We start from the raw sequence: 56,548 nt of genomic DNA on the forward strand, positions 1-56,548 counted from the left end.
TCGGGCGTGCCCTCGGCGACCACCCGGCCGTGGTCGAGCACCGCGATCCGGTCGGCCAGCTCGTCCGCCTCGGCCAGGTACTGCGTGGTCAGGAAGATGGTCACACCGCCGGCCACCAGGTCGCGGACGATCTGCCACATGTCCCGGCGGCTGCGCGGGTCGAGCCCGGTGGTCGGCTCGTCCAGGAAGATCACGCGCGGGCTGCCGACCAGCGTCATCGCCAGGTCGAGCCGGCGCAGCATGCCCCCGGAGTAGGTGGACGCCGGCTTGCCGGCCGCCTCGGTCAGGCCGAACCGTTCGAGCAGCCCGGCGGCGCGCCGCCGGCCCTCCTCCCGGGGCAGGTGGTGCAGGTCCGCCATCAGCCGCAGGTTCTCCGCGCCGGTGAGCAGCTTGTCCACCGCGGAGAACTGGCCGGTGACGCCGATCGCGGCGCGTACCGCGTCCGGCTCGCGGGCGAGGTCGTGCCCGGCGACCCGGACCTCGCCGCCGTCGGCGGCGAGCAGCGTGGACAGGATCCGCACCGTCGTGGTCTTCCCGGCACCGTTCGCGCCGAGCAGCGAGAAGACCGTTCCTTCGGGTACGCGCAGGTCGATGCCGTCGAGCACGACGTGGTCGCCGAACGACTTCCGGAGCCCGGTGACGGCGATCTGATTCGTGGTCATGGTCGCTCTCCTTCAGGACCGGTGGACGGTGATGTCGCCGTAGGAGGTGCGGCCGCGTACCTCGACGGTCTGCTCGGCGCCGCCGGGCCGGGCGGTGCTCTCCAGCCGGTTGTGCACCTGACCGAAGCCGGTGTTGACCTCCAGCCAGGCGGCGGTGCCCGGCGCGACGCCGATGTCCAGGTCACCCATGGCCGTGCCGAGCACGACCGAGCCGCGCACCACCTCGGCGACGCGGATGCCGCCGTTGGAGGTCTTCGCGTCGACGCCGGCGCCGGCGCGAGTCACCTCGATGGCGCCGTTGGCGTTGCGCACCCGGACGTCTCCGGTGGCCGCGTCGATCGTGGTGTCGCCGTTGGAGTTCTTGACCGCCACCGCGCCCTCGACCCGGCCGACCTGGACGGTGCCGGAGCCGGTGGAGATCTCCGCGTCGCCGGTGACGCCGTCGACGCTGACCCGGCCGACGCCGGTGTGCAGGCGCAGCGGCCCGGTCTGCTCCAGGCGCACGTGGCCGGTGGTCTTGACCCGGGTCTCGCCGAGCCGGCCGACGGCGACGACGTCGCCCATCAGCAGGTGCGCGGAGAGCCGGGAGTCGCTCGGCAGTTCGATGGAGACGTCCACCGACCTGCTCTTCTTCGAGAAGTCGAAGGAGCGCCGCGGGCCGGTGACCTGGAGCGTGCCGTTGGTGTGGTCGACGCGCACCTGCGCGGCGGCCTGCACGTCGGACTCGTCGTCGGCGTTGCTCGGGCGGACCTCGACCACGGTGTCGGCGCGGTCGCTCGCGGCGATCCGCACAGAGGCGACGCCGAGATCCATCGTGACGGTGATCGATTCGGGCGTGTCGAAAACAGGCATGGTTGTCCCCGCATCCTGGGTGGGTGGGTCGTCCCCGCAGGTCAGGGGGACGGGAGAGAAGAAGTGGTGCGGCGCGGTGCGGTCAGTGCACCCAGCCGGTGAACCGCTGCTGGGACCGCTTCCCGACGTGCGGCGGCTCGGGACGAGGCTCCCGGTCGCCGCCGCGCAGGCCGGCGGCGGCGGCCCGGACCAGCCAGGCGTTGACCGAACGCCCCTCGGCGGCGGCGGCCTCCTCGACCGCGGCCTTGAGCTGCTCGGGCATCCGTACGTTGATCCGGGCGACCGGGCCGTCCTCGGTGATCGGCAGGTCGATGTCGGGTGCCGTGCCCGCCTCGGGTGCGGCGGGCGGCGGCTCGGTGGGCGGCACCGTCACCACGAAGTCCGGGTCGCGACCGCGCAGGCGCAGCTCCACCGAACCCGGGGCCAACTCCCGGGTGATCTCGTCGGCGGCGGCCGACAGCGCGTCCAGCAGCGTCATCCGGATCGCCGACTCCAGCGGCCCGGTCAGGCGCTCGACCAGCGCACGCGATTCTTCGCCGCCGGCTTCGGCGAGGGCGGCGAACTCCCGCCCGAGGTTGCTCACATACGAGGTCAAGTCCATGGCACTACTGTGGCACACATCGTGGCATCACTGCAAGCCTTCATGGCATCATACTGCTGCCATGAAGTGCCGATGAAACTATTTCACGAGCTCAGAGGCGGTGCCACGATGACACCGGTGGCACGGGCGGCACACTCCGGACGGCCACCGCCTAGCCCTACGGTGAAGGCCATGACTGCGATTCCCGACCGGATGCGGCCACCTCGCCCTGAGGGCCGGCACGCCGAGGACCTGGACAAGCTCGCCGAAGCTCCGCGGCACAGCTCGGAAGCCGCACGCCCGGCCGTGGACATGCTCCTGGCCGCGTGGAGCGCCGCGACGGGACGACCGGCGTACGTCACCTCCACGGTGTCCGACCTGCTCGGAAGGCCCGCGCGGACGTTCCGTCAGTGGGCCACCGACCACGCCACGTCGGTTCACCGAGGTCCCTCGTGAACTCACCTCACCGCGCGGGTAGCGATGGCCTGGGGCGGTGGCAGGGCTCGGACGGGCTCGCCGATGGAGTAGACCTCCAGGCACGACAGGCGGGCCAGCTCACCTACAGCCCGATGGCCCGAACCCGCTGCCCGCACAGCTTGATGATGTCGTCGACATCAGATGTCAGGACCGCCACCGGCGCGGGTAGTCGCAGCGCCACCTCGGCGACCATGGCATCGATGGCGTACTTGTGCCCATGAAGCCCCGCCGCTTTCAACAGCCCCGCACTGCGGCGGGCGCTTTCCACCGTCACCGCCTCCACCCGGATCCGGGACAGCAGCCAGGTCAGCCGCGCGACGTCCACGCCGGAGTGGGAAACCTCGATGATCGTGGCGGCCGACATGGCAAGATCGACCCCATCACGCTCCGCCTGCTCCAGCAGTCGCATCACGTTGCGGTCCCGTTCGATCCACCTTGCGAAGCCTTGCGAGTCGAGCACCAGCGACTCAAGGCTCACGCCGCACGTCCGATCTCCTCGGTCCCGTGCAGGAGTGCCCGAGCCTCGGCCATCTCCTCGTCAGTGAACGCCCCAAATTCGCCCTGGTAGCGATCCAACTCCTCGCGGAGAAGTCTGCGCCGCTCGGCCCGCTCGGCCAGCTCGGTGAGGTAGCCGGAGACGTTGTCGGTGTGTGTCTTCATGCTCTCCAGCAACTCTGCCGGCAGCGTGATCGTGACCTTCTTCGTCCTCGCCATCCTGCGACCATACCACGGTGTTACCGCCACGAACCGTTGGGCACCGGCCATCTGACCTACCAGTACACGCCGGGCTCAGACGTTGAGTACTTTGCGCTCGTACGGAGCACCCGTCCCGTTCCGCCATGCTTCATCGACCCGGGCCAAGCTCGTACGTCGGGCGTCCCCATCCATCGGCTCGTCGTCCAGCCACCGACGGGTTTCGGGGTCATGACTGGCTGCGGCAATCGCGTCGAGGTCAGAGCCCCGCCGATGCCGCAAGGCGACAGTGCCGTCTGTAAGCCGGCGAGCCGGGGGTTCTATCGGCGTGGAACGGACCATGGGAGCTCACGTTACGGCTCGTCCCCCGTTTGCGCTGGTCCTGTCAACCTACGGTCACCTGATGCCGGACTCGGAGGAACGCACCCGCCGGGCGGTCGATGAGGCGTGGGGCTGTGCCTCAGGTGTGCCCCAGGGCGAGGCGTCAGCCTCCTGAACTGCGGAAACAGGCCGGAGTCAGACGTTGAAGCGGAACTCCACCACGTCGCCGTCCTGCATCACGTACTCCTTGCCCTCGATCCGGACCTTGCCGGCGGCCTTCGCCGCCGCCATCGATCCGGCCGCGACCAGGTCGGCGTAGGAGACCACCTCGGCCTTGATGAAGCCGCGCTGGAAGTCGCTGTGGATCACCCCGGCGGCCTCCGGCGCGGTCGCCCCGATCGGGACGGTCCAGGCGCGCGCCTCCTTGGGGCCGGCCGTGAGGTACGTCTGGAGCCCCAGCGTCCGGAAGCCCACCCGGACCAACTGGTCCAGGCCCGGCTCGGACTGCCCGATCGACTCCAGCAGCTCGCGGGCCTCGTCCTCGGGCAGGTCCACCAGCTCGGACTCGATCTTGGCGTCCATGAAGACCGCCTCGGCGGGCGCGACCAGGCCGCGCAGCTCGTCGAGGAACGCGGCGTTGCCCAGCTCGGCCTCGTCGACGTTGAAGACGTAGATGAACGGCTTGGTGGTGAGCAGGTGCAGCTCGCGCAGGTGCTCCAGCTCGACCTTCGCGGCCGCGGCGCCCGCGTACAGCGTGGTGCCGTTGTCGAGGACCTCGACGGCCTTCTTGGCGGCCTCGACGGCGGCGGCCCGGTCCTTGCGGAGCTTGGCCTCCTTCTCCAGCCGGGGCAGCGCCTTCTCCAGCGTCTGGATGTCGGCCAGGATCAGCTCGGTGTTGATCGTCTCGATGTCGTCGGCGGGCGAGACCTTGCCGTCGACGTGCACCACGTTCGGGTCGGAGAAGGCGCGCACCACCTGGCAGATCGCCGAGGCGTCGCGGATGTTGGCCAGGAACGCGTTGCCCCGGCCCTGTCCCTTCGACGCGCCCCGGACCAGGCCGGCGATGTCGACGAACGAGACCGGCGCGGGCAGCACCTTCTGCGAGGAGAAGATCTCGGCCAGCTTGCCCAGGCGCTCGTCGGGCAGCCCGACCACGCCGACGTTCGGCTCGATGGTGGCGAACGGGTAGTTCGCGGCGAGCACGTCGTTCTTGGTCAGCGCGTTGAACAGGGTGCTCTTGCCCACGTTGGGCAGGCCGACGATGCCGATGGTGAGACTCACGACGAGCCAGCTTACGCGGTCTACCGGCCGTCCGGCCCGGCGGGCAGCAGCCGGGGCTCGATCCGGGTCTCCCGCACCGTCCCGTCCTCGGCGCGCACCAGCTCGTACGCGGCCACGTCGGGCCGGTCCGCCACCGCCTCGACCAGCCGGGTCCCCCGGTAGATCAGCCCGACGCCGTCGTCGGTGCAGTGGCTGGTCGGCAGCGTGCCGTCGGCGACCAGCCGGTGCATCAGCGGCCGGCGCTGCTCCTCGCTGTCGTAGTGCACGCCGTTGCCGTACGGGAGCCAGCCCAGCCCGTCGGTGAAGGGGCGCAGCTCCGGGCCGTAGCTGTCGGTGGCGCCACCGGTGTGCCAGCAGATCGAGCCGGCGGAGACGCCGCCGAGCACCACCCCGGCCTGCCAGCACTCGTGCAGGATCTCCGGCAGGCCGTGCACCCGCCACACCGCGCACAGGTTGGCCACGCTGCCGCCGCCGACCCAGATCACGTCCTGGGCGAGCAGGTGGGCGCGGATGTCGTCGACGTTGGGCATCGGGTAGAGCGCCAGGTGGGACGCGCGGAACCGGGTGTTCGCGAACGCGCCGTAGAACACGGTGAGGCCGGTCGGCTGGTCGCCGACGGCCTGGCCGAGATAGCAGACCCGGGGCGCGTCACCGGCGCCCGCCAGCTCGGCCATGAGGTCGAAGAGCTGGCTGGGCCGCGCGTCCCAGGGGCCGCGCCGCCGGCTGAAGTAGCCCATGCTGGTGGCGACGATGGTCGGTTCGGTGGCGGGCATGGGTGTCCTTCCGGCCGGCGACGGTGGAGATCATTGTGCCCCGTTCGGGGCCGCCTGCGCCGTCTCGGCGGCGGCGAGCAGGGCGCGCAGCAGGTCGGCCAGCCGGTCCCGGTCGGCGGGTGGCAGCGCGTCGAGGATCCGTCGCTGCACCTCCAGCCCGGCCTCCGCCGACTCCTCGACCACCTGCCGGCCGGCGTCGGTGAGGCTGACCCGCAGCGCCCGCCGGTCGAGCGGGTCCGGCGCGCGGCGTACCAGCCCGGCGCGTTCCAGCCGGTCGAGCCGGCCGGTCATCCCGCCGGAGGTGAGCATCAACGTGGCGGTGAGCGCCTTCGGCGCCAGCGTGTACGGCGGGCCGGACCGGCGCAGCGCGGCGAGCACGTCGAACTCGCCGCGACCGATGCCCCAGCGGGCGTACACCTGTTCCTGACGGTCGCCGACCAGCCGGGACAGCCGGTAGATGCGGCCGAAGACGGCCATCGGCTCGGGCCGCATGCCGGGCCGTTCCCGACGCCACTGCTCGACGATCAGGTCAACCTCGTCCGCTGCCACGGCTGTCGATTGTGCCGCACGTCGCCCTTCCGCTTTCACTCGACACGAAGTAGCTTAGCCCTAAGATACTTACCGTCGTGAGAAGAGGCAGGCATGACCCGCCGAACCGATGTCGCGCTCACCGCGATCGCACCGCTCGCCTGGGGCACCACCTACCTGGTGACCGCCGAGCTGCTGCCCGCCGACCGGCCGCTCTGGGCCGGGGCGATCCGCGCCCTCCCGGCCGGCCTGCTGCTGCTCGCCCTGACCCGCCGCCGACCGCACGGCATCTGGTGGGGCCGGGCCGCCCTGCTCGGCACGCTCAACATCGGGGCGTTCTTCCCGCTGCTCTTCGTCGCCGCCTACCGGTTGCCCGGCGGCACCGCGGCCGTGCTCGGCGCCGCCCAGCCCCTGCTGGTCGCGGTGCTCACGGTCGCCCTGCTGCGGGACCGGCCCGGCCGGACGACGCTGCTCGCCGCCGTCGCCGCACCGACCGGCGTCGCCCTGGTCGTGCTGCGGCCGGGCGCCGGCCTCGACCCGCTCGGCGTCGCCGCCGGCCTGGCCGGCACCGCCGCGATGGCCGCCGGCCTGGTGCTCACCCGCCGCTGGGGGCGCCCGGCCGGGGTCGGCACGCTCGCGGCCACGAGCTGGCAGCTCGTCGCCGGCGGCCTGCTGATCACACCGGTCGCCGCCGCCGTCGAGGGAGCGCCGCCCGCGCCGGACGGGCCGGCCCTGCTCGGGTACGCGTGGCTCGGGCTGGTCGGCACCGCGCTGGCGTACGTGCTCTGGTTCCGGGGCGCGGCCCGGCTGCCGGTGGCCCGGGTGTCGATGCTCGGCGCGCTCAGCCCGCTGACCGCGGCGGCGCTCGGCTGGCTGGTGCTCGGCCAGGCGCTCGGCCCGATCCAGCTCGCCGGCTTCGCGGTGGCGGTCGCCGCCATGGTGCTCGGGCAGCTCCCGGACCGGAACGCCCGGGGCGCGACCGCCCCACGGCCCGCTCAGCCGGCCGGGGGCGCCGCCAGCGCACAGCCGGGCCGGGGCACCGCCAGCGCAGAGCCGGCCCGGACCACCGCCGGCGCGCAGCCGGGCCAGGTCGCCCGGGCCGTCGCCGGCACGGACGGGCGGGTCGCGCGCGCCGCTCAGCCGGCTCGCAGCCGGCGCCAGTCGGCCGGCGGCGTGCCGACGACCGGAACGTCCTCGGGCAGCGCGCCGGACGGCAGCTCCGCCGCGGCGGCGAGCGGCAGGGTGAACCGGTGGCCGGCGGCGGGCCCGGCCTCGTGTGACCGGTCGAGCAGCCAGCGCACCTCGTCGGCGGTCCAGCCGAGGCCGGGCCGGGCGGCGATCTCCCCGACCAGCCGCACGCCGACCCGGGTGTCGTCGTCGTAGAAGCGCATGCACCAGTGGTGCGCCCACATGCCGAGCGCGCGCAGGCCGGCCGCATCGAGCGAGCCGACCAGCCGGCCGCAGGCGGTGGCGGCGAAGGGCCGCTCCGAGTCGTCGGCGCGGTCCCGCTCGATCGCGCCGTAGGCGGCCGACGCCACCGCCCGCATCCGGTCGTAGAAGCCCTGCACCACCGCGGTGTCGAGTGGTGCTCGCCCCCGCCCGGCCACGCTCGCCATGCCCCGCACCTTTTCTTGAGTTGGTGGCGGGACGGTACCGACCACTTACGACACTTTCCCCGCCTCCCAGGAAAGATCCACGCCACCTCGGCGAGGTGGCGGTATCCGAGGGGCGGGGACACCGCCATCTCGCCGAGCTGGCGCGACTGCCGCACGTCAGGTCCGAAACCCGCCAGCCGAGCGTCCGACCTGCGAGGCAGGATCGGGGCATGGAGCTGGACTTCGAGCGGTGCTACCGGGCCGTCGACAGCCGCGACCCGCGGTTCGACGGCTGGTTCTACACCGGCGTCACCTCGACCGGGATCTACTGCCGGCCGTCCTGCCCGGCGATGACCCCGAAGCGACAGAATGTCCGGTTCTTTCCGTCGGCCGCCGCCGCGCAGGGCGCCGGGCTGCGGGCCTGCCGCCGGTGCCGGCCCGACGCCGCGCCGGGCTCCCCCCAGTGGGACGTCCGGGCCGACCTGGTCGGCCGGGCGATGCGGCTGATCGCCGACGGCGTGGTAGACCGGGACGGCGTGCCCGGGCTCGCCACTCGGCTGGGCTACACCGAGCGGCACCTGCACCGCATGCTCCAGGCCGAGCTGGGCGCCGGTCCACTGGCGCTGGCCCGGGCGCAGCGTGCGCAGACCGCCCGGATCCTGGTCGAGACCACCGGGCTCGGTCTGGCCGAGGTGGCCTTCGCCGCCGGGTTCGGCAGCGTGCGGCAGTTCAACGACACGGTCCGCGAGGTGTTCGGCGTCACGCCGTCCGAGCTGCGCGGCCGGAGCAGCGGGGCGACCGCCGGTGGGGCGGGCACCATCACGCTACGGCTGGCCCACCGGCCGCCCCTGCACGCCGGCGCGCTGCTGGATTTCCTGGCGTTGCGCGCGCTGCCCGGCATCGAGGAGGTCCGCGACGGGACGTACCACCGCGGGCTGCGCCTGCCGCACGGACCCGCCTGGGCGGCGCTGACCCCGGCCGACGGGCACGTGGCCGCCACGTTGCGGCTGGCCGACATGCGCGACGTGGCACCCGCGGTGGCCCGCTGCCGCCGCCTGTTCGACCTGGACGCGGACCCGGTCGCGGTGGACGCCGTCCTCGCCGACGACCCGGCGCTGGCCCCGACGGTCGCCGCGGAGCCCGGTGTCCGGCTCCCGCACGCGGTGGACGGCTTCGAGACGGCGGTCCGCGCCGTCACCGCCCAGCAGGTCTCGCTCCGCTCGGCCCGGACCACGCTCACCCGTCTGATCTCCGCCGCCCGGTCCGGCGACGACGGGGCCGCCGACCGGCCACCGGGTGGCCTGCGGGCGTTCCCGAGCGCGGCAGAGGTGCTCGCCGCGCCGGACCCGGCGTTCCGGATGCCGGCGGCCCGGCGGGAGACGATCCGGGCGTTGGCCCGGGCCGTCACCGACGGGGCACTGGACCTGGAAGCGGGCGGCGACCGGGAGGAGGCCGCCCGGCAGTTGGTCGCGCTGCCCGGCGTCGGGCCGTGGACCGCCGGTTACCTGGCCATGCGCGCGCTCGGTGACCCCGACGTCATCCTCGCCACCGACCTGGGCGTCCGCCGCGGCGCAGCCGCGCTCGGCCTGCCCGACGACCCGAAGACCCTGTCCGCGTACGCGGACCGCTGGCGCCCCTGGCGGTCGTACGCGACGATCCGACTCTGGAGAGCAGCATGAGCACTGTGGACAGCACCGTCATCGACACCCCCGCCGGGCCGCTGAGCGTGCTCGCCGGGCCCGGCGGCGCGGTGCGCGCGGCGGGCTTCACCGCCGACCCGGCGGCCCTGGTCCCGTTGACGCATCCGAGCCTCCGTGGCGACCTGCGGGGCCGGACCGACCTCGGGCCGGTGACCGCCGCCGTCCGGGCCTACCTCGACGGCGACCTGGCCGCGATCGACACGGTCGAGGTGGAACAGCACACCGACGGCCTCTTCCTGGCGCACGCCTGGCGGGTGCTGCGCGACGTGAAGCCGGGCGATCCGGTGACCTACACCAGGTTCGCCGCGCTGGCCGGCCGGCCAGCCGCGGTCCGCGCCGCCGCGGCGGCCTGTGCCCGCAACGCCGCCGCGCTCTTCGTGCCCTGCCACCGGGTGTTGCGCACCGACGGCGCGCTCGGTGGCTACCGCTGGGGGCTGGACGTGAAGAAGTGGCTTCTCGGGCATGAGGGACGGGTGACGGCTAGCTGACCCCCCACCGTCCCACCCGGCCGCTACCGTCGGTTGGTGCCCGCGCCCAGCGACGGCAATCCCGCGGCGCATCCGGTCGCCCGGTCCCAGCCGCTGCGCAACCTCTGGCGGCTGCGGCCCTACCTGCGCCCGTACGCGACGGAGTTCGCCTGGCTGCTGGTCGCGGCGCTGGCCGCGACCGCGGCGAGCCTGGCCGTCCCGCTCGTGGTGCAGCGGGTGGTGGACGGGCCGGTGGCCCGGCACGACGGGGTCGGGCTGCTCCGGCTCGGCGCGCTCGCGCTGCTGCTCGGGCTCGCCGAGGCGGTGCTGATCTTCATCCGGCGGTGGACGCAGTCGTCCTCCTCGGTGGGCATGGAGGCGGCCATCCGGGCCGACATCTACGCGCATCTGCAACGGCTTCCGGCCGGCTTCCACGACCGCTGGCAGTCCGGCCAACTGCTCTCCCGGATCACCAGCGACCTCTCGGTGATCCGCCGGTTCCTCTCCTTCGGCCTGCTCTTCCTGGTGCTCAACCTGATCACCTACGCGGCTGTGGTGGTGCTGCTGATCCGGCTGCACCCCTGGCTGGGCCTGCTGGTCGCGGCCAGCGCCGTCCCGCTGTTCCTGATCAGCCGCCGGTTCGCCCGGCACTACCACGCGGCGTCCCGCCGCATGCAGGACCAGCAGGGCGACGTGGCCACGTTGGTGGAGGAGACCGCGCAGGGGCTGCGCACGATGCGGGCGTACGGGCGCGGCCCGGAGCTGGCCGCCCGGTTCGCCGCCGGCACCCGCCGGCTGCACGACACCGGCATCGGCAAGGCCCGCCTGCTGGCCCGCACCTCCGCGCTGTTCGACCTGGTGCCCAACCTGACCCTCGGCGCGGTCCTGGTGGCCGGCGCCGCCGCCGTGGCCGGGGGCGCGCTCACCATCGGGCAACTGGTCGCCTTCGTCAGCCTCCAGCTCATGCTGATCTGGCCGGTGCAGTCGCTCGGCTGGATCATCGCGAACGGGCAGGAGGCCGCCACCGCCGCCGACCGGATCCAGGAGGTGCTCGACACGCCGCCGACCATCGTGGACGCCCCGCACGCCCGGTCGCTGGGCCGGGCCGACGTGCGCGGCCGGCTCCGCTTCGAGCGGGTGAGCTTCCGCTATCCCGGCGCGCCCGCCCCGGTGCTGCACGGGCTGGACCTGACCGTCGAGCCCGGCGAGACGCTCGCCCTGGTCGGTGCCACCGGGTGCGGCAAGAGCACGTTGCTCTCGCTGGTCCCCCGGCTGCACGAGGTGACCGGCGGCCGGATCACGCTCGACGGGCACGACCTGCGCGACCTGCGACTCGGCTCGCTGCGCCGGCTGGTCGGGGTGGCCTTCGAGGAGCCGACGCTGTTCTCCATGTCGGTCCGGGAGAACCTCACCCTGGGCCGACCCGAGGCCGGCGAGGAGGAGGTACGGGCCGCGCTGGCGCTGGCGCAGGCGGAGTTCGCGTACGACCTGCCGTGGGGGTTGGCCACCCGGATCGGTGAGCAGGGGCTGTCGCTCTCCGGCGGGCAGCGGCAGCGGCTGGCGCTGGCCCGGGCGGTGCTCGGCCGGCCTGCCCTGCTGGTCCTCGACGATCCGCTCTCCGCGCTGGACGTGCACACCGAGGCGCTGGTCGAGGCCGCGCTGCGCCGCGTGTTGCGGAACACCACGGCGCTGCTGGTGGTGCACCGGCCGTCGACCGTGGCGCTGGCCGACCGGGTGGCGCTGCTGGAGGCCGGCCGGGTGGTGGCCGTCGGCACCCACTCCGAGATGCTGGCCGGGGTGCCGGCGTACCGGGCGGTGCTCTCCGCCGAGCCGGAGGGCCGGCCGGGCGGCGTCGGCCTGGTGCGGTCGTGACCGAGCCGGACGCCGACCTGTCCCGGTGGCGGGGCCGGGCCACCGACCCGGACGCCGACCGCAGCCGCGCCGAGGGCTCCTCACCGGCGGCGGTGACCCGGCTCCGCGCCCGCAGCCGGGTCCTGCTGCGCCAACTGCTCCGCCCCCACCGGGCACCGCTCGGGCTGGCCGTGTCGCTGCTGCTGGCCCAGAACGTGGCCGCGATGACCGGCCCGTACCTGGTCATGCTCGGCATCGACCGGGGCATCGGGCCGCTGCGGGCCGGGGACGCCGGCCCGCTGGTCGCGGTCGCCGCCGCGTTCGTCGTGGCCACCGCCGTCGAGTACGCGGCCCGGCGCGCGTTCCTCGCCCTCGCCGCCCGGATCGGCCAGGCCGTCCTGCTCGACCTCCGCCACCGGGTGTACGCGCACTTCCTCCGCCTCGACGTCGGCTTCCACGAGCGCTACACGTCCGGCCGGATGGTGTCCCGGCTGACCAGCGACCTGGAATCGATCGGCGAGCTGGTCGACGGCGGGATCGACCGGCTGGTCATGGCCGTGCTGTCGGTGCTGTCGGTGGCGGGCATCCTGCTCTGGCTGGACCTGCCGCTGGCCGCGGTCACGCTGTTCTCATTCCCGTTCCTGTTCGGGCTGTCCCGCTGGTTCGCCCGCGCCTCCGCCGGGGCCTACCGGCGCACCCGGGAGGCGGTGGCGCTGGTCATCGTGCACTTCGTCGAGTCGCTGCGCGGGATCCGGGCCGTGCAGGCGTTCCGCCGCGAACCCCGCAACCAGCACATCTTCGCCGCCGTCAACGACGACTACCGGCGGGCCAGCCTGCGCGCGTTCCGGCTGATCGCGATCTACTCGCCGGGCATCCGGCTGATCGGCAACCTCACCACCGCCACGGTGCTCGTGTACGGCGGGTGGCGGGTGCTCGGCGGCCACACCGAGGTCGGTGTGCTCGCCGCGTTCCTGCTCTACCTGCGGCGGTTCTTCGAGCCGATGGAGGAGCTGAGCCAGTTCTACAACTCGTTGCAGTCGGCGACCGCGGCGTTGGAGAAGCTGGCCGGTGTGCTGGACGAGCGCCCGGCGGTGGCCGAGCCGGCGCGGCCGGTGCCGTTGCCCGCCGGTCCGCCGCGCGGCGCCGTGGTCTTCCGCTCGGTCTCCTTCGGCTACCGGCCGGAGACGCCGATCCTGTCCGGCCTGGAGCTGACCGTGCCGGCCGGGCAGACCGTGGCGCTGATCGGGCCGACCGGTGCCGGGAAGTCCACGGTGGCCAAGCTGCTGGCCCGCTTCCACGACCCGGACGCCGGTTCGGTCCGCCTGGACGGGGTGGACCTGCGGGACCTGGCCGACGCCGAGCTGCGCCGGGCGGTGGTGCTGGTCACCCAGGAGACCCACCTGTTCAGCGGTTCCGTCGCGGAGAACATCAGGTTCGGCCGCCCGGACGCCGACGACGCCGCCGTGGTGGCCGCCGCCCGGGCCATCGGCGCGCACGGGTTCATCGCCGCGCTGCCCGACGGGTACGCCACCGACGTGCACCGGCGCGGCGGCCGGCTCTCGGCGGGGCAGCGGCAACTGGTCGCGTTCGCCCGGGCGTTCCTGGCCGACCCCCGGGTGCTGATCCTCGACGAGGCCACCTCGTCGCTGGACGTGCCGACCGAGCGGCTGGTTCAGCGCGCGTTGCGGAGCGTGCTGTGCGACCGCACCGCGCTGGTGATCGCGCACCGGCTCTCCACCGTGGAGATCGCCGACCGCGTCCTGGTGCTCGACGCCGGCGGCATCGTCGAGGACGGCCCGCCGGCCGAGCTGGCCACCGCCGGTGGCCGCTACGCCGCCCTGCACCGCCAGTGGCGCGACTCGCTGCTCTAGCGTCCGGGTTGTTCCGCCCCGGCCTCGGTGCGCAGGTCGCGTCGGATCCGGTCGACCGCCCGGCCGAAGCCGAAGAGCACCACGAGGACCAGCGCGGACACCCCGACGAGCACGGGTACGGTCAGCGCCACCTCCTCGGTGCGGCCGATGCTCATGCTCCGCAGCAGGACCGGGGCCAGCGCGAGGGCGGAGAGCAGCGCCGCAGCCACCCCGAGCGCCAGGATCCCGGCCGTACGCGCCGGCTCCGGATCCCCGACGTCCCGCGAGCCGACGGCGCCGTCCCCCGGATCGCTGGCGACAGCTCCCGGGCCGGTGGCGGCGAGCACCAGGCCGAAGCCGAGGGAGAGGCCGAGCCCGACGGCCATGGGCAGCGGCACGACGAGGTTGGCGGTGCCCGGCAACTCGGCCTGGATCGCCGGGTCGGCGAGCGGCACCGCCAGCGCTGCCGGGAGGAGGCCGACCGCGTCCCAGGGCAACAGGCCCGGCCGCAGCCGGGCCATCGTCGCGCCGGCCACGACCGCCAGCACACCGGCCAGCACGACCAGGTATGCCTGGGACCGTTGACCGGTGAAGACGAGCCGCAGCCCGAGGAAGAGCAGCGGCCCGGCGGCAAAGCCGAGCACCACCCAGCGCGCGGCCCTCGCCCGACCGACGCGGTACGCGTGACCGAGCAGGACCAGACCGGCCACCACGGCGACGGCGACCGGGGAGAAGTAGGCGACCGACTCGACGAACTGCGCCCGCCGTGGCCCCACCAGGCCGTCCGGGCTGAGCCGGAACGCGTCGACCACCCACCAGCGCACCACCAGCCCGGCCAGCGTCAGCACGGCCGCGACGGCGGTGGCCACCGCCGGGCCGACCCGGGGACGCCCGACCGGGCCACCGCCGACGGGCCGCTCCCGGTGGGCCAGCACCGCGGCGACCGTGACCACCAGCACGCTGACCCCGACCTGGGCCGGCCAGGCGCGGCCGCCGACGTCGTAGGGACCCCCCGACGCCAGGCGGAACAGGTCCTCGACGCCCGGATACCCGACCAGGCCGGCGGCGAGCGCGGCGGCCACCACCCAGCGGTGTGCCGGCCCGAGTCGGGCCAGCGCCAGCAGCGCCCCGCCCAGCGCCAGCCCGGCACCGAGCGCGGCGGCGAGCACGGCGGCCGTCTGGCCGGCGGTGGGTGGCTGCCGGGGCACGATGCCGACGCCCCCGACGGCCAGCTCACCGGCCAGATAGTGGAGGGCCAGGCCGACCAGCGCGACCGGCCAGCCGGGCAGCCGGTCGGCCGCGGCGGCGACGACGGCCGGCACCACGGCGACCAGCGCGCCCCCGACCAGCGCGAGCAGGGTGATGCTGAGCTGCATCGACCCGGTCGGGAAGCCCTGGACGAGATCGGCGAAGCCGGCCTGGCGGGCCGGCGCCAGACCACCGGCCGAGAAGAACGCCCCGACCGCGAAGGCCGCCGTCGCCCCGGCCACGGTGGCGCCGACAGTCGGTGTGCGCACGCTCGCGTCCATCGTGGTGCCTCCCCCGCATCCGTGGACGGGCCGATGCTGTCACAACCCGAGGACGACCGCTGTCCCCGACCACGCGGACGACCACAATCCCGCGAACGCCCGGCCACGCGGACGACACCAACCCGCGAACGCCCGGCCACGCCGGCACCCGGCCAACTGAAAGGCGTGGAGCGGCCCGACGCGCCCGCCTACCATCGGCGGATGACCGACACGACGAGGCCAGCTCGCAGCGGCGTGCCCGAGCGTCCGAGCCTGGACGGCCTCGAGGAGACCTGGGCCCACCGCTGGCAGTCCGACGGCACGTACGCGTTCGACCGCACGAAGGAACGCGCGGACGTGTACTCCATCGACACCCCGCCGCCGACCGTGTCGGGCGAGCTGCACATGGGGCACGTCTTCTCGTACACGCACACCGACGTCGTGGCCCGGTTCCAGCGGATGCGCGGGCGGACGGTCTTCTACCCGATGGGCTGGGACGACAACGGGCTGCCCACCGAGCGCCGGGTGCAGAACGTCTACGGTGTGCGCCCCGACCCGGCGCTGCCGTACGACAGGGCCTGGCGACCGCCGGCCACGCCGGTGGGCGCCGACGCCCGGAAGAATCCGACGGCGATCTCCCGACGCAACTTCATCGAGCTGTGCGAGACGCTGACCGTGGCGGACGAGCAGGTGTTCGAGGCGCTGTGGCGGCGGCTCGGCCTGTCCGTGGACTGGTCGTTGACGTACACCACGATCGGGCCGGCGGCGCGTGCGGCCAGCCAGCGCGCGTTCCTGCGCAACCTGGCCCGGGGCGAGGCGTACCAGGCGGAGGCGCCGACGCTCTGGGACGTCGGGTACGGCACCGCGGTGGCCCAGGCGGAGCTGGAGGACCGGGCCCGGCCCGGCGCGTACCACCGGCTGCGGTTCGCCGGGCCGGACGGGCGCGAGGTGCTGATCGACACCACCCGGCCGGAGCTGCTGCCGGCCTGCGTGGCGCTGGTCTGCCACCCCGACGACGAGCGGTACGCCGACCTGGTCGACACCGCTGTGCGTACCCCGGTCTTCGGGGTGGAGGTGCCGGTGCGCGCGCACGCGCTGGCGGACCCGGCCAAGGGCACGGGCATCGCGATGGTCTGCACGTTCGGCGACCTGACGGACGTGACCTGGTGGCGGGACCTGCGGCTGGACACCCGGGTGGTGATCGGCCGGGACGGCCGGCTGCTGCCGGAACCGCCGGCGGACGTGCCGGCGGGGCCCTACGCGGCGCTCGCCGGGCAGAGTGTCAACGGTGCCCGGCGCGCGGTGGTGGAGCTGCTGGGCGACGCCGGCGACCTGGTCGGCGAGCCGCGCCCGATCACCCACCCGGTGAAGTTCTACGAGCGCGGCGACCGGCCGCTGGAGATCGTCTCGACCCGGCAGTGGTATCTGCGCAACGGCGGCCGGGACACCGGCCTGCGCGACGAGCTGCTGGCCCGCGGGCGCGAGCTGCGCTGGGTGCCGGAGCACATGCGGCACCGCTACGAGCACTGGGTGGGTGGCCTCACCGGCGACTGGCTGGTCAGCCGGCAGCGGTTCTTCGGCGTGCCGGTGCCGGTGTGGTACCGGCTCGACGACGCTGGCGAACCGGACTGGACCCACCCTCTCACACCGGACGAGGCGGCGTTGCCGATCGATCCGACCAGCGAGCCGCCGCCCGGTTTCGCCGAGTCGCAGCGCGGCCGACCCGGTGGCTTCACCGGTGATCCGGACGTGCTGGACACCTGGGCGACCTCGTCGCTGACGCCGCAGCTCGTCGGCGGGTGGGAGACCGACCCGGACTTGTTCGCCCGGGTCTTCCCGATGGACCTGCGCCCGCAGGGACACGACATCATCCGCACCTGGCTGTTCGCCACCGTGGCCCGCGCCCACCTGGAGCATGGCGTGCTGCCCTGGCGGACGGCGGTGCTCTCCGGCTGGATCCTCGACCCGGACCGGAAGAAGATGTCGAAGTCCAAGGGGAACGTGGTCACGCCGATGGGGTTGCTGACCGAGCACGGCTCCGACGCGGTCCGCTACTGGGCCGCCAGCGGCAAGCCGGGCATGGACCTGGCGTTCGACCCGGCCCAGGTCAAGGTGGGCCGCCGGCTGGCCACCAAGCTGCTCAACGCGTCCCGGTTCGCGCTCGGGCTGGGCGCCGCCGACGCGCTGCGGGCCCCGGTCACGGCACCGCTCGACACCGCGATGCTCGCCGAGCTGTCCGGCGTGGTCGGGGTGGCGACGTCGGCCCTCGACGGGTACGACCACACCGCCGCCCTGATGGCCACCGAGGCGTTCTTCTGGCGGTTCTGCGACGACTACATCGAACTGGTGAAGGAACGCGCCTACGGCGACGGGCCGGCGGCCGACTCGGCCCGCGCGGCGCTCGCCACCGCGCTGTCGGTGCAGTTGCGGCTCTTCGCGCCGGTGCTGCCGTTCGTCACCGAGGAGGTCTGGTCCTGGTGGCGGTACGGGTCGGTGCACCGCGCGACGTGGCCGACCACGTACGAGGTGGACCGCGCGCTGGCCGCGCCGGGAAATCCGGAGCTGCTGCGGCTGGCCTCGGACGCGCTGGGGCAGGTCCGGCGCGCCAAGTCGGAGCGGAAACTGTCGATGAAGGCGGACGTGCCGCTGGCCGAGGCGCTCGGGCCGGCGGCCCTGCTCGACCAGCTCACCACCGTCGCCGACGACGTGCGCGCGGCGGGGCGGATCGCCAAGCTCGACCTGCTGCCCGACCGCACCCCCGAGCTGGTCATCGCCTGCGCGTTCTGACGCCCGCCCGCCCCGCTTGTTAGGCGGGGGCCCCGCTTAACAGGTAGGTGTTAAGCGGGGCCCCCGCCTCTACCGAATGCGTTAAGCGGGGCCCCCGCCTTTCAGCTCGTCTCGCCGGCGACGCTGAACGAGCGGAGGCGGTCGACGGCCAACACGGTGAAGCCGACCGTCACCAGGGCGGTCAGCACGACCGCCACCGGCACCGAGACGGTGGTGCCGAGCAGCGCGGTCGGCGCGATCCGGTCGGCCAGCGCGATCACCCACTGCTGGATCGAGAGCACCTTGGTGCCGTCGACGAACCGGCCGAGCAGCCCCTCCCAGATCAGCACGTAGACCAGGCCGAGCAGCACCGGTCGCCGGCTCACCAGGCTGAGCGCCAGGAACAGCGCCGAGTAGGCCAGCGCACCCGCCACCGACGCGACGACAAGGGCCAGGCCGAGGCGTACCGAGTCGGCCAGCACGCCCGCGACGTAGAGCGGGACGGCGACGGTGACCGCGCTGACGCCGGCCGCCACCGCGAGCTTCGGCAGCACGATCTGCCAGCGGGGCAGCGGCTTGGTGAGGATGTGCACCACCGTGCCGTCGTCGATCTCGGCGCCGAGCACGCCGGTGCCGACGATCAGCGCGACCACCGGCAGCACCACGGCCAGGCCGAGGCCGACCAGCACCGGCGGCCCCCACTGGCCGGGGTCCACGCCGAGCGCCCGGCAGAGCACCGCCAGGCCGATCAGGACCAGCGGCAACGGCAACAGCATGAGGAACCGGCTCCGGCCGAACAGGCCGCGGGCGGTGATCCAGGTAACTGTCGACATCAGGCCTCCACCAGATACGAGAAGACGCTCTCCAGCGACTCGTCCTCCGGCAGGAGCTGCCGGACCCGGATGCCGTGGCGGAGGGCGATCCGGGGCAGGGCCCGGGTGAACGCGCCGTAGTCGCCGGCCTTGACGGTGAGGCCGGTGCGGCCCAGCTCGATGCCGGTGACCGAGGACTCGGCCATCAGCGCCACCGCCAGCGCCCGGTCGTCGGTGGAACGCACCGCGAAGACGTGCGGCCGGTTGGTCATCAACCGGCGGATGGTGCGGTAGTCGCCGGAGGCGGCCAGCCGGCCGGCCACCATCACCTGGACCGTGCCGGAGACCTGCTCGACCTCCTCCAGGATGTGCGAGCTGAACAGGATGGTCCGGCCGGCGTCGCCGAGGGAGTGCAGCAACGCCATCATGTGCAGCCGCTGGCGCGGGTCCATCCCGTTGAACGGCTCGTCGAGCAGCAGCACCTGCGGGTCGTGCACCAGCGCGGCGGCCACCCGGGTGCGCTGCCGCATGCCCTTGGAGTAGGTGCCGATCTTGCGGCCCTGCGCACTCTCCAGCTCGACCAGCTCGATCGCCCGCCGGGCCGCCGCCTCCGGGTCGGGCAGCCGGTGCAGCTTGGCGCTGGCCAGCACGAACTCGTACGCGCTGAGGAACGTGTGCACCGCCTCGCGCTCGCTGACCAGGCCGAGCCGCCGGTAGACGGAAGGGTTGCGCCAGGTCGGCTCCCCGTCCAGCGTCACCGCGCCGCGGGACGGGGCGAGGAAGCCGGCCATCATGTGCAGCAGCGTGGTCTTCCCGGCGCCGTTCGGGCCGAGCAGGCCGGTCACCCCGGGACCGAGCCGCATGGTGACGTCGTTGACCGCCACCACGTTGCCGTACCAGCGGGAGACACCGGCCAGGTCGAGGGTGCTGGTCGTGGCGGCGGGCACGTCGGCCGCCGGGTGCGTGTGCAGCGCCGTCATCGGGCGGCCACCTTCCGGTATCGCAGGAGCAGCAGGCTGACGCAGGCGGCGACCAGCAGCACCGCGACGACCGCGTAGACCGGCCCGAAGTCGCCGATCGGCATGCCGCCGCGCCCCTGGGTCAGCCGGTCGCCGAGCGCCCAGTTGCCCACGCCGCCGACCAGCGTCGACGGGGAGGCGAGGAAGGCCAGCTCGTTGACCGTCGGGGAGGGCATGATGGACAGCACGCCGACCACCGGCGCGGTCATCAGGAAGACCGCCACGATGCCACCGGCGGCGAACGCGCGCTTGCCGGTCAGCGAGGCGACCAGCAGGCCGATGGAGGCGAAGACCACCGCCCACAGCCCGGCGTAGAGCAGGCCGGGCAGCAGGTCGAGCAGCTCGTCCCACACCCCGCGCATGCCCCGGTCGGTGGTGAACGCGGCGCCGAGGAACATCACCAGCTGCGGGCCGCCGAGCAGCAGCCAGAGCGCGGTGCCCAGGGCCGCCAGCTTGGCCAGCGCGTAGTCGCCGCGCGGCAGCGGCCGGGAGAAGTAGAGCGGCAGCACGCCGCTGCGCAGGTCGCGGGAGACCAGCTCGGGCGCGGCCACCGCGACGAAGAAGATGACCAGCCAGCTCATCGCGTCGGCGAACTGGGCGTACGTCATCACCACCTCGCCGATCTGGCTGCGTACCGCGGTCAGCCCGGCGGCGACCACGGTGACCACGGCGACCACCAGCCACGGGAAGATCTTCGCCTTGGCGCTGCGGCCCAACCCGAAGACGGTACGCAGACCGTGCCCGTAGAGCGCGCCGAAGACGTGCCGGCGGCCCAGCCGTGGGCCGGTGTAGCGCTGGTATCCGATGTCGTGGATGACGCCTGTCGCGTCAGACATGGCTGGGCTCCCTCGGGGCGAAGAGCTCGGCCACCCGGTGCCGCCGCTGGTCCAGCCGGTGCAGCGGCAGGTCCAGCTCGGCGACCGCGCCGAGGATCAGGTCGTAGGTGTGGTCGTCGGCGAGCGGAACGAGCAGCAGCCGCCCGTCCCGGGTCACCGGCAGGTCGAGCGCGGCGAGCCGGGCGGCCAGTTCCTCCGTGCCCTCGCTCACCTCGACGGCGAGCACGTCGGTGGCGGTGGTCATGGCGGCGACCCGGTCGGCGCGCAGCAGCCGGCCGCCGTCGATGGCGACAAGCGTGTCGCAGATCCGCTCCACCTCGCCGAGCAGGTGCGAGCAGACCACCACCGAGATGCCGAACTCGGTGCCGATCCGGTGGATGAGGGCGAGCATGGCGTCCCGGCCGGCCGGGTCGAGGCCGTTGGTGGGCTCGTCGAGCAGCAGCAGGTCGGGGTCGTGCACCAGGGCCTGGGCGAGCTTGACCCGCTGCTTCATGCCGGTGGAGTAGCCACCGACGGCCCGGTGCCGTTCCTCGTGCAGGCCGACGTGGCGCAGCGCCTCGGAGGCGCGTTCCCGGGCGACCGTGCGTGGCAGCCCGCTCATCCGGCCCAGGTGGGTGACCAGCTCGGCGGCGGAGAGGTCCGGCGGGAGGGCGTCGTGCTCGGGCATGTAGCCGACCCGGGCGCGGACCTCGGCCGGATCGGTGGTGGGGTCGAGGCCGAGCACCTGCACCCGGCCGCTGGTCGGCGGGAGCAGACCCAGCAGGATCTTGATCAGGGTGGACTTGCCGGCGCCGTTGGCGCCGACCAGCCCGATGATCCCCGGCTCGACCGACACGGTGAGGTCGGCCAACGCGGTGACCCGGCCTCCGTACGTCTTGGTCAGCGACTCGGTCGCGAGCAGTGTCACGCTGCCAGCCTAGGAAGCGCGGGCCCGTCGGTGCACCGGGAAACGCTCGGGGTTGTCCCTGATTCGGCCCGGACACCGCCGGTAAGGCTTCCGTAAGCGGCCGGACCGGTGACCGCCGCGCCCGGCCCCGGGAGACTCGACGCATGCCGATGCGCCTGCTGCGTGCCCCGTCGACCTGGGTCGTCGTCACCGTCCTCGTGGTCGGGGCGGCGACCGCGCTGTACTGGTTCCAGCCCTGGAAGCTGGTCACCGACACCGAGGTGCACGAGGAACTGGTGGCGGTGCCGTCCACGGCGTCGGTCGCGCCGTCGGGCCCGGCCACGCCCGCGCCGACGCCCGCCGGCCCGGTGCTGCTCGGCAGCGGCGAGTTCGTCAGCCACGAGCACGACACCCGGGGCGCCGCCCGGATCGTCCGCACCGCCGACGGGCGGCACCGGCTGGAGCTGGTCGGGCTGGACACCTCCAACGGTCCGGATCTTCAGGTCTGGCTGACCGACCAGCCGGTTCGGACCGGGCCGTCCGGGTGGCGCGTCTTCGACGACGGGCGGCACGTGGCGCTCGGCCCGCTCAAGGGAAACCGGGGCGATCAGGCGTACGCGATCCCCGCCGGAACCGATCTCGCCGGGCTGACCAGCGTCTCCATCTGGTGCGAGCGGTTCGCCGTCTCGTTCGGCGCGGCGGCGCTGACGGCCGCCGGCTGAACCCGCCCGGCGACCCCCGGCCGACCCGTGGGTGGCCGGGAGGTGGAGTGGCGCTCTCGACCGATCGCCGGTGGGCTGCGAAACTGTGTGCCGGCCGGCGAGTTGGGGGTTCGATGAGCAACGGGTGGATCCTGCCCGAGGATGTGCTGCGGGATGCGCCGTCGTACGCGCCAAGACCCGCTGAGCTGGCCGATCTCGAGTTGTTGCTGACCGGGGCGTACGCGCCGTTGAGCGGTTTCATGACCCGGGCGGACCTGGCCTCGCTGGGCCGGCGTGGCCGGCTCGCCGACGGCACGTCGTGGCCGGTGCCGGTGACGCTCCAGGTGCCGGCGACGCTCGCCGACGGGCTGGAGCTGGCCGACCCGGCGCGCCGGGCGCTGGTGCTCACCGACGGCGAGGGCGCGCCGGTCGCGGCCATGGACGTGGTCGACGTCTGGCCGGCCCGCGAGGGCACGGTCGGGGTGGGCGGCGCGGTACGCCGGCTCGGCGACGGCGGTCACGGGCCGTTCCAGCGGTTGCGGCGCAGCCCGGACGAGGTACGCGGGCTGCTGCCGCCGGGCCGGGTGCTCGGCGTGTTCGCCGACCGGGCGCTGCACCGCCCGCAGCTGGCCCAGATCGCGCACGCGGCCCGGACGCTCGGCGCGCACCTGCTGGTGCTGATCCCGGTGGGCGAGGAGTCGAGCGGTGAGCTGCCCGCCGAGGCGCTGGTGCGCAGCGTGTTCGCGGCCCGCGACCGGATGCCGCCGGCGACGCTGGTGGCGGTGCCGCTGGCGCGGCGCAGCGACGAGATCAGTGACGCGTTGCTGCGGGCGCGGGTCGCCGCCGCGTACGGCGTGACCCATCTGCTCTCCACCGAGGGCATGCTCTCCGGCGCCGGCCTGCGGGTGCTGGTGCCGCGCGAGCTGGCGTACGACAACCGGGACGGGCAGTGGCGCTGGCGGGAGGACATCCCGCCGCGCAACCGCCGGCTGGCGCTCAGCCAGGACGAGATCGACGACCTGCTCGACCGGGGTTTCCCGCTGCCCGAGTGGCACACCCCGCCCGCGGTGGCGCGGGAGCTGGCCCGGGCCCGGCCGCCCCGGCGGCACCGCGGTCTGGTGATCTTCCTGACCGGTCTCTCCGGCTCGGGCAAGTCGACCATCGCCCGGAGTCTCGCCGACGTGCTCCGGGAGCAGGGCGACCGGACCATCACGCTGCTCGACGGCGACGTGGTGCGGCGGGAGCTCTCGGCCGGGCTGGGCTTCAGCAAGGCCGACCGCGACCTGAACGTACGCCGGATCGGCTGGGTGGCCGCCGAGATCGCCCGGCACCGGGGGGTCGGCATCTGCTGCCCGATCGCGCCGTACGCGGCGGCCCGCGCGACCGCCCGGGAGATGGCGCAGGCGGCCGGCGCGGGCTTCCTGCTGGTGCACGTGGCGACGCCGCTGGCGGTCTGTGAGCAGCGCGACCGCAAGGGCCTCTACGCCCGCGCCCGGGCCGGCCTGCTCACCGGCATGACCGGCATCGACGACCCGTACGAGGAGCCCACCGACGCCGACCTGGTGGTGGACACCTCGGACCTGACCGTCGAGGAGGCGGTTCAGCGGGTGCTGGAGCACCTCATCGAGACCGGCTGGGTGGAGCCGCGCCTGCCACCGGCCTGACCGGCGGGGATACCTCGACCGCCGCCGTCCCGCCCCGGGACGGCGGCGGTGTCGCGTCCGCCCAGGCCGACCGGTAGTGTTCGTCTTTGTTGGAACACGTTCGACCGCGTTCGCGGTGCAAGACGGCTCGGGAGGTGACCGGGAATGCTGGCGCGACAGCGGCAGACCGTCATCCTGGAGCGGGTCCGTGCCGCCGGCGGGGTCCGGGTCACCGAACTGGCCGCCGAGTTCGGCGTGTCGGACATGACCATCCGACGGGACCTGGAAACGCTGCACGACCAGGGTCTGCTCGCCAAGGTCCACGGCGGGGCGACGCTGGCCGGGCCCGGCTCGACCGACGAGCCCGGCTTCCGGGCCAAGTCGGTCCGCCAGTCCGCCGAGAAGGCCGCCATCGCCGACCACGCCGCCCGGCTGGTCCGCCCCGGCGCCGCGATCGCGCTCTCCGCCGGCACCACCACCGCCGCGCTGGCCCGCCGGCTGGTGGACGTGCCCGGCCTGACGGTGGTCACCAACTCGCTGCCGGTGGCCGAGATCCTGCACGTCGGCGGCCGGCCGGACCAGACCGTGGTGCTCACCGGCGGGGTCCGCACCCCGTCGGACGCGCTGGTCGGCCCGCTGGCCGTGGCCGCGATCGCCGCGCTCCACCTGGACCTGCTCTTCCTCGGCGTGCACGGGATCAGCGAGCGGGCCGGGTTCACCACGCCCAACCTGATGGAGGCCGACACGAACCGCGCGCTGGTGGCGGCCGCCGACGGGCTGGTGGTGCTCGCCGACCACACCAAGTGGGGCACTGTCGGCATCTCGTCGATCGTCGCCCTGGACGCGGCGGACGTGCTGGTCACCGACGACCGGTTGACACCCGACGCACGACGGGTACTCGAGGACAGGGTGGGTGAGCTGGTGACGGTGCCGGCGACGGAGGGGGCGGAGTGAAGCGTACGCAGATCGAGCTGGCCGACGGCCGTGAGCTGATCTACTTCGACGAGCGGGACGACGCGGTGCGCGACCAGCCGGACCGGCGGGACCTGCCCCCGCCGCCGCCCGCCTCGCAACTGCGGCACGACCCGCTGACCGACGAGTGGGTGGCGGTGGCGGTGCACCGGCAGACCCGCACGTTCCTGCCCCCGGCCGACCAGTGCCCGCTCTGCCCGTCCCGCGGCGACCGGCACAGCGAGATCCCGGCGCCGGACTACGACGTGGTCGTCTTCGAGAACCGGTTCCCGTCGCTGAGCCAGCGGGTCGCCGAGGAGCCGGCCGAGATCACGCCGTTCACCCCGGTCCGCCCGGGGCTCGGCCGGTGCGAGGTGGTCTGCTTCACCGACGACCACAACGCGTCGTTCGCCCGCCTCTCCCCCGGCCGGGTGCGGACCGTGCTGGACGCGCTGGCCGACCGCACCACCGCGCTGAGCGCGCTGCCCGGCGTGGAGCAGGTGTTCCCGTTCGAGAACCGGGGCGTGGAGATCGGGGTGACGCTGCACCACCCGCACGGCCAGATCTACGCGTACCCGTTCGTCACGCCACGGACCCGGAGCCTGCTGGCCGCCGCCCGGCGGCACGCCGAGCGCACCGGCGGCAACCTCTACGCCGACGTGCTGGCCGCCGAACGGGCCGCCGGCGACCGGGTGGTGACGAGCAACGAGCACTGGACCGCGTACGTGCCGGCGGCGGCTCGTTGGCCGTTCGAGGTGCACGTGGCCCCGCACCGGCCGGTGCCGGACATCCCGGCGCTGGACGACGCCGAGCGGGACGCCTTCGGCCCGCTCTACCTGGACCTGCTGCGCCGCTTCGACGGGCTGTTCGACCTGCCCATGCCCTACATCGCGGCGTGGCACCAGGCGCCGGTGCACGTCGACCGGGAGCTGGGCCACCTGCACCTGCAGCTGTTCACCATCCGGCGGGCGAAGGACAAGCTGAAGTATCTCGCCGGTTCGGAGTCCGGCATGGGCGTGTTCATCAACGACATCGCCCCCGAGCGGGCCGCCGAACTCCTGCGCGCCGCGTGAAAGGCGGGGCCCCTTCTTAACGCCTTCGGTAGAGGCGGGGCCCCTTGTTAACACCTCTGGTCACCCGCGCCCGGAAACAGGGCGCGGGGGGCCCGGAGAATCGGGCCCCCCGCAGGGAAGGGACGGGTGGACGGGACTGGCATCGCGTCCACCCGGTACAACGAGCCCGGCCGGGCACCGGTGACGCTCGTCCCGGACACGACGGAGCCCGCCGGCGCGTACCGGCGGGCTCCGTCGTGATCGGGGCGGGTGCTCAGGCCGCGAGCTTGCGGGCCAGGTTCTCGTCGAGCGCGTTCATGAACTCGTCGGTGGTCAGCCACGGGGCGTCCCGCGAGATGAGCAGCGCGAGGTCCTTGGTCATCTGGCCGCCCTCGACGGTCTCCACGATGACCTGCTCCAGCGTGTTGGCGAACTCGGTGACCGCCGGGGTGCCGTCCAGCTTGCCCCGGTGGGCCAGGCCCCGGGTCCAGGCGTAGATCGAGGCGATCGGGTTGGTCGAGGTCTTCTCGCCCTTCTGGTACTGCCGGTAGTGCCGGGTGACCGTGCCGTGGGCGGCCTCGGCCTCGACGGTGCGGCCGTCCGGGGAGAGCAGCACCGAGGTCATCAGGCCGAGCGAGCCGAAGCCCTGCGCCACGGTGTCGGACTGCACGTCACCGTCGTAGTTCTTGCAGGCCCAGACGTAGCCGCCCTCCCACTTGAGCGCGGCGGCGACCATGTCGTCGATCAGCCGGTGCTCGTAGGTGAGGCCGGCGGCGTCGAACTCGGCCTTGAACTCGGCCTCGAACACCTCGGCGAAGATGTCCTTGAACCGGCCGTCGTACGCCTTGAGGATGGTGTTCTTGGTCGACATGTAGACCGGGTAGTTGCGGTCCAGGCCGTACCGGAACGAGGCGCGGGCGAAGTCCCGGATCGACTCGTCGAAGTTGTACATGCCCATGGCGATGCCGCCGCCGGGGAAGTTGGCGACCTCCATCTCCATCGGCGCGGAGCCGTCGGCCGGGGCGTACGTGATGGTGACCTTGCCCGGGCCGGGGACGACGAAGTCGGTGGCCTTGTACTGGTCGCCGTGCGCGTGCCGGCCGATGATGATCGGCTTGGTCCAGCCCGGGACGAGCCGCGGCACGTTCGACATGATGATCGGCTCGCGGAAGACCACGCCGCCGAGGATGTTGCGGATGGTGCCGTTCGGCGACCGCCACATCTTCTTCAGGCCGAACTCCTCCACCCGGGCCTCGTCGGGGGTGATGGTGGCGCACTTGACGCCGACGCCGTGCTCCTTGATGGCGTTGGCGGCGTCGACGGTGACCTGGTCGTCGGTCTCGTCGCGGTACTGGATCGACAGGTCGTAGTAGTGCAGGTCGACGTCGAGGTACGGCAGGATCAGCTGCTCCCGGATCTGCTTCCAGATGATCCGGGTCATCTCGTCGCCGTCGATCTCCACGACCGGGTTGTTTACCTTGATCTTCGCCATCGGCCGGCGCTCCTCTCGGGGGACACGTGCTCAAGCAGTACGAGCGTACTGGAAACCGCCCGGGGCGCCCCAGCCGGCCTCGCGGTGACATCCTTCCCGGATGCCGCTGACGCACACGCTCGGGTCTATCACGGTCACCTCGTTGCTCGACGGAGCGGGCTCCTTCTTCCGGCCGCGCGAGGAGGCGTTCCCCGGCGCCGGCGGAGCCCGGTGGCGCGAGGCGGACCGACGGGACCCGGACGCGGTCGGGCCGGACGGCGGCTGGTGGCTGCCGTTCCGCGCGTTCGCGCTGCGTACCGGTGACGGGCCGGTCACCCTGGTCGACGCCGGCATCGGCCCGGCGGACGCGCCGGCCGCGAGCTGGGCGCCGGTGCCCGGCCGGCTACCGGCCGAGCTGGCCGCCGCCGGCATCGACCCGGCGGACGTCCGCACGGTGGTGCTCACCCACCTGCACAGCGACCACGTCGGCTGGGCGGGGCCGCTCTTCGGCGAACGCGGACCACCTGGTGCAGCGCGCCGAGCTGACCGCGCTGGAGCTGTTCCACCCGCAACTGCCGGCCCGGCTGCTCGGGCCGTTGCGCGCCGACGGCCGGCTGCGGGTGGCCGACGGCGACACGAACCTCACCCCCGGGGTACGCGTGCTGAGCACGCCCGGCCACACCCCCGGTCACCAGTCCGTGCTGGTCGAGGCCGGCGACGACCGCCTCCTGGTCACCGGCGACGTCCTGGTGCACACGATCCAGTTGCTCGACCCGGCGCTCCCCTACGCCCACGACGAGGACCCGGCCGAAGCCCGGCGAACCCGCGAGCGCGTCCTGTCGACCCTCTCCCCCCTCCTCCTGGCCACCCCCCACCTGGGCACCCCCTTCACCCCCCACCCCTGACAACCCCCACCGCCCGCAGATTCACGGAAAGAGTGGCTCTCCCGGGGAGAATGGCCACTCTTTCCGTGAATCTGCGCGCGTGGGGTGGGGGTTGGGTAGGTGGGACGCCGCGAGGGGCGGCCGGCGGAACGCCGGCCGCCCCTCGGCGGGTGGTGCTCAGGTCACAGCGACGCGATGTCGCCCTGCTTGGCGCGGACGGCCTCGGCGGCCTCCTTCAGGGCGGCCAGCTCGTCGGCGTCCAACTCGGTCTCGACGACCCGCTTCACGCCCTGCGCGCCGATCTCGGCCTCGACGCCCAGGTAGACGCCGGAGATGCCGTACTCGCCGTCGACCCAGGCGCAGACCGGCATGACGTCGCCGGAGTCCTCGGCCACGGCCTTCGCCATCCGGGCCGCGGCGGCGGACGGGGCGTAGTAGGCGGAACCGGTCTTGAGCAGCGCGACCACCTCGGCGCCACCGTTGCGGGTCTTGACGACCAGCTCCTCGATCTGCTCGGCCGGCATGACGTCGCGCAGCGGCTTGCCGTTCACGGTGCTCTTGGACGGCACCGGGACCATGGTGTCGCCGTGCGAGCCGAGCGTCAGGGTCCGGACCGACTTCACCGGTACGCTCAGCGCCTCGGCGACGAAGTTGGTGAACCGGGCGGTGTCGAGCATGCCGGCCTGGCCGAGCACCCGGTTCTTCGGGAACTGCGTGGCGATCTGGGCCAGCGCGGTCATCTCGTCGAGCGGGTTCGACACCACGATGACGACGGCGTTCGGGGCGTACTTGGCGACGTTCTCGGAGACCTGGCGAACGATCTTGGCGTTGGTCTCCAGCAGGTCCATCCGGCTCATGCCCGGCTTGCGGGGCAGGCCGGCGGTGATGACGACCACGTCCGAGCCCTCGATGGCCTCGTAGCCCTCGCCGTTCGGGCCGGTGGTGACGCCGACGATCGTGGTCTCGAAGCCCTCGACCGGCCGCGACTGGTTGAGGTCCAGCGCGAGACCCGCCGGCTTGCCCTCCACGATGTCGGTGATGACGACGGTGTCGAAGACGTCGTACTCGGCCAGGCGCTGTGCGGTGGTGGAGCCGTAGAAGCCGGCCCCGACGACAGTGACCTTCTTACCCATGGTCGTCCCACTCCCTGATACCAGTCGGTTTCCCGGACCGTATCAGCCATCCTGGCACTGATCCGGTCAGGGGCGGACGGTTATGACCTGTCTGGGTGGTCAGCCGTCCCGCTCGGCGCGCTCGACCACGTTGGTGAGCAGCATGGCGCGGGTCATCGGGCCGACGCCGCCGGGCATCGGCACGACCTTGCCGGCCACCTCGGCCACCTCCGGGTCGACGTCACCGGTGTAGCGCCCCTTGCCGTCGTCGCCGATCACCCGGGTGATGCCGACGTCCACCACTGTCGCGCCGGGGGTGATCATGTCGGCGGTGAGCAGCCCGGGCACGCCGGCGGCGACGATGACGACGTCGGCGGCGCGGGTGTGCGCGGCGAGGTCGAGCGTGCCGGTGTGGCAGAGCGTCACGGTGGCGTTCTCGCTGCGCCGGGTGAGCAGCAGGCCGAGCGGGCGACCGACCGTGTTGCCGCGACCGACCACGGCGACGTTCGCGCCGCGCAGCGGCACGTCGTGCCGGCGCAGCAGCTCGACGATGCCGCGCGGGGTGCAGGGCAGCGGGGCGTCGTAGCCGAGCACGAGCCGGCCCAGGTTGACCGGGTGCAGGCCGTCGGCGTCCTTGTCCGGGTCGATCGACTCCAGCGCCCGCTGGGTGTCCAGGTGGGCCGGGAGCGGGAGCTGGACGATGTAGCCGTGGCAGGCCGGGTCCGCGTTCAGCTCGGCGAGCGCCGCGTCGAGCTGCTCCTGGGTGGCGTCGGCCGGCAGCGTGACCCGCAGCGAGGCGATGCCGACCTCGGCGCAGTCGCGGTGCTTGCCGTTGACGTACGCCTGGGAGCCGGGGTCCTCCCCGACCAGGACCGTGCCGAGCCCGGGGGTGATGCCGCGCTCCGCGAGCGCCTTCACCCGCGCTCGCAGCTCGTCCTTGATCTCTGCCGCGGTGGCCTTGCCGTCCAGGATCGTCGCCGTCACGCCGTGATCGTCTCACGTTCCCCGCCGAGCCGGACGGCGACGGCCGCCGATCACGCTCCGCGACGTGCTTTCCATCACTGAGAGTGATTGGTCGTGGGCCGAAACGGGACTCGACGGCACGTTCCGTTACCTGCTCGCTACGTATTCGTTGTCGATCCGCCGCAGCACGACCTACCGTTACGGCTCGTTGCGCAGCGTCACCCAGCGTCGGGCCGACCGCGCAGCGTGAGGAGATGAGGAGAGTCCATGCGTGTTCGTAGGCTCGCGGCCTGGACCGCGCTCCCGCTCGCGGTGACCCTGGGTCTGACGGCCTGCGGCTCCGGCGGCGGCAGCGGCGGCGCAAGCGACCCCGACGCGGCCGTGCGGATCGAGATCGCCGAGCCGCAGCACCTGGTGCCGACCAACACCAACGAGACAAGTGGCTCGCAGGTGTTGTCCGCCCTGTTCAGTCCGCTGGTCGACTACGACGAGGCGAACAAGCCGCACGAGGTGGCGGCCGAGTCGGTGACGTCGTCGGACAACAAGGTCTGGACGATCAAGCTGAAGCCCGGCTACACGTTCCACAACGGCGAGAAGGTCACCGCCGACAACTACCTGGACGCCTGGAACTACGGCGCGTACGCACCGAACGGCCAGAACTCCAGCTACTTCTTCGAGAAGATCGCCGGCTACCAGGACCTCCAGGGCGAGAAGCCGAAGGCGGAGACGCTGAGCGGCCTGAAGAAGGTCGACGACCTGACGTTCACCGTGACGCTCACCGAGCCGTACGTGGACTTCCGGACCATGCTCGGCTACACCGCGTTCTACCCGCTGCCGAAGGCGGCCTTCTCCGCGCCGGGCGTGCTGGCCGAAGGGTTCGAGCAGGCGCCGATCGGCCAGGGCCCGTTCAAGATGAAGGGCAACTGGCAGCACGACGCCAAGGTCGAGGTGCAGAAGTACGACGCGTTCCCGGGCCAGCAGCCCAAGGTCGGCGGCGTCGAGTTCCGGATCTACCAGCAGCCGACCGCCGCGTACGCGGACGTGCTGTCGGACAACCTCGACGTGATCAAGACGATTCCGACCGAGAACCTGTCGACCGCCGCCACCGACCTCGGCGACCGGTTCCAGCAGAGCCCGGCGTCGTCGCTCCAGGTGCTGGCGTTCCCGACGTTCCAGAAGGAGTTCGCCAAGCCCGAGGTGCGCAAGGCCATCTCGATGGCGATCGACCGGGACGAGATCACCAAGTCGATCTTCAAGGACTCGCAGCAGCCGGCCCGCTCGTTCGTCTCGCCGGTGGTCGCGGGCTACCGGGAGAACACCATCGGCACCGCCGGGGCGTTCGACCCGGCCAAGGCCAAGGCGATGTACGAGGCCGCGGGCGGCCCGAAGAAGATCGAGCTGTCCTACAACGGCGACGGCGGCCACAAGGACTGGATCGACGCCACCTGCAACCAGCTCAAGGCCAACCTGGGCGTGGAGTGCGTGGGCACCGCCGAGCCGAAGTTCGCCGACCTGCTGACCAAGCTGAAGCAGAAGCAGCCGGTCGGCCTGTTCCGGATGGGCTGGGTGATGGACTACCCGTCCATGGAGAACTACCTGGGCCCGCTGTACAGCACCAACGGCTCGTCGAACTACTACGGCTACTCCAACCCGGAGTTCGACAAGCTGCTCGCCGAGGGCGCCCGCGCGGCGACCCAGGACGAGGCGGTCAAGAAGTACCAGGCGGCGGAGGACCTGCTCGCGCAGGACCTGCCGGTGATCCCGCTGCGGTACGGGCAGAACAACTTCGGCCACTCGACCAAGGTCAAGAACGTCCACGTGGACCTCTTCGACCGGGTGGACCTGCTGAAGATCGAACGCGCCTGACCCACCCCCGACAGGGCCGGGCCACCCCCACCGGGTGGCCCGGCCCTGGCATTGGCCCGCATTTGCCCCATCTTCGGCAGACTCGCAGGCATGTTCCGGTTCATCCTGCGGCGACTGCTCCAGATGGTCCTCGCCTTCTTCGGGACCACGCTGATCGTCTACGCGTTGATGTTCGCCGGGCAGGGCGACCCGATCCAGGCGCTCGCCGGGGAACGACCGGTCACCGCCGCCCAGCGCGCCTACCTGACCGAGAAGTACCACCTGGACGCGACCGGGATCGGCGGCTTCTTCTACCGCTACCTCAACTACCTGGGCGGCCTGCTCCGCGGTGACCTCGGCCAGTCGCTCACCGGCCGGCAGATCGGCGACATCCTCGCCGCCGCCTGGCCGGTCACCGTGAAACTGGCGGTGATCGCGATGGCCGTGACCATCGGAGTCGGCGTCACCGCCGGGGTGATCGCCGGAATCCGGCGGGCCGGCGTCTTCGACCACGCGACGCTCGTGCTCACGCTGCTGGTCCTCGGTATCCCCACCATCGTGCTGGCCCCGCTGGCGCAGTACTTCCTCGGCGTACGCTGGCCGATCTTCCCGCCCACCGCCGGCGCCCAGCCGTCGCTGTGGGCGCTGCTGCTGCCCGGCATCGTGCTCGGCTCGCTGTCGCTGGCCACCGCACTGCGGCTGACCCGCACGTCGGTGTCGGAGAACCTGCGCGCCGACTACGTGCGCACCGCCCGGTCGAAGGGCCTGGTACGCCGCCGGATCGTCGGCGTGCACGTGCTGCGCAACTCGCTCATCCCGGTGGTCACGTTCCTCGGCGTCGAACTGGGCAACCTGATGAGCGGCGCGATCATCACCGAGGGCGTGTTCAACATCCCCGGCGTCGGCTTCAACCTGTTCCGCGGCATCCGCACCGAGGACGGCCCGCTGGTGGTGGGCATCGTCAGCGTGCTGGTCGTGGTCTACCTGCTGTCCAACCTGGTGGTGGACGTGCTCTACGCCGTACTCGACCCGAGGATCAGATATGAGTGACTTCGAGACGGTGGCGGCGACGGAGGACCAGTCGGCGCGGCGCGGCGTCTCCGGCGAGCCCGGCACCCCGGACCGGGCCGGCCGGCCGGGCAGATCCCGCAGCCTGGCCGGCGACGCCTGGCGGGACCTGCGCCGAAACCCGGTCTTCTGGCTCAGCCTGCTGCTGGTCGTGCTGGTCGCCGCGATGGCGGTCGCCCCCGGGCTGTTCACCGCCAACGACCCGCGCGACTGCGTGCTCTCCCGGCAGCACGCCGGGCCGTCCGGCGGGGCCATCTTCGGGTACGACTTCCAGGGCTGCGACACGTTCGCCCGGGCGGTCTACGGGGCCCGCGCGTCACTGCTGGTCGGCGCGTTCTCGGCGCTGATCACCGGCGTGATCGCGCTGGTCGTCGGCATGCTCGCCGGCTTCTTCGGCGGCTGGGTCGACGCGGTGCTCTCCCGGGTGATCGACATCGTGCTCGGCATCCCGCTGCTGCTGGCCGCGATCGTGCTGCTCAAGCGCGTCAGCACCAGCGGTGAGACGGTACGCCTGTTCGCGGTCATCCTGGTGCTGGCGCTGCTCGGCTGGACCACCGCGGCCCGCGTGGTGCGCTCCTCGGTGATCACCGCCCGCGAACAGGACTACGTGGCGGCGGCCCGGATGCTGGGCGCCGGCGACGGCCGGATCATGTGGCGGCACATCCTGCCGAACGCGCTCGCGCCGGCCATCGTGGTGCTCACCATCGCGCTCGGGTCGTTCATCGCGGCCGAGGCGACGCTGAGCTTCCTCGGCATCGGGCTGAAGGCGCCGACCATCTCCTGGGGCATCGACATCGACGCCGGCCGGGTGCACATGCGCGAGTCGGCCACGCCGCTGATCGTGCCGTCGGTCTTCCTGGCGCTGACCGTGCTCGCCTTCATCATGCTCGGCGACGCGGTCCGCGACGCCTTCGACCCGAAGCTGCGGTGAGACCCATGCCGACGCCTGCCTCCCCCACCCCGCCCGACGGGCACCTGTTGGAGGTGCGGGACCTGCACGTGGAGTTCCGTACCCGGGAGGGCGTGGCCCGGGTGATCAACGGGGTGACGTACCACCTGGACGCCGGCGAGACGCTGGCCGTACTCGGCGAGTCGGGCTCCGGCAAGTCGGTCACCGCCCAGGCGATCATGGGCATCCTGGACACCCCGCCCGCGTACGTGCGCGGCGGTGAGATCCGCTACCGGGGGCGGGACCTGCTCACCCGGTCGGAGGAGGAGCGCCGGCAGATCCGGGGCACGGAGATCGCGATGATCTTCCAGGACGCGCTCTCCGCGTTGAACCCGGTCTTCCCGGTGGGCTGGCAGATCGGCGAGTCGCTGCGGCAGCGGGCCGGGCTGTCCCGCGCCGACGCGCGCCGGCGCACGGTCGAGCTGATGGACCTGGTCCGGATCCCGGCCGCGGCGAAGCGCCTCGGCGACTACCCGCACCAGTTCTCCGGCGGGATGCGGCAACGCGTCATGATCGCCATGGCGCTGGCGCTGGACCCGAAGGTGCTGATCGCCGACGAGCCCACCACCGCGCTCGACGTCACCGTGCAGGCCCAGATCATGGACCTCCTGGCCGACCTGCGCCGGGACCTCGGCATGGCACTCATCCTGATCACCCACGACCTCGGCGTGGTCGCCGGCGTGGCGGACCGGATCGCTGTCATGTACGCCGGCCGCATCGTCGAGCACGCCGACGTGCGCGCGCTGTACCGGGCGCCGGCCCACCCGTACACCAAGGGGTTGCTGGAGTCGATTCCCCGGCTCGACCTGCGCGGCCAGGCGCTGGCGACGATCCGGGGCCTGCCGCCGAACCTGATGCGCATCCCGTCCGGCTGCCCGTTCCACCCCCGCTGCCCGTACGCGCGACAGGTCTGCGCGGACGAGGTGCCGCACGACCTGGTCCTCGGCGACGGCCGGACCAGCGCGTGCCACTTCGCGCAGGAGGTGCACGATGACCGCGCCCGCTAGCCCGGCCAAGGTCCGCGGCGAGACCATCCTCGCGGTCGACGAGCTGGTCAAGCACTTCCCGATCACCCAGGGGGTGCTGTTCAAGCGGCAGATCGGCGCGGTGCGGGCGGTCGACGGGGTGAGCTTCGAGTTGCGTCGCGGCGAGACGCTCGGCGTGGTCGGCGAGTCCGGCTGCGGCAAGTCCACGCTGGCCCGGCTGCTCATGCGGCTGGAGACGCCGACCGCCGGCCGGGCCACGCTGGAGGGGCGGGACCTGTTCCAGGCGTCCGGCGGGGAGCTGCGCCGGCTGCGGCGGAACATGCAGATGGTGATGCAGGACCCGTACACCTCGCTCAACCCGCGGATGACGGTCGGCGACATCATCGGCGAGCCGTTCGCCATCCACCCGGACGCCGCCCCGAGGGGCAGTCGGCGGCAGCGGGTGCAGGAGCTGCTGGACGTGGTCGGGCTCAACCCGGAGCACATCAACCGCTACCCGCACCAGTTCTCCGGCGGCCAGCGGCAGCGCATCGGCATCGCCCGCGCGCTCGCGCTGCGCCCGGAGATCATCGTCTGCGACGAGCCGGTGTCCGCGCTCGACGTCTCCATCCAGGCCCAGGTGATCAACCTGTTGGCGCAGCTCCAGGACGAGTTCGGGCTGTCGTACATCTTCATCGCGCACGACCTGTCGGTGGTCCGGCACATCTGCGACCGGGTGGCGGTGATGTACCTGGGCCGGATCGTGGAGATCGGCACCGAGGAGCAGATCTACCAGCGCGCCACCCACCCGTACACCCAGGCGTTGCTCTCGGCGGTGCCGGTGCCCGACCCGGAGGCCCGCGACCGGCGGACCATCATCCGGCTCAGCGGCGACGTGCCCAGCCCGGCCGACCCGCCGTCGGGCTGCCGGTTCCGCACCCGGTGCTGGAAGGCCGAGGAGGTCTGCGCCGTCCAGGACCCGCAGACCGTGCCCCGCGCCGCCGACCCGCATCCGTCGGCCTGCCACTTCGCCGAGGTACGCCCGGACGTCTGAGCCCCGCCCCCCGGAGGAAGTGGGGGCGGGGCTCAGCCGAGATCATCGGGCGGCGTGAGGCGCACGGCCCGTGGGTGATGAGGCTCGCGGTGGGACCGCCGAGTCGACGCGGCGGTTCCGGTGCGGTCAGGCGACGGGCGGGGCCCGCGCGGCGCGCATGCCACGCGGCGGCGGACCGGCCGGGCGCTCGTGGCCGGGCACGCCCCGCGCCGCCACGACCGGGGCGCCCACCCCTGGCAGCGCGACCGGGACCGGGTCGTCCGGTCCGTCGCCGTAGGCGACGCCGCCGGGGTCGGGCCCCCGGGACCCGCTGGCGACCTGGGCCCACAACCGTTGCGGGTACGCGGGGCGCCGCGCGTCGGCCCGCGTGCTGGTACGGCAGGCGGGTCCGGCCGCGGAAGGAGCGACCTCGGCGACCGGCGCGGCGGTGACGGTGGCCGGCCCGGCGGTGACCGGTGCGGCGGTGACCGGCGCGGCGGTGACCGGCGCGGCGGTGACCGGCGCGGCGGTGACGGTGGCCGGCCCGACGGCGACCGGCGCGGCGGTGACGGTGGCCGGCCCGACGGCGACCGGCGCGGCGGTGACGGTGGCCGGCCCGACGGCGACCGGCGCGGCGGTGACGGTGAGGGGCGGGCCGAAGGCGGTCAGGGCGAACGCCAGCGTGACGACGACGGCGGTCAACCGGTCGCGCACGCGCATGGCACACCTGCCGGGGCTCCGGAACAGCGGAGACGGTCGATCGATCGTCGCCGGGCACACGCTAGCAACCGCCCACGGCGGCCGGCAACGGAACACGGCCGGACGTGCGGACGGCGGGCCGCCCGGGTCCGGTGCGTTCCGCCACCGGCTTTCCGGCGTGTCGGGGCCAGCGGCATTGAGGTGCGTGAAGCGGTATACCTCAGAGGCATATTTATGACTCTGAGGTATACCGCTCTGATTCGATTACTTCTTCGCCGGGGTCACGCACGGTAGCCGGCCGGCGAGGTGCAGACCTAGTGGAAGAAGTGCCGGGTACCGGTGAGGTACAGGGTCACCCCGGCCGTCTTGCAGGCCGCGATGGTCTCCTCGTCGCGGATCGAGCCACCGGGCTGCACGATCGCCCGGATGCCGGCGTCGATGAGGATCTGCGGGCCGTCGGCGAAGGGGAAGAACGCGTCCGAGGCGCAGACCGAGCCACGGGCCCGCTCGTCGCCGGCCCGGCTGACCGCCAGCCGCGCCGAGTCGACGCGGTTGACCTGCCCCATCCCGACACCGACGGTGGCGCCGTCGCGGGCCAGCAGGATCGCGTTGCTCTTCACCGCGCGGACCGCCCGCCAGGCGAACGCGAGGTCGCGCAGCGTCTCGGCGTCGGCCGGATCGCCGGTGGCCAGCGTCCAGCCGGACGGGTCGTCGCCGGGCGCGTCGACCGCGTCCCGGGCCTGCACCAGCACGCCGCCGCTGACCTGCCGCCACTCCGTCGGCTGCGGGACGAACGCGGGCGCCCGCAGCAGGCGGATGTTCTTCTTGGCCCGCAGCAGCTCCAACGCGCCCTCGTCGAAGTCGGGCGCCACCAGCACCTCGGTGAAGATCTCCGCGACCTGACCGGCCAGCTCCGCGCTCACCGGCCGGTTGACCGCGATCACGCCGCCGAACGCGGAGACCGGGTCGCAGGCGTGCGCCTTGCGGTGCGCCTCGGCCACGTCCGCGCCGATCGCGATGCCGCACGGGTTGGCGTGCTTGATGATCGCCACCGCCGGCTGGTCCGCGAAGTCGTGCGCGGCCCGCCAGGCGGCGTCCGCGTCGACGTAGTTGTTGTAGGACATCTCCTTGCCGTGCAGCTGCTCGGCCTGGGCCAGGCCGGCCGGCGCGCCCGGGTCGACGTAGAGCGCCGCCGCCTGGTGCGGGTTCTCGCCGTAACGCAGCACGGCCTGGCGGCGCAGCGCCAGCCCGGCGAACTCCGGCCCACCGTCCTCGGCCGGCGCCACCGTGCTCGCGAACCAGTCGGCCACCGCCACGTCGTAGTCGGCGATGTCGGCGAACGCCCGGGCCGCCAGCGCGCGACGCCGGGTCAGCGTGAAACCGCCGTCGGCGAGCGCGGCCGCCACCGCCGGGTACGCGGACGGGTCCGTCACCACCGCCACCGAGGCGTGGTTCTTCGCGGCCGCCCGCACCATCGCCGGACCGCCGATGTCGATCTGCTCGACGCACTCGTCGGCGTCGGCGCCGGAGGCGACAGTGGCCTGGAACGGGTAGAGGTTGGAGACCAGCAGGTCGATGCCGGTGATGCCGTGCTCGTCGAGCTGAGTGGCGTGCGCGTCCTTGCGCAGGTCGGCGAGGAGACCGCCGTGGATCTTCGGGTGCAGCGTCTTCACCCGGCCGTCGAGGATCTCCGGGGAGCCGGTGACCTGCTCGACCGGGGTGACCGGGACGCCGGCGTCGGCGATCGTCGACGCGGTGCTGCCGGTCGAGACGATCTCCACGCCGGCCTCGTGCAGGGCCCGGGCCAGCTCGACCAGGCCGGTCTTGTCGTACACGCTGACCAACGCGCGCCGGATCGGGCGGCGGCCTTCCTCGATGGTGCTCACGGAACAGTGACCTTTCTGCCGGTGATCGTCCAACCCTCACGAACCAGGCGGCCGACCTGCTCGACGAGCTGGCGCCGCTCGGCGGACTTGATGCGCTCGGTGAGCGTCTCCTCGTCGTCGTCGTCGAGCACCGGTACGGCGACCTGGGCGACGATCGGGCCGGTGTCCATCCCGGCGTCGACGAAGAACAGCGTGGCCCCGGTGACCTTCACGCCATACGCCAGCGCGTCCCGGGGGCCGTGGATGCCGGGGAACGCCGGCAGCAGCGTGTTGTGCGTGTTCAGGTAGCGGTCACCGAACGCGGCCAGGAACTCCGGCCCGACCAGCTTCAGGAACCCCGCGCTGATCACCAGGTCGGGCCGGTGCTCGGCGACCCGGGCCGTGAGCGCCTTGTCCCAGTCGGCCCGGGTGGGGTGGTCCTTGACCCGCTCGACGAAGGACGGCACGCCGGCCGCGGCGGCCCGGTCCAGGCCGGCGATCCCGTCCCGGTCGGCGCCCACGGCCACCACCCGGGCCCCGTAGCCGGGGTCGGTGGCGGCGTCCAGCAGCGCTTGGAGGTTGCTGCCGGAGCCGGAGACGAGGACGACGAGGCGGGCGACGGACGCGGGCTCGGTCACGCCGGCAACCCTATCGGGCAGGCCGGGCGGTCCGGCTGTCGGGCGGCGGCTTGTCGGATGATCTCCCCGGTCGCAGGGTCGCGGTACGCTGCCGGTCGCCCGGTGTCCGGCGTACGCCCGACCCGCACCAGAAGAGAATCGGCACGCCGCCGTGCCGCCGGCCTTAGGAGTCACCCCGTGCAGCCCGGATACCCCCAGCAGCAGCCGCCGCAGCAGATCGACAACAACATGACGATGTCCATCGTCGCGATCTTCCTGTGCTGGCCGCTCGCGATCCCGGCGATCATCAACGCGTCCAAGGTCAACCCCCTGATCCAGCAGGGTGACTACGCCGGCGCGCAGGCCGCCGCCGCCGAGTCCAGGAAGTGGTCCAAGTGGGCCCTGATCGTGGGCCTGGTCCTGATCGGCATCATTGTGGTGTGTTGCCTGTTCGGTGGCCTGGCGACTCTCGTCGGCGGCAGCACCGGCACGAACTGACCGACAGCCGACCCCAACCTGAGGAGCTTCCCGACATGCAGCCCGGATACCCCGGACAGGACCCGTACGGCCACCAGCCGAACCAGGACCCGACCGCCCAGCCGCACGACCCGTACGCCCCGCCGCCGCAGGCCCCGCAGTACGGCCAGCAGCCGCAGTACGGGCAGCAGCCGGACTACGGGCAGCCGACCTCGGGCCAGCCCTACGGCCAGCCCACCTCCGGTCAGCCCTACGGCCAGGACCCGTACGCGCAGCAGCCGTACGGCGCCGCGCCGCAGTACCCGGCCGCCGGCTACCCGGCCGGCCCCGGCCAGGGCCAGGGCCAGAACAACACCATGGGCCTGATCGGCATGATCGTCGGCATCGCCTCGATCGTGCTCGGCCTCTGCTGCCCGCTGCTGGGCGTCCCGGCCGGCATCGCCGGTGTGGTGCTCGGCGTGCTGGGCCAGAAGAAGGTCCAGGCGGGCGAGGCCAGCAACCCGGGCCAGGCCAAGGCCGCCCTGATCTGCGGTGGCGTCGGTGTGGTCGTCGGCATCATCAGCGCCATCGCCGGCGCCGCGATCAACATGGGCAACTTCGGTTCCTGACCGGCTCCGACGAGGGGCGTCCGGCGGTTGCCGGGCGCCCCTCGCGCGTCCGCCGGCACGCCTCACGAGATCTTGGTAGGAAACGGCCCCCAGCGGAACATCAGCGCGGCAGCACGGTGCGGCGGCTCAGCGCGGGGTGGTGGTGGCTCGGGGAGAGGGCGGCGGGGCGGGTCGGGGCGCGAGCGTGCGGGTGGCGGCGGCGCCGAGCGCCGTGCCCACGGCGACCACCAGCGTGGCCACGGCGGCCACCGGCCAGGGCGCCGGACCGATCTCGGCCAGCCGACCACCGCCGAGCGGCCCGCCCGAGGCCGCCGCGACCAGGCCCAGCAACACCCCGGCGACCGGCCCGGCGAGCACGGCCGGGACCAGCAGCGCCGACCACCCGACCTCGGCACGGTCCTCGGCCGCCGCCCGCAACAGTCGCCGCGCCAACAGCCAGCCGGCCGCCATCGCCACCAGCACCGGCACCGCGAGCAGCCCGGCCCCCAGCCCGTCCACCGGGCCGCGCGGCAGGCCGGCGAGCAACGGCACGGCCGGCAACGCGCCGACCGACACCTCGCTGGTGCGGACCGCGGTGTCCGTGCCGACCGCGAACCCGGGACCGAGCAGGTAGCTGGCCGACCAGGCGGCGGCGTTCGGCGCGTACGCGAGACTGACCAGCGTGATGCCCGCCTGACCGGCCACCCCGGTCCGGTACGCCCCGATCATGTCGGCCGCGTCGCCACCGCCGGTGGCCACCGCCAGCCCGGCCGCGCCGGCACTCGCGCCGAACAGCAGCAGCGCCGCGACCAGGCCGGCGCGCAACCCGTCGCGAACCGCGGGCGGGCACCGCCGGGCCAGCAGTGCCCAGACGCCGGTGGTGCGCAGCGCGCCGACGAGTGCCGCCGGGGCGGCGAACGCGGCGAACGTCGCGGCGGCGGTGACCGGGGAGACGCGGACCCCGCCCGTGCCGACCGCCACCGCGGCGAGCGCGCCGACCAGCGCGTACCCGATGGCGACCGCGACCGCGACGGCGAGCGCCTGCCGGGGCGAGCCGGCGCCGCGGGCACCCACGGCCCGGCTGACGTGCACCCCGGCGCGGGTGAGCCGCCAGACGACGAGCACGCTCAGCGCGAGCGGCGCCAGGCCGAGCGGCCCGGCGGCGGTCTGCAACGGCACCCCGTGCCCGAGCAGCCAGCCGGCCAGGCCGGCGCGCAGCGCGCCGCCGAGCGAGCCGGCGTCCTCGGTGAGCTGGGCGAGGCCGAGCACCACGACGACCGGCAGCAGGGAGGTCAGTGCGGCCCAGAGCGCGGCCACCCCGGCGGCCACGGGCAGCGGGGCCCGGCTGCGCGACGGCTCACCCGGCCGGGGCGCGGGCACGCGCGCGGCGGGGCGGGCCCGGCCGCGCGGCCGGGCGCCGGTGGTGGGGCCAGCGGCCGGGCGCGGCTGGTCAGGGGTGACACGTGACATCGCGTCTACTCTGGCACGCCACGCCGAGGACGGCAGTCCGATACCGGCCCGGGACCGCGGCGAGTTCGCCGAACCCGCGGATCAGCGGCGGTGATCCGGTCTAGCCTCGGCTTGAGACGCGACCGTTCCCGTCGCGGCACCGACCGCTCGGAGGAAGCCGTGAACGCTCCGTATCCGCCGCCCCCGCCGCCACCGGCCGCCGGTCGGGACCGGAGCACGCTCTGGGGCGTCCTCGGCATCGTGTTCGGCCTGTTCTGCTGCGGCATCCTGGGCATCGTCTTCGGCTGGTTGTCGATCCGGGACGCCCGACGCAACGGCAGGTCGCAACTGCTCGGCTGGCTGGCCATCGCGTTCGGTGTGGTCAACATCGTCGCCAGCGCCATCGTGCGGGCCCGGGGCAGCTACTACTACCCGTACTGGTACCGCTGAGCGTGAGGGGGCCGACCGGAACCGGTCGACCCCCTCGGCACGTCGCGCGGCCGCTCAGCGGCCGGACATGAGCTTCCGCATCAGCTCGGCGGTCTCGGTCGGGGTCTTGCCGACCTTGACGCCGACCGCCTCCAGCGCCGCCTTCTTGGCGTCGGCGGTGCCAGCCGAGCCGGAGATGATCGCGCCGGCGTGACCCATGGTCTTGCCGGGCGGGGCGGTGAAGCCGGCGATGTAGCCGACCACCGGCTTGGTGACGTTGGCCTTGATGAACTCGGCCGCCCGTTCCTCGGCGTCGCCGCCGATCTCACCGATCATGACGATCGCGTCGGTCTCCGGGTCCGCCTCGAAGGCGGCCAGCGCGTCGATGTGGGTGGTGCCGATGATCGGGTCACCGCCGATGCCGACGCAGGTGGAGAAACCGATGTCGCGCAGCTCGTACATCATCTGGTAGGTCAGCGTGCCGCTCTTGCTGACCAGGCCGATCCGGCCGGCGCCGGTGATGTCGGCCGGGATGATGCCGGCGTTGGAGGCGCCCGGCGAGGCGATACCGGGGCAGTTCGGGCCGATGATGCGGGTCCGCTCACCCTTGGCGACGTTGTACGCCCAGAACGCGGCGGTGTCGTGCACCGGCACGCCCTCGGTGATCACCACGGCCAGGTCGATGCCGGCGTCGATCGCCTCGACCACGGCGGCCTTGGTGAACTGCGGCGGCACGAAGATGACAGTGACGTCGGCCCCGGTCTCCTTCATCGCGTCCGCGACGGAGGCGAAGACCGGCAGCTCGGTGCCGTCGAAGTCGACGGTGGTGCCGGCCTTGCGCGGGTTCACGCCGCCGACCACCGTGGTGCCGGCGGCGAGCATCCGCCGGGTGTGCTTGGAACCCTCGGAACCGGTCATGCCCTGCACGATGACCTTGGAGTCCTTGGTCAGCCAGATAGCCATTGTCTACACCCCCGCAGCTGCCAGCTCGGCGGCCCGCTCGGCCGCGCCGTCCATGGTGTCGACCCGCTGGATGAGCGGGTTCGCCGCGCCGTCGAGGATGGCCCGACCGGCCTCGGCGTTGTTGCCGTCGAGGCGGACCACGAGCGGCTTGGTGGCCTTCTCGCCACGCTGCTCCAGCAGCGCCAGCGCCTGCACGATGCCGTTGGCGACCGCGTCGCAGGAGGTGATGCCGCCGAACACGTTGACGAAGACGCTCTTCACCGACGGGTCGGAGAGGACGATCTCCAGGCCGTTCGCCATCACCTCGGCGCTCGCGCCGCCGCCGATGTCGAGGAAGTTGGCCGGCTTGACGCCGCCGTGCCGCTCACCGGCGTACGCGACCACGTCGAGCGTGGACATGACCAGGCCCGCGCCGTTGCCGATGATGCCGACCTCGCCGTCGAGCTTGACGTAGTTGAGGTCCTTGGACTTGGCGGCCTGCTCCAGCGGGTCCACCGACGCCTGGTCGACCAGGGCCTCGTGGTCCGGGTGCCGGAACCCGGCGTTCTCGTCCAGCGTCACCTTGGCGTCCAGGAGCAGCAGCTTGCCGTCCTTCGTGGTGGCCAGCGGGTTCACCTCGACCAGGGTGGCGTCCTCGGCGACGAACGCCTGCCACAGCCCGACCGCGACGTCGACGATCTGGTCGGCGACCTCGGCCGGGAAGCCGGCGGCGGTGACGATCTCGCGCGCCTTGGCCTCGTCCACGCCGGTGTTCGCGTCGATCGGCGCCTTGACGACCTTCTCGGGGGTCTCGGCGGCGACCGCCTCGATGTCCATGCCGCCGGCGACGCTGGCGATGCAGAGGAAGGTGCGGTTCGCCCGGTCGAGCAGGTACGAGAAGTAGTACTCCTCGGCCACGTCCGCGGTCACCGTGATCATGACCTTGTGGACCGTGTGACCCTTGATGTCCATGCCGAGGATGTCGGTGGCACGGGCCACCGTCTCCTCCGCGCCCTCGGCCAGCTTCACGCCGCCGGCCTTGCCGCGGCCACCGACCTTCACCTGCGCCTTGACGACCACCCGGCCGCCGAGGCGTTCGGCGATCGCGCGGGCCTCCTCCGGGGTAGTGGCGACGCCGCCGGCGAGCACTGGCAAACCGTGCCGCTCGAACAGGTCCCGCCCCTGGTACTCGTACAGGTCCACGATTGCGCGTCCCGTCCCGTCTCCGCGGCGCGCCGTCGCGCCGCCACCAGCGTTGGAAAATCAGTTTGACGCCTGTCATCAGAACAGACAGGCCATTTGCCGCAGCCTAACGAGATGGGAACCGGCGGCAACCGAGCGGGTGCGGGGTGTGCGGTAATGCACAACCGTCGTCGCCGGGACGCGGGACGCGGGGCGCGGCGTCAGCCGTCCGGGGGATGTCCGGATCGGGGCGTAACCCCCGGTCAGGGGCGTCGTTGAGTCTGATGTCGGAGCGCTGGTCAAGCGCGATGACGGGAGCGGCCGATGCCCTGTCGGTCGAGGGGTGGCGGCGGGGCATCGTGCATAGAGGGGCCGGGCGTGTGAGGGGTGCGTCCGGCCCCTCCCCCTGCCCGGAATCAGCCGACCGGCTGGGCCACGTTCTCCCGCACCCAGTCGACGATCGACCCGGTGGTGGCGCCCGGGGTGAAGATCTTCGCGACCCCGAGCCGCGCCAGCTCCGGGATGTCGGCCTCCGGGATGATGCCGCCGCCGAAGACCACGATGTCGGCCGCCTCGCGTTCGGTGAGCAGCTCGAGGACCCGCTTGAACAGCGTCATGTGCGCGCCGGAGAGCACCGACAGGCCGACCGCGTCCGCGTCCTCCTGGATCGCCGTCTCGACGATCTGCTCGGGGGTCTGGTGCAGGCCGGTGTAGATGACCTCCATGCCCGCGTCACGCAGCGCGCGGGCGACCACCTTGGCGCCGCGGTCGTGGCCGTCCAGGCCGGGCTTCGCGACGACGACCCGAATCCGAGAGCTCATCTGCGTACACCTTTCACCGGCACCGGCACTGCTGACCTGAACGAACGGTAACGCGATCGGACCGGGGCCGGGAACCCGGGCTGCGCCATACCGCCCGGCCGGGCGCACCGGAAGCCGGACACCTCCGCCGAATGGTCACGGTCCGCGACGAAAGGCCAGTCGACGGGCCATCCGACCGGCGGCACGAGCTATCACAAGCTAGGACGGAAACGGACATAAAGAAACGCCGGTTCGGCGCTTCGGCTTGTGACAGGAGTGGCGGTTGGCTAACGTGTCCACGGTTGTCATCAAGTCCACGGACGGGTGACGACGCGGCACCGGAGGTTCGGCCCAGCTTCACCGAACGGTCCGAGGTCGCATCGGATCCCCGACAACGGAGGGTGTGCGTGCGCCAGCGCCTGTCGTCTGAGCCCGATCGATATCGCGGTCGTCGCCGCGTACCCACCCCCCCGCGGAGCCGCTACGCGGCGGTCGTCACGACCGCCTTCGTCGGCGCCGGCATCGTCGCCCTCGGCGCGAACGCCCTCCCCGACGCCAAGAGCGTCAGCCCGTCCGTCCTCGACGAGCTCCGGCAGGCCTCGGTCGCCAGCCAGGACGCCGCGGCCCGGGCCGACAGCGCCGACCGCGCCACCCGCGACGACCGGTCGGGGGGCGACGCCGCCGCCACCGAGCAGGACCCCTGGCTCCTGCCCCTGCACGGCTACGACTTCAAGTCGCCCTACGGCATGCGCTGGGGCAAGCTGCACACCGGCATCGACCTGGTCGCGCCGGAGGGCACGCCCTACAAGGCGGTCCACGCCGGCACCGTCACCAAGGCCGGCTGGTTCGGCGGCTACGGCTACGCCGTGATCGTCCGGCACGCCGACGGCAGCGAGGCCATCTACGGCCACTCCTCCGCGGTGACCGTCAAGGAGGGCCAGGAGGTCAAGGCCGGCGACCAGCTCGGCCTGGTCGGCAACACCGGCCACTCCTACGGCTCGCACCTGCACCTCGAGGTCCATGTCAACGGCGAGCCGCGCGACCCGGTGACGTTCCTCCAGGAGCGCGGAGTGGACATCAAGCTCGAAACCGAGGCACTCTACGGCGACGTAGCCGCCTCCTGACGCTTCGTACCGCCCGACAACCGCCCGGATCCCGCGATCCGGGCGGTTTCGCGTTCCGGCAAGTCTGCCCCGTCACACCGCAGGATGTGAGCGGGCCCACAGCGCCCGATGATCGACGCTTGCGGGGAACCGCCCAGTCGGCACGATCGGGGACACGATCCGACGACGCCTCCGGCGGGACCACGAGGCCGCCACCCGCGCAGTTCCGAACCGACACCAGTATTTCCAGGTCCACGTGCCCCTCAACTGGTGAAGGTTCCCGTGCAGCACAGCAGTCCCACTTCGAACGGCACCACCGGCGACCACGCCCCCGCCCGGCACCGGCGCACCGGCCGGCGGACCGCGTACCTGGTCACCGGCGCGGTGGCCCTGCTCGGTCTCGGCCTCGGCGGCGTCGTGGTCGCCACCGACGACCGTCCCGCCCCGGCGCCGGCCGCTGTCGACTTCGACGCCCGGGCCCGCGCCGAGGCCGCCGCCCGCGCCGACCGGTCGGCCCGCGAGTCGGCCCGCCCGGTCACCCCGTCCGCGACTCCGGCCAGCCCGTCCCCCAGCCCCAGCGCGACCAGCCCGAAGCCGAAGAAGACCGCGAAGCCGAAGCCGACGAAGAAGCCGACGAAGAAGAAGGCCGCGCCGAAGCCGAGCTGGGTCATCCCGATGAAGGGGGCCGACATCACCTCCTGCTTCGGGCAGCGGTGGGGCACGCTGCACGCCGGCATCGACTTCGCCATGCCCGCCGGCACCCCGATCCGCGCCGCCGCGTCCGGCACGGTGGTCAAGGCCGGCGACGTCGGCGACGGCTACGGCACCTCCGTCTTCGTCGACCACCACAACGGCTACCTGACCCACTACGCCCACCAGAGCCGGCTGCTCGTCGACGTCGGCGACAAGGTCGAGGCCGGTCAGGTCATCGGCTACGAGGGCGCCACCGGTGACGCCACCGGCCCGCACCTGCACTTCGAGGTGCACAAGGGCGCCATGTGGAACCAGATCGACCCGGCGCCGTTCCTGCGCGCCCGGGGCATCGACGTGGCCTGCTGACACCCACGACACGGAAAGGGGCCCGGCCCGGCGTGACGCCGGACCGGGCCCCCGACCCGATGCTCAGAGCTTGTCGATCGGCGCGTGCCGCAGCACCAGCCACATGGTCTGGTCACCGAAGTCGATCTGCACCCGGGCCCCCGGCCCGGCGCCCTCGACCGCCAGCACCCGGCCCAGGCCGTAGCGCTGGTGGTTGACCCGGTCGCCCACCGAGACCTTGGGCGCCTGCTTCAGCTCGCTCGCGGTGGCCAGCCGGCTGGCGTCCACGCCGAGACGCTTGGCGAGCTGGGTCGCCCGGGGCGTGCCGCCGGTGAAGCCGCCGCCGCCCGGCAACCGGTCCGCCCGGCCGCCGACGCCACCGCCCCACGACGTGTACGCCCCCTCGGTGCGCTCCCACCGCACCAGCTCCGGCGGCAACTCCTCCAGGAACCGGGACGGCGGGTTGTAGGCCGGCGCGCCCCAGGCCGACCGGGTGACCGCCCGGGACAGGTAGAGGCGCTGCCGGGCCCGGGTGATGCCCACGTACGCCAGTCGGCGCTCCTCCTCCAGCTCGCGGGTGTCGCCGAGCGAGCGCAGGTGCGGGAAGACGCCGTCCTCCAGACCGCTCAGGAAGACCACCGGGAACTCCAGCCCCTTGGCGGTGTGCAGCGTCATGAGCGTGACCACGCCCTGATGGTCCGGGTCGTCGGAGGGAATCGCGTCGGCGTCGGCCACCAGCGCCACCTGCTCCAGGAAGCCGGCCAGCGTGGCCCGCTCGTCGTCGGCGCCCAGCGACTCGATCCGCTCGGTGTACTCCCGGGCGACGCTCACCAGTTCCTGGAGGTTGTCCACCCGACCGGCGTCCTGCGGGTCGAGGCTCTCCTCCAGCTCGGCCAGATAGCCCGAGCGGGTCAGCAGCGCCTCCAGCACCTCCTCCGGGGTGCCGGTGGCGGCCAGCTCACGGGCCGAGTCGAGCAGCGCGACGAACTCGGCGATGCCGTTGGCCGCCCGGGTGGAGATGCCCGGCGCATCCTTCGCCCGGCGCAGCGCGGCGCCGAAGGAGATGCGGTCGCGTGCGGACAGCGCCTCGACGCAGGCCTCGGCCCGTTCGCCGATGCCCCGCCGGGGGGTGTTGAGGACCCGGCGCAGGCTGACCGTGTCGTCGTCGTTCACCACGGCGCGCAGGTAGGCGAGCGCGTCGCGGACCTCCTTGCGCTCGTAGAAGCGCACCCCGCCGACCACCTTGTAGGGCAGGCCGACCCGGATGAACACCTCCTCGAACACCCGGGACATGGCGTTGGTGCGGTAGAAGACGGCCACGTCGCCCGGCCGGGTGTCGCCGGCGTCGACCAGCCGGTCGATCTCCCGGGCCACCCAGTCCGCCTCGGCGTGCTCGGTGTCGGCCACGTAGCCGACGATCTGCTCGCCCGCGCCCGCGTCGCTCCACAGCCGCTTGGGCTTGCGCGAGGTGTTCCGGTCGATGACCGCGTTGGCGGCGTTGAGGATGGTCTGGGTCGAGCGGTAGTTCTGCTCCAGCAGGATGGTGCGGGCGTCGGTGAAGTCCCGCTCGAACTCCAGGATGTTGCGGATGGTCGCGCCGCGGAACGCGTAGATGGACTGGTCGGCGTCACCGACCACGCACAGCTCGGCCGGCGGGATGCCCTCGGTGCCGGAGACCAGCTCCTTGATCAGCACGTACTGGGCGTGGTTGGTGTCCTGGTATTCGTCGACGAGCACGTGCCGGAACCGGCGCCGGTAGCTCTCCGCCACGTGCGGGTGCGACTGGAGCAGGTGCACGGTCGTCATGATCAGGTCGTCGAAGTCCAGCGCGTGGGCCTCGCGCAGCCGCCGCTGGTAGAGCGCGTACGCCTCGGCCAGCGCCCGCTCGTTGGGCCCCTTGGCCCGGCCGGCGAACTCCTCCGGGTCGACCAGCTCGTTCTTCAGGTTGGACACCTGGGCCGCCAGGCCGCGCGCCGGGTAGCGCTTCGGGTCCAGGTCCAGCTCGCGGGCCACCAGTTGCATCAGCCGCCGGGAGTCGTCGGCGTCGTAGATCGAGAACGTCGACTTGAGGCCGGCGTGCTCGTGCTCGGCCCGCAGGATGCGGACGCAGGCCGAGTGGAACGTCGACACCCACATCATCCGGGCGCGCGGGCCGACCAGCGCGGCCACCCGTTCCTTCATCTCGCCGGCGGCCTTGTTGGTGAACGTGATCGCGATGATCTCGCCGGGGTGCACGTCCCGGGCGGCGAGCAGGTAGGCGATCCGGTTGGTCAGCACGCGCGTCTTGCCCGAGCCGGCACCGGCAACGATCAGCAGCGGGGAGCCGGCGTGGGTCACCGCGTCCCGCTGGGGGCCGTTCAGGCCGTCGAGAAGGGCCTGTGGATCCGACCGCGCGCCCCCGGAGCGGCGCGGCGGGGTCGGCCGGGACTCCGGCGCGGGCGGGGACGCGGGAATGTCGAAGAGAGGATGCATCGCAGCCTGAGTCTATGCCGCCGGCCGGACACTTCCCCGCCCGCGCCGCCGGTCCCGCGCCCGGCGTCACGTCTCACCTGTTGGCCGGTTTCCTTGCGCGTCCGCCCCGGGGGTCGGCATACTCGACGACGTGTTCGATCAGCGCTGTTCCTTTTACTACGGCACCGGGAGTCCGGCAGCCGTGGGTCGCGCCTGATCGCCAGACCGACGAGAAAGCCCCGGGCTCCCCGAGCCCGGGGCTTTTCCGTCCCGGGATCCGGGTACCGGGCCCGAGCCCCGAGAGGGACGACGATGATGACTGACGTGGTGGAGTCCAGCGGCAGCCTGGCGCGGCACGACCGGCCGGCCGGCGGCGACCCGACCGGCGCGGCGGCGGCGCGGACCGGCACCGACGACTCGGCGGCGGCCGAGCGCATCGGTGAGATCCGGCAGCGGATCGACGAGATCGACCGCACGCTCATCGCGCTCTGGCAGGAACGGGCCGCGCTCTCCCGAGAGGTCGGGGCGACCCGGATGGCCTCCGGCGGGACCCGGCTGGTGCTCTCCCGCGAGCGGGAGATCCTGGAGCGGTTCCGGGCGGAACTCGGCGCCGACGGCACGCAGCTCGCGCTGCTGCTGCTGCGCGCCGGCCGCGGCCCGCTGTGACGCGGTCCGCCCGGCAGACGACGAACCGCCTGCCGGAAACACCAGACCGCCTGCCGGCGTCGAGCTGACGGCGGCAGGCGGTCCGGTCTGGTTCAGGCCACCTCGTGGGTGACGACGATCTCCCGCTTCTCGGCGAAGTGGCAGGCGCTCGGGTGGTCCGAGCCCGGCCGGATCTCCAGCAGCGGCACCTCCTGGGCGCAGACGTCCTGCGCCTTCCAGCACCGGGTGCGGAACCGGCAGCCCGAGGGCGGGCTGACCGGCGAGGGGACGTCACCCTGGAGCCGGATGATCGCCTTGCTCTCCCGCACGGTCGGGTCCGGCACCGGCACCGCCGACAGCAGCGCCTGGGTGTACGGGTGGGTCGGCCGCTCGTAGATCTCGTCCTCGGTGCCGATCTCCACCATCTTGCCGAGGTACATGACGGCGACCCGGTCCGACAGGTGGCGCACGACCGACAGGTCGTGGGCGATGAAGACGTACGACAGGCCGAACTCGGCCTGGAGCTTCTCCAGCAGGTTCATCACCTGGGCCTGGATGGACACGTCCAGGGCCGACACCGGCTCGTCGCAGACGATCACCTCGGGCCGCAGCGCCAGCGCCCGGGCGATGCCGATGCGCTGCCGCTGACCGCCGGAGAACTGGTGCGGATAGCGGTTGATGTGCTCCGGGTTGAGGCCGACCAGGTCGAGCAGTTCCTTGACCTTGCCGCGCCGGCTGCCGCGCGGAGCCACCTCGGAGTGGATCTCGAACGGCTCCCCGATCAGGTCACCCACCGTCATCCGGGGGTTCAGCGAGGTGTACGGGTCCTGCATCACCAGCTGGATCTGCCGGCGCAGCCGCCGCAGCGCGCCACCGGAGAGCTTGGAGATGTCCTGGCCCTTGTAGAGCACCTGGCCGGCGGTCGGCTTCTCCAGGTTCATCAGCACCCGGGCGAGCGTCGACTTGCCGCAGCCGGACTCGCCGACCACGCCGAGCGTCTCGCCGGCCTTGAGTTCGAAGGAGACGCCGTCGACCGCCTTGACGTGACCGATGGTCTTCTTGAACACCACACCCCGGGTCACGGGGTAGTGCTTGACCAGGTCACGAACCTCGATGATGTTCTCAGTCACGGTTCACGAGCTCCTCGGCGAAGTGGCAGGCGCTGGCCCGGCCGTGGCCCAGTTGCAGCAGCGGCGGGACCTTCTCCCGGCACACCGGCTGCGCCATCGGGCAGCGCGGGTTGAAGGCGCAGCCCGGCGGGATGTTCATCAGGTTCGGCGGGAGCCCCTTGATGGTGCGGAGCTCCTGCCCCTTCTCGTCCATCCGCGGGATCGAGTTGAGCAGGCCGAGCGTGTAGGGGTGGCCCGGCTTGCGGTACAGGTCGTAGACGTCGGCTTCCTCGACGATCCGGCCGGCGTACATGACCGCGATCCGGTCCGCGACGTCGGCGACGACGCCGAGGTCGTGGGTGATCAGGATCATGCCCATCTGCCGTTCCCGCTGGAGTTCGCCGAGCAGGTCCATGATCTGGGCCTGCACGGTCACGTCCAGCGCGGTGGTCGGCTCGTCGGCGATCAGCACCTCCGGGTCCAGCGCCAGCGACATCGCGATCATGGCGCGCTGCCGCATGCCGCCGGAGAACTGGTGCGGGTAGTTGCTGAACCGACCCTTGGCGTTGGGGATCTTCACCTGGTCGAGCATCTCGATCGCGCGCTTCTTGGCCTCCGCGCGACCGAGGCCGCGCCGGATGCGGAACTGCTCGGCGATCTGGAAGCCGACGGTGAAAACCGGGTTGAGGGCCGAGAGCGAGTCCTGGAAGATCATGGCGATGCCCTCGCCACGGATCCGCCGCCGCTGCTCAGCGGACATCGTGAGCATGTCCTTGCCGTGGAAGCGCACCTGGCCGCCGGTGACGAACCCGGGCGGGGTGTCCAGGATGCCCATCACGGTCTGCGCGGTGACGCTCTTGCCGGAGCCGGACTCGCCGAGCACGGCGAGGGTCTCCCCCGCGTCGACGTGGTACGTCACGCCATTGATGACCTTGGCGACGCCGTCCCGGGTGCGGAACTCGACCCGCAGGTCGTCGACCTCGAGCAGGCGGCCCGAGGGGCGGCCGGATCCGTCGGCGCCGGCCGCGGACTGCTCGGACACGAGAATGTCGGACAACTCAGTTCCCCTATCGGAGCTTCGGGTCGAGGGCCTCGCGGACCGCCTCGCCGAGCATCACGAAGCTCAGCACGGCGGTGACGAGGAACGCGGAGGGGAAGAACAGCAGGTACGGCGAGACCCGGATGTAGTTCTGCGCCTCGCTGATCATGATGCCCCAGGAGACCACCGGGCTCTTCAGGCCGATGCCCAGGAAGGAGAGCGTCGCCTCCGCGCCGATGAACGAGCCCACCATGATCGTGCCGTAGACCAGCAGCGGCGCCAGGCAGTTGGGCAGCAGGTGCTTGAGGATGATCCGGCCGGTGCCGGCGCCCAGCGCGCGGGCCGCGACGATGTAGTCGGCCTCCTTGGTGGCCAGCACCGAGGAGCGCATCAGCCGCATCACCACCGGCCAGCTCAGCACGCTCAGGGACAGGATGACCAGCCCCATGATCGTCCACTCGCCGTTGTCGGTGCCGGACCCGTTGAACGTGGTCAGGATGACGATCGCGCCGAGCACGAACGGCAGGCCGAAGAAGATGTCCGCGATCCGGGACAGCACCGCGTCGACCCAGCCGCCGCGGTAGCCGGCGATGATGCCCATCGCGCCACCGAACAGCAGCGTGAGGATGGTGGAGACCAGGGCCACCACGATCGACGCGCGGGCGCCGTAGATGACCCGGGAGTAGACGTCGCGGCCCTGCACGTCGTAGCCGAACCAGGCGGAGGACGACGGCTCGACCCGGCTGCGCTCCAGCGCGCCGTTGACCGCGTCGCCGGAGGTGAACAGCGACGGGAACGCGGCCATCACGATGAAGAACAGGATGAACGCGGCGGAGATCCAGAACAGCGGCTTGCGGCGCAGGTCGAGCCAGGCGTCGCCGAGCAGGCCACGCGGCTTCTGCTGCTTGGCGCTCTCCGGCAGGCCGGCGTTGGTGGGCGCACCGGACCCGGCCTCGGTGGGCATGGTCGCGGGCGGCGTCGACACGATCGACGCGGTATTCGGGTCACTCATGCCCGCACCTCGCTGCGCTCGGCGCGGGCCTGGTTGCCCGCGCAGACTGCTGGGACGATTCGTTCGCTGCGGCGGTCACTCATAGCGGATCCTCGGGTCGAGGGCGGCGTAGAGCAGGTCCACCAGCAGGTTCATCACGAGGTAGACGACCACCAGCACCACCACGATGCCGACAACGGTAGCGCTTTCCTTCGTCACGATGGAGCGCAGCACCTGCCGGCCGATGCCGTTGATGCCGAAGATGCCCTCGGTCACGATCGCGCCACCCATCAGCGCGCCGAGGTCGGTGCCGAGCAGCGTGACCACCGGGATGAGCGAGTTGCGGAGCAGGTGCACGCCGACCACCCGGCGCATCGGGAGGCCCTTGGCGATCGCGGTGCGGACGTAGTCGGCCCGCCGGTTCTCGGCGATGCTCGTGCGCGCCACCCGGGCGATGTACGCCATCGAGGCGCTGCCGAGCACGAAACCGGGCACGATCAACTCGCTGAACCGCATCTCGTTGGAGACGGTCGGGTTGATGATGCCCCACTTGACGCCGAGCACCCACTGGAGCACGAAGCCGACGACGAAGACCGGCAGGGCGATCAGGAACAGGGTGGAGACCAGGACCAGGTTGTCCAGGAAACCGTTGCGTCGCAGACCGGTCAGGATGCCCGCGCCGAGACCGATCACGGCCTCGATGGCGAGGGCGACCACCGCCAGCTTCAGGGTGTTCGGGTACGACGTGGCGATGATGTCGCTGATCTCGCGACCGCCGAACGTGATACCGAAGTCACCCTGGAACAGGTTCTTCATGTAGCTGGCGTACTGCACCCAGATCGAGTCGTCGAGATGATACTTCTCGGTCATCATGGCCCGGTAGTTCGGCGGGCAACCGCGGTCGCCGCACTTGCCGGCGAAGGGGTCACCGGGCACCGACCAGACGAGCCAATAGATCAGGAACGTCGTACCGATGAACACCGGCACGAGTTGCAGCAGCCGTCTCAAGAGATAACGGCCCATGGGGTGGTCCTCCAGACAGGGAGCGCCGGGCGCCCGACGCGGTGACGACAACGTGCGAGGGGTTTGTTGTACACCCCCTCGCGGAACGGCCCCGGGCCGGGCTCACCGGTAGGCGAGCCCGACCCGGGGTCAGACCGTTCGGATCAGAGTTCGACCGAGGTGATGTCGAGCTCGCCGACGTTGGTCAGCTCCAGCTTCTTGATCTTCTCCGAGTGGCCGGACTGCTCGCCGCTGAAGTAGATCGGGATCGTCGGGACGTCCTGGTCGATCAGCTTGACGGCCTCGGCGAACTTCTTGTGGGCCTCCTCGATGCTGGGGGCCGCGGAGGCCTCCTTGGCGAGGGCGTCCACCTGCGGGTTGCTGTACTTGCCGTCGTTCGAGGAACCGCCGGTCACGTAGAGCGGGTTGATCCAGTTCTCGACGTCCGGGTAGTCCTGCTGCCAGCCGGCGCGGTACATGCCGGTCATCTTGTAGTTGTTGATGTTGGCACGGAAGACCGCGAAGGTCGGCACGCCGACGGCGACCGCGTCGATGCCCAGGTTGGTCTTGATCTGCTGGGCGACGGCCTCCATCCACTCCTTGTGGCTGGCGTCCGCGTTGTACGACAGGGTCAGCTTGCCCTGGAAGCCACCGGCCTCGGTGAGGAGCTGCTTGGCCTGCGCCACGTCGAACTTGCAGGCGGTGCAGTTGCCCGGCGCGGCGCCCGGGGTCAGCGGGTTGGCCCAGCTGTCGGCCGGCTTGCGGTTACCGAAGAAGATCTTGTCGGTGATGGCCTGCCGGTCGATGGACAGCGAGATCGCGCGACGCAGCTTCGGGTTGGTGAAGCGCTTGTCGTAGATCGGGAAGGCGATGATGCCGGTCGACGGGACCGTCGTGGAGATCGCCCGGTCGCCCAGGTCGGTCTTCCACTTGTCGCCGGCCAGCGACGAGACCGGGACCTGCTGCTGGAAGTCCAGGTTGTTGGCGAGCAGGTCGTTGTAGGCCGCCGTGTCGTCCTGGTAGATCTTGACGGTGACGTCCTTGATCTTCATCTTGTCGCGCAGGCTGTAGTCGTCGAAGCGGGTGAGCTTGATCTCGACGTCGTCCTGCCAGGAGACGAGCTTGACCGGGCCGTTACCGATCGGCTTCTTGCCGAACTCCGCCGGGGTGGTGGCGAAGAACGCGTCCGGCAGCGGCATGAAGGCGCTGTAGCCGAGCTTGGTCGGGAACACGGCGGTCGGCGCGGAGAGCGTGACCTCGAAGTTCCAGTCGTCGACGACCTTGAGGCCGGACATCTCCTTGGCCTTCGGCTCCGGGGCCTTCTTCGGGCCGTCCGCGCCGTCCGGGTCCTCGGTGAAGACGTCGCCGAAGCCCTGGATGTCGGAGAAGAACGAGGCGTTCTGCGCGCCGTTCGGGCCGTACGCCGCCCAGTTCCAGGCCTTGACGAAGCTCTCGGCCTTGACGGTGGTGCCGTCGTGGAACTTGGTGTTCTGCTTGATCTTGATCTTGAAGACCTTGGAGTCGCTCGTGTCGATCGACTCGGCGAGCAGGTTCTGCGGCGCCCCACCGTTGTTGGGGTACTCGACCAGACCGCTCCAGACCCAGTCGATGATCTTGCCGCCACCGGTCTCGGTGGTGTTCGACGGAACCAGCGGGTTCTCCGGCTGAGTGCCGTCGATGACGATGGCGCCGTCCTTGCTCGCGCCGGGGTCGCCACCGTCGTTGTTCCCGCTGGAGCAGCCGGACGCGACGAGCGCGAATGCCGCGCCCACCGCGAGCGCGCCGCTCGCCCGCTTCGAGACTCTCATTGCGAGGGGCCTCCTCTTTCTAACCTGGTTCCGTCGTGGGTTTCACGCACGTGTGGGGGGTGACACCACCGGCGACCCGAACCACAGGCCGCCGGTTTACCGCAGAGGAAATCGGGACACCCCTGGGGTACCGATCCGCCGGGCGCCACACCCTTCGACGAGGACATCGCGCAGGATCGACAACCACGGGGCGGCGCGGTAGCGGCGTTCCGTGGTCGGCG

52 protein-coding genes and 2 pseudogenes (1 of these 54 cut by a window edge) are annotated in these 56,548 nt (G+C 72.6%); 24 read left to right on the top strand and 30 right to left on the bottom strand.

What is annotated here, in order from left to right; translation table 11 throughout:
• The 3 genes from ACH495_RS06620 to ACH495_RS06630 all read right to left on the bottom strand — a co-directional run.
• Positions 1-662 carry the 5' portion of an ATP-binding cassette domain-containing protein gene (locus ACH495_RS06620; RefSeq protein WP_396856753.1) on the bottom strand. Its footprint begins 274 nt before the window's first position, so only the first 662 of its 936 coding nucleotides appear in the window; the start codon lies at positions 660-662; its stop codon lies beyond the left edge, outside the window.
• Positions 663-674: 12 nt separating this feature from the next.
• On the bottom strand, positions 675-1,514 hold the full coding sequence (locus tag ACH495_RS06625; protein ID WP_396856754.1) for a DUF4097 family beta strand repeat-containing protein: 840 nt from the start codon (positions 1,512-1,514) through the stop codon (positions 675-677).
• Positions 1,515-1,596: 82 nt separating this feature from the next.
• On the bottom strand, positions 1,597-2,115 hold the full coding sequence (locus ACH495_RS06630; RefSeq protein WP_396856755.1) for a ribbon-helix-helix protein, CopG family: 519 nt from the start codon (positions 2,113-2,115) through the stop codon (positions 1,597-1,599).
• Positions 2,116-2,286: 171 nt separating this feature from the next.
• Here ACH495_RS06630 and ACH495_RS06635 point away from each other — a divergent pair, with 171 nt between their 5' ends.
• Positions 2,287-2,550, top strand: coding sequence for a hypothetical protein (locus ACH495_RS06635; RefSeq protein WP_396856756.1), 264 nt, complete (start codon positions 2,287-2,289; stop codon positions 2,548-2,550).
• A 103-nt stretch (positions 2,551-2,653) separates the two neighbouring features.
• On the opposite strand, the gene ACH495_RS06640 is transcribed toward ACH495_RS06635, so the two are convergent.
• The 5 genes from ACH495_RS06640 to ACH495_RS06660 form a co-directional block, all read right to left on the bottom strand.
• Positions 2,654-3,049, bottom strand: a complete 396-nt coding sequence (locus ACH495_RS06640) for a PIN domain-containing protein (protein ID WP_396856757.1) — start codon at positions 3,047-3,049, stop codon at positions 2,654-2,656.
• Positions 3,046-3,285, bottom strand: a complete 240-nt coding sequence (locus tag ACH495_RS06645) for a hypothetical protein (RefSeq protein WP_396856758.1) — start codon at positions 3,283-3,285, stop codon at positions 3,046-3,048. The genes ACH495_RS06640 and ACH495_RS06645 overlap by 4 nt, the downstream gene beginning before the upstream one ends.
• Before the next feature lie 495 nt (positions 3,286-3,780).
• Positions 3,781-4,866 carry a redox-regulated ATPase YchF gene (gene ychF, locus ACH495_RS06650; protein WP_396856759.1) on the bottom strand — a complete coding sequence of 362 codons (1,086 nt, stop codon included), beginning with the start codon at positions 4,864-4,866 and terminating at the stop codon, positions 3,781-3,783.
• Between the two features lie 20 nt (positions 4,867-4,886).
• Positions 4,887-5,639 (bottom strand): Type 1 glutamine amidotransferase-like domain-containing protein, encoded by a 753-nt coding sequence (locus ACH495_RS06655; RefSeq protein WP_396856760.1) that lies wholly within the window; start codon positions 5,637-5,639, stop codon positions 4,887-4,889.
• A 30-nt stretch (positions 5,640-5,669) separates the two neighbouring features.
• Positions 5,670-6,188: a MarR family winged helix-turn-helix transcriptional regulator gene (locus tag ACH495_RS06660; RefSeq protein WP_396856761.1), complete on the bottom strand. Its 519-nt coding sequence runs from the start codon at positions 6,186-6,188 to the stop codon at positions 5,670-5,672.
• Positions 6,189-6,281: 93 nt separating this feature from the next.
• Here ACH495_RS06660 and ACH495_RS06665 point away from each other — a divergent pair.
• Positions 6,282-7,100: pseudogene (locus ACH495_RS06665) on the top strand (EamA family transporter); the annotation flags it as partial.
• 203 nt (positions 7,101-7,303) lie between these two features.
• Here ACH495_RS06665 and ACH495_RS06670 read toward each other — a convergent pair.
• The gene (locus ACH495_RS06670) at positions 7,304-7,783 is read right to left on the bottom strand and encodes a hypothetical protein (RefSeq protein WP_396856762.1); all 480 of its coding nucleotides are present in this window, start codon (positions 7,781-7,783) and stop codon (positions 7,304-7,306) included.
• A 209-nt stretch (positions 7,784-7,992) separates the two neighbouring features.
• Here ACH495_RS06670 and ACH495_RS06675 point away from each other — a divergent pair, with 209 nt between their 5' ends.
• From ACH495_RS06675 to ACH495_RS06690, 4 genes are read left to right on the top strand one after another with little or no spacing between them, the layout of a single operon-like run.
• Positions 7,993-9,441: an AlkA N-terminal domain-containing protein gene (locus ACH495_RS06675; RefSeq protein WP_396856763.1), complete on the top strand. Its 1,449-nt coding sequence runs from the start codon at positions 7,993-7,995 to the stop codon at positions 9,439-9,441.
• Positions 9,438-9,950 (top strand): methylated-DNA--[protein]-cysteine S-methyltransferase, encoded by a 513-nt coding sequence (locus ACH495_RS06680; protein WP_396856764.1) that lies wholly within the window; start codon positions 9,438-9,440, stop codon positions 9,948-9,950. Before ACH495_RS06675 ends, ACH495_RS06680 begins: the two co-directional genes overlap by 4 nt.
• A gap of 36 nt (positions 9,951-9,986) precedes the next feature.
• Entirely contained in the window at positions 9,987-11,801 is a 1,815-nt protein-coding gene (locus ACH495_RS06685; RefSeq protein WP_396856765.1) for an ABC transporter ATP-binding protein, read from the top strand.
• Positions 11,798-13,651: an ABC transporter ATP-binding protein gene (locus tag ACH495_RS06690; protein WP_396856766.1), complete on the top strand. Its 1,854-nt coding sequence runs from the start codon at positions 11,798-11,800 to the stop codon at positions 13,649-13,651. The genes ACH495_RS06685 and ACH495_RS06690 overlap by 4 nt, the downstream gene beginning before the upstream one ends.
• On the opposite strand, the gene ACH495_RS06695 is transcribed toward ACH495_RS06690, so the two are convergent.
• Positions 13,648-15,159 (bottom strand): hypothetical protein, encoded by a 1,512-nt coding sequence (locus tag ACH495_RS06695; protein WP_396856767.1) that lies wholly within the window; start codon positions 15,157-15,159, stop codon positions 13,648-13,650. The two genes, ACH495_RS06690 and ACH495_RS06695, sit on opposite strands and share 4 nt — an antisense overlap.
• A 201-nt stretch (positions 15,160-15,360) precedes the next feature.
• Between ACH495_RS06695 and valS the strand changes: the two genes are divergently transcribed.
• Entirely contained in the window at positions 15,361-17,925 is a 2,565-nt protein-coding gene (valS, locus tag ACH495_RS06700; protein ID WP_396856768.1) for a valine--tRNA ligase, read from the top strand.
• 101 nt (positions 17,926-18,026) lie between these two features.
• Here the strand turns inward: valS and ACH495_RS06705 are convergent, their stop codons facing one another.
• From ACH495_RS06705 to ACH495_RS06720, 4 genes are read right to left on the bottom strand one after another with little or no spacing between them, the layout of a single operon-like run.
• Positions 18,027-18,737 carry an ABC transporter permease gene (locus tag ACH495_RS06705; RefSeq protein WP_343445200.1) on the bottom strand — a complete coding sequence of 237 codons (711 nt, stop codon included), beginning with the start codon at positions 18,735-18,737 and terminating at the stop codon, positions 18,027-18,029.
• Complete coding sequence (locus ACH495_RS06710; RefSeq protein WP_396856769.1) at positions 18,737-19,696, bottom strand: ABC transporter ATP-binding protein; 960 nt, start codon at positions 19,694-19,696, stop codon at positions 18,737-18,739. The genes ACH495_RS06705 and ACH495_RS06710 overlap by 1 nt, the downstream gene beginning before the upstream one ends.
• Entirely contained in the window at positions 19,693-20,571 is an 879-nt protein-coding gene (locus ACH495_RS06715; RefSeq protein ID WP_396856770.1) for an ABC transporter permease, read from the bottom strand. Before ACH495_RS06715 ends, ACH495_RS06710 begins: the two co-directional genes overlap by 4 nt.
• Complete coding sequence (locus ACH495_RS06720; RefSeq protein ID WP_396856771.1) at positions 20,564-21,478, bottom strand: ABC transporter ATP-binding protein; 915 nt, start codon at positions 21,476-21,478, stop codon at positions 20,564-20,566. Before ACH495_RS06720 ends, ACH495_RS06715 begins: the two co-directional genes overlap by 8 nt.
• Positions 21,479-21,621: 143 nt before the next feature.
• Between ACH495_RS06720 and ACH495_RS06725 the strand changes: the two genes are divergently transcribed.
• From ACH495_RS06725 to galT, 4 genes are all read left to right on the top strand, one after another.
• On the top strand, positions 21,622-22,179 hold the full coding sequence (locus ACH495_RS06725) for a DM13 domain-containing protein (protein ID WP_396856772.1): 558 nt from the start codon (positions 21,622-21,624) through the stop codon (positions 22,177-22,179).
• A 113-nt stretch (positions 22,180-22,292) separates the two neighbouring features.
• Positions 22,293-23,822, top strand: coding sequence for an adenylyl-sulfate kinase (cysC, locus tag ACH495_RS06730; protein ID WP_396856773.1), 1,530 nt, complete (start codon positions 22,293-22,295; stop codon positions 23,820-23,822).
• 144 nt (positions 23,823-23,966) lie between these two features.
• Positions 23,967-24,755, top strand: coding sequence for a DeoR/GlpR family DNA-binding transcription regulator (locus ACH495_RS06735; RefSeq protein ID WP_396856774.1), 789 nt, complete (start codon positions 23,967-23,969; stop codon positions 24,753-24,755).
• Complete coding sequence (galT, locus tag ACH495_RS06740; protein WP_396856775.1) at positions 24,752-25,825, top strand: galactose-1-phosphate uridylyltransferase; 1,074 nt, start codon at positions 24,752-24,754, stop codon at positions 25,823-25,825. The genes ACH495_RS06735 and galT overlap by 4 nt, the downstream gene beginning before the upstream one ends.
• A 253-nt stretch (positions 25,826-26,078) precedes the next feature.
• On the opposite strand, the gene ACH495_RS06745 is transcribed toward galT, so the two are convergent.
• A complete protein-coding gene (locus ACH495_RS06745) occupies positions 26,079-27,296 on the bottom strand; it encodes an NADP-dependent isocitrate dehydrogenase (protein WP_396856776.1) in 1,218 nt (405 codons plus the stop codon).
• Positions 27,297-27,396: 100 nt separating this feature from the next.
• Here ACH495_RS06745 and ACH495_RS06750 point away from each other — a divergent pair.
• Positions 27,397-28,180: pseudogene (locus tag ACH495_RS06750) on the top strand (MBL fold metallo-hydrolase).
• Positions 28,181-28,341: 161 nt separating this feature from the next.
• On the opposite strand, the gene mdh reads toward ACH495_RS06750, so the two are convergent.
• Both mdh and ACH495_RS06760 read right to left on the bottom strand, forming a co-directional pair.
• Positions 28,342-29,292: a malate dehydrogenase gene (gene mdh / locus ACH495_RS06755; protein WP_396856777.1), complete on the bottom strand. Its 951-nt coding sequence runs from the start codon at positions 29,290-29,292 to the stop codon at positions 28,342-28,344.
• A gap of 99 nt (positions 29,293-29,391) precedes the next feature.
• Positions 29,392-30,255, bottom strand: coding sequence for a bifunctional methylenetetrahydrofolate dehydrogenase/methenyltetrahydrofolate cyclohydrolase (locus ACH495_RS06760; protein WP_396856778.1), 864 nt, complete (start codon positions 30,253-30,255; stop codon positions 29,392-29,394).
• 64 nt (positions 30,256-30,319) lie between these two features.
• On the opposite strand from ACH495_RS06760, the gene ACH495_RS06765 reads away from it, so the two are divergent.
• The 6 genes from ACH495_RS06765 to ACH495_RS06790 all read left to right on the top strand — a co-directional run bounded on the left by ACH495_RS06765 (position 30,320) and on the right by ACH495_RS06790 (position 36,115).
• Positions 30,320-30,484 (top strand): hypothetical protein, encoded by a 165-nt coding sequence (locus ACH495_RS06765; protein ID WP_396856779.1) that lies wholly within the window; start codon positions 30,320-30,322, stop codon positions 30,482-30,484.
• Positions 30,485-30,501: 17 nt separating this feature from the next.
• Complete coding sequence (locus ACH495_RS06770) at positions 30,502-32,100, top strand: ABC transporter substrate-binding protein (protein ID WP_396856780.1); 1,599 nt, start codon at positions 30,502-30,504, stop codon at positions 32,098-32,100.
• Between the two features lie 90 nt (positions 32,101-32,190).
• On the top strand, positions 32,191-33,129 hold the full coding sequence (locus ACH495_RS06775) for an ABC transporter permease (protein WP_396856781.1): 939 nt from the start codon (positions 32,191-32,193) through the stop codon (positions 33,127-33,129).
• Positions 33,122-34,078, top strand: a complete 957-nt coding sequence (locus ACH495_RS06780; protein ID WP_396856782.1) for an ABC transporter permease — start codon at positions 33,122-33,124, stop codon at positions 34,076-34,078. The genes ACH495_RS06775 and ACH495_RS06780 overlap by 8 nt, the downstream gene beginning before the upstream one ends.
• A gap of 5 nt (positions 34,079-34,083) precedes the next feature.
• Positions 34,084-35,103, top strand: a complete 1,020-nt coding sequence (locus ACH495_RS06785) for an ABC transporter ATP-binding protein (protein WP_396856783.1) — start codon at positions 34,084-34,086, stop codon at positions 35,101-35,103.
• Complete coding sequence (locus tag ACH495_RS06790) at positions 35,087-36,115, top strand: ABC transporter ATP-binding protein (protein WP_396856784.1); 1,029 nt, start codon at positions 35,087-35,089, stop codon at positions 36,113-36,115. The genes ACH495_RS06785 and ACH495_RS06790 overlap by 17 nt, the downstream gene beginning before the upstream one ends.
• 126 nt (positions 36,116-36,241) lie before the next feature.
• On the opposite strand, the gene ACH495_RS06795 is transcribed toward ACH495_RS06790, so the two are convergent.
• From ACH495_RS06795 to purN, 3 genes are all read right to left on the bottom strand, one after another.
• On the bottom strand, positions 36,242-36,814 hold the full coding sequence (locus ACH495_RS06795; RefSeq protein WP_396856785.1) for a hypothetical protein: 573 nt from the start codon (positions 36,812-36,814) through the stop codon (positions 36,242-36,244).
• Between the two features lie 293 nt (positions 36,815-37,107).
• Complete coding sequence (gene purH / locus ACH495_RS06800; RefSeq protein WP_396856786.1) at positions 37,108-38,679, bottom strand: bifunctional phosphoribosylaminoimidazolecarboxamide formyltransferase/IMP cyclohydrolase; 1,572 nt, start codon at positions 38,677-38,679, stop codon at positions 37,108-37,110.
• Positions 38,676-39,296, bottom strand: a complete 621-nt coding sequence (gene purN, locus ACH495_RS06805) for a phosphoribosylglycinamide formyltransferase (RefSeq protein WP_396856787.1) — start codon at positions 39,294-39,296, stop codon at positions 38,676-38,678. Before purN ends, purH begins: the two co-directional genes overlap by 4 nt.
• 177 nt (positions 39,297-39,473) lie before the next feature.
• Between purN and ACH495_RS06810 the strand changes: the two genes are divergently transcribed.
• Both ACH495_RS06810 and ACH495_RS06815 read left to right on the top strand, forming a co-directional pair.
• Entirely contained in the window at positions 39,474-39,773 is a 300-nt protein-coding gene (locus ACH495_RS06810; RefSeq protein WP_396856788.1) for a CD225/dispanin family protein, read from the top strand.
• 35 nt (positions 39,774-39,808) lie between these two features.
• Positions 39,809-40,360 carry a DUF4190 domain-containing protein gene (locus ACH495_RS06815; protein WP_396856789.1) on the top strand — a complete coding sequence of 184 codons (552 nt, stop codon included), beginning with the start codon at positions 39,809-39,811 and terminating at the stop codon, positions 40,358-40,360.
• 126 nt (positions 40,361-40,486) lie between these two features.
• Here the strand turns inward: ACH495_RS06815 and ACH495_RS06820 are convergent, their stop codons facing one another.
• On the bottom strand, positions 40,487-41,809 hold the full coding sequence (locus ACH495_RS06820; RefSeq protein WP_396856790.1) for a DUF6350 family protein: 1,323 nt from the start codon (positions 41,807-41,809) through the stop codon (positions 40,487-40,489).
• Between the two features lie 159 nt (positions 41,810-41,968).
• Between ACH495_RS06820 and ACH495_RS06825 the strand changes: the two genes are divergently transcribed.
• Positions 41,969-42,238 carry a DUF4190 domain-containing protein gene (locus ACH495_RS06825; protein WP_396856791.1) on the top strand — a complete coding sequence of 90 codons (270 nt, stop codon included), beginning with the start codon at positions 41,969-41,971 and terminating at the stop codon, positions 42,236-42,238.
• Positions 42,239-42,292: 54 nt separating this feature from the next.
• Here ACH495_RS06825 and sucD read toward each other — a convergent pair whose 3' ends face one another.
• From sucD to ACH495_RS06840, 3 genes are all read right to left on the bottom strand, one after another.
• Entirely contained in the window at positions 42,293-43,180 is an 888-nt protein-coding gene (gene sucD / locus ACH495_RS06830) for a succinate--CoA ligase subunit alpha (RefSeq protein WP_396856792.1), read from the bottom strand.
• A gap of 3 nt (positions 43,181-43,183) precedes the next feature.
• Positions 43,184-44,362 carry an ADP-forming succinate--CoA ligase subunit beta gene (sucC, locus tag ACH495_RS06835; protein ID WP_396856793.1) on the bottom strand — a complete coding sequence of 393 codons (1,179 nt, stop codon included), beginning with the start codon at positions 44,360-44,362 and terminating at the stop codon, positions 43,184-43,186.
• Positions 44,363-44,757: 395 nt separating this feature from the next.
• Entirely contained in the window at positions 44,758-45,162 is a 405-nt protein-coding gene (locus ACH495_RS06840) for a cobalamin B12-binding domain-containing protein (RefSeq protein ID WP_396856794.1), read from the bottom strand.
• A 386-nt stretch (positions 45,163-45,548) separates the two neighbouring features.
• Between ACH495_RS06840 and ACH495_RS06845 the strand changes: the two genes are divergently transcribed.
• Both ACH495_RS06845 and ACH495_RS06850 read left to right on the top strand, forming a co-directional pair.
• Positions 45,549-46,265, top strand: a complete 717-nt coding sequence (locus ACH495_RS06845; protein WP_396856795.1) for a M23 family metallopeptidase — start codon at positions 45,549-45,551, stop codon at positions 46,263-46,265.
• A 261-nt stretch (positions 46,266-46,526) separates the two neighbouring features.
• A complete protein-coding gene (locus ACH495_RS06850) occupies positions 46,527-47,303 on the top strand; it encodes a M23 family metallopeptidase (protein WP_396856796.1) in 777 nt (258 codons plus the stop codon).
• Positions 47,304-47,366: 63 nt separating this feature from the next.
• On the opposite strand, the gene pcrA is transcribed toward ACH495_RS06850, so the two are convergent.
• On the bottom strand, positions 47,367-49,754 hold the full coding sequence (pcrA, locus tag ACH495_RS06855; RefSeq protein ID WP_396856797.1) for a DNA helicase PcrA: 2,388 nt from the start codon (positions 49,752-49,754) through the stop codon (positions 47,367-47,369).
• Between the two features lie 291 nt (positions 49,755-50,045).
• Here pcrA and ACH495_RS06860 point away from each other — a divergent pair, with 291 nt between their 5' ends.
• The gene (locus tag ACH495_RS06860; protein WP_396856798.1) at positions 50,046-50,399 is read left to right on the top strand and encodes a chorismate mutase; all 354 of its coding nucleotides are present in this window, start codon (positions 50,046-50,048) and stop codon (positions 50,397-50,399) included.
• Between the two features lie 92 nt (positions 50,400-50,491).
• Here the strand turns inward: ACH495_RS06860 and ACH495_RS06865 are convergent, their stop codons facing one another.
• The 5 genes from ACH495_RS06865 to ACH495_RS06885 all read right to left on the bottom strand — a co-directional run bounded on the left by ACH495_RS06865 (position 50,492) and on the right by ACH495_RS06885 (position 56,327).
• A complete protein-coding gene (locus ACH495_RS06865; protein ID WP_396856799.1) occupies positions 50,492-51,508 on the bottom strand; it encodes an ABC transporter ATP-binding protein in 1,017 nt (338 codons plus the stop codon).
• Positions 51,501-52,529 carry an ABC transporter ATP-binding protein gene (locus tag ACH495_RS06870; protein ID WP_396857328.1) on the bottom strand — a complete coding sequence of 343 codons (1,029 nt, stop codon included), beginning with the start codon at positions 52,527-52,529 and terminating at the stop codon, positions 51,501-51,503. The genes ACH495_RS06865 and ACH495_RS06870 overlap by 8 nt, the downstream gene beginning before the upstream one ends.
• 25 nt (positions 52,530-52,554) lie before the next feature.
• Positions 52,555-53,538, bottom strand: coding sequence for an ABC transporter permease (locus tag ACH495_RS06875; RefSeq protein ID WP_396856800.1), 984 nt, complete (start codon positions 53,536-53,538; stop codon positions 52,555-52,557).
• Between the two features lie 75 nt (positions 53,539-53,613).
• The gene (locus ACH495_RS06880; protein WP_343445170.1) at positions 53,614-54,540 is read right to left on the bottom strand and encodes an ABC transporter permease; all 927 of its coding nucleotides are present in this window, start codon (positions 54,538-54,540) and stop codon (positions 53,614-53,616) included.
• Positions 54,541-54,683: 143 nt separating this feature from the next.
• Positions 54,684-56,327, bottom strand: coding sequence for an ABC transporter substrate-binding protein (locus tag ACH495_RS06885; protein WP_396856801.1), 1,644 nt, complete (start codon positions 56,325-56,327; stop codon positions 54,684-54,686).
• Positions 56,328-56,548 lie beyond the last annotated feature (221 nt).

Source organism: Micromonospora sp. NPDC018662, from assembly GCF_044391475.1.
Lineage (GTDB): Bacteria > Actinomycetota > Actinomycetes > Mycobacteriales > Micromonosporaceae > Micromonospora.

Bases quoted from the DNA above. Each gene is read 5' to 3' on its own strand.
- ACH495_RS06630 (WP_396856755.1), bottom strand. From the start codon at position 2,115: ATGGACTTGACCTCGTATGTGAGCAACCTCGGGCGGGAGTTCGCCGCC.
- ACH495_RS06680 (WP_396856764.1), top strand. From the start codon at position 9,438: ATGAGCACTGTGGACAGCACCGTCATCGACACCCCCGCCGGGCCGCTG.
- ACH495_RS06860 (WP_396856798.1), top strand. From the start codon at position 50,046: ATGATGACTGACGTGGTGGAGTCCAGCGGCAGCCTGGCGCGGCACGAC.
- ACH495_RS06840 (WP_396856794.1), bottom strand. From the start codon at position 45,162: ATGAGCTCTCGGATTCGGGTCGTCGTCGCGAAGCCCGGCCTGGACGGC.
- ACH495_RS06875 (WP_396856800.1), bottom strand. From the start codon at position 53,538: ATGAGTGACCCGAATACCGCGTCGATCGTGTCGACGCCGCCCGCGACC.
- ACH495_RS06670 (WP_396856762.1), bottom strand. From the start codon at position 7,783: ATGGCGAGCGTGGCCGGGCGGGGGCGAGCACCACTCGACACCGCGGTG.
- ACH495_RS06745 (WP_396856776.1), bottom strand. From the start codon at position 27,296: ATGGCGAAGATCAAGGTAAACAACCCGGTCGTGGAGATCGACGGCGAC.
- ACH495_RS06795 (WP_396856785.1), bottom strand. From the start codon at position 36,814: ATGCGCGTGCGCGACCGGTTGACCGCCGTCGTCGTCACGCTGGCGTTC.
- valS (WP_396856768.1), top strand. From the start codon at position 15,361: ATGACCGACACGACGAGGCCAGCTCGCAGCGGCGTGCCCGAGCGTCCG.
- ACH495_RS06885 (WP_396856801.1), bottom strand. From the start codon at position 56,327: ATGAGAGTCTCGAAGCGGGCGAGCGGCGCGCTCGCGGTGGGCGCGGCA.
- ACH495_RS06715 (WP_396856770.1), bottom strand. From the start codon at position 20,571: ATGTCTGACGCGACAGGCGTCATCCACGACATCGGATACCAGCGCTAC.
- ACH495_RS06790 (WP_396856784.1), top strand. From the start codon at position 35,087: ATGACCGCGCCCGCTAGCCCGGCCAAGGTCCGCGGCGAGACCATCCTC.
- ACH495_RS06735 (WP_396856774.1), top strand. From the start codon at position 23,967: ATGCTGGCGCGACAGCGGCAGACCGTCATCCTGGAGCGGGTCCGTGCC.
- ACH495_RS06780 (WP_396856782.1), top strand. From the start codon at position 33,122: ATGAGTGACTTCGAGACGGTGGCGGCGACGGAGGACCAGTCGGCGCGG.
- ACH495_RS06645 (WP_396856758.1), bottom strand. From the start codon at position 3,285: ATGGCGAGGACGAAGAAGGTCACGATCACGCTGCCGGCAGAGTTGCTG.
- ACH495_RS06820 (WP_396856790.1), bottom strand. From the start codon at position 41,809: ATGTCACGTGTCACCCCTGACCAGCCGCGCCCGGCCGCTGGCCCCACC.
- pcrA (WP_396856797.1), bottom strand. From the start codon at position 49,754: ATGCATCCTCTCTTCGACATTCCCGCGTCCCCGCCCGCGCCGGAGTCC.
- ACH495_RS06770 (WP_396856780.1), top strand. From the start codon at position 30,502: ATGCGTGTTCGTAGGCTCGCGGCCTGGACCGCGCTCCCGCTCGCGGTG.
- ACH495_RS06710 (WP_396856769.1), bottom strand. From the start codon at position 19,696: ATGACGGCGCTGCACACGCACCCGGCGGCCGACGTGCCCGCCGCCACG.
- ACH495_RS06725 (WP_396856772.1), top strand. From the start codon at position 21,622: ATGCCGATGCGCCTGCTGCGTGCCCCGTCGACCTGGGTCGTCGTCACC.
- ACH495_RS06675 (WP_396856763.1), top strand. From the start codon at position 7,993: ATGGAGCTGGACTTCGAGCGGTGCTACCGGGCCGTCGACAGCCGCGAC.
- mdh (WP_396856777.1), bottom strand. From the start codon at position 29,292: ATGGGTAAGAAGGTCACTGTCGTCGGGGCCGGCTTCTACGGCTCCACC.
- ACH495_RS06880 (WP_343445170.1), bottom strand. From the start codon at position 54,540: ATGGGCCGTTATCTCTTGAGACGGCTGCTGCAACTCGTGCCGGTGTTC.
- ACH495_RS06695 (WP_396856767.1), bottom strand. From the start codon at position 15,159: ATGGACGCGAGCGTGCGCACACCGACTGTCGGCGCCACCGTGGCCGGG.
- ACH495_RS06775 (WP_396856781.1), top strand. From the start codon at position 32,191: ATGTTCCGGTTCATCCTGCGGCGACTGCTCCAGATGGTCCTCGCCTTC.
- cysC (WP_396856773.1), top strand. From the start codon at position 22,293: ATGAGCAACGGGTGGATCCTGCCCGAGGATGTGCTGCGGGATGCGCCG.
- ACH495_RS06635 (WP_396856756.1), top strand. From the start codon at position 2,287: ATGACTGCGATTCCCGACCGGATGCGGCCACCTCGCCCTGAGGGCCGG.
- ACH495_RS06785 (WP_396856783.1), top strand. From the start codon at position 34,084: ATGCCGACGCCTGCCTCCCCCACCCCGCCCGACGGGCACCTGTTGGAG.
- sucD (WP_396856792.1), bottom strand. From the start codon at position 43,180: ATGGCTATCTGGCTGACCAAGGACTCCAAGGTCATCGTGCAGGGCATG.
- ACH495_RS06815 (WP_396856789.1), top strand. From the start codon at position 39,809: ATGCAGCCCGGATACCCCGGACAGGACCCGTACGGCCACCAGCCGAAC.
- ACH495_RS06655 (WP_396856760.1), bottom strand. From the start codon at position 5,639: ATGCCCGCCACCGAACCGACCATCGTCGCCACCAGCATGGGCTACTTC.
- ACH495_RS06625 (WP_396856754.1), bottom strand. From the start codon at position 1,514: ATGCCTGTTTTCGACACGCCCGAATCGATCACCGTCACGATGGATCTC.
- ACH495_RS06705 (WP_343445200.1), bottom strand. From the start codon at position 18,737: ATGTCGACAGTTACCTGGATCACCGCCCGCGGCCTGTTCGGCCGGAGC.